Source organism: Bradyrhizobium sp. 27S5, from assembly GCF_037217225.1.
GTDB classification, from domain to species: domain Bacteria; phylum Pseudomonadota; class Alphaproteobacteria; order Rhizobiales; family Xanthobacteraceae; genus Bradyrhizobium; species Bradyrhizobium septentrionale.
On the sequence record NZ_CP147714.1, the window covers coordinates 2976610 to 3034280 of the forward strand.

45 protein-coding genes (2 of these 45 only partly in view) are annotated in these 57671 nt (G+C 64.1%); 23 read left to right on the plus strand and 22 right to left on the minus strand.

Features of this window, described 5'->3' with window-relative positions; all coding sequences use genetic code 11:
* Positions 1-754 carry the 5' portion of a hypothetical protein gene (locus WDM24_RS13820; RefSeq protein WP_338831621.1) on the minus strand. 176 nt of this gene lie to the left of the window's left edge, so only the first 754 of its 930 coding nucleotides appear in the window; it begins with the start codon at positions 752-754; the stop codon falls past the left edge of the window.
* 494 nt (positions 755-1248) lie between these two features.
* Here WDM24_RS13820 and WDM24_RS13825 point away from each other — a divergent pair, with 494 nt between their 5' ends.
* Positions 1249-2493 (plus strand): glycosyltransferase family 92 protein, encoded by a 1245-nt coding sequence (locus tag WDM24_RS13825; protein ID WP_338698666.1) that lies wholly within the window; start codon positions 1249-1251, stop codon positions 2491-2493.
* A 344-nt stretch (positions 2494-2837) separates the two neighbouring features.
* Here WDM24_RS13825 and WDM24_RS13830 read toward each other — a convergent pair whose 3' ends face one another.
* The 3 genes from WDM24_RS13830 to rfbA form a co-directional block, all read right to left on the minus strand.
* The gene (locus tag WDM24_RS13830) at positions 2838-3503 is read right to left on the minus strand and encodes a hypothetical protein (protein ID WP_338831622.1); all 666 of its coding nucleotides are present in this window, start codon (positions 3501-3503) and stop codon (positions 2838-2840) included.
* A 115-nt stretch (positions 3504-3618) separates the two neighbouring features.
* On the minus strand, positions 3619-4686 hold the full coding sequence (gene rfbB / locus WDM24_RS13835) for a dTDP-glucose 4,6-dehydratase (protein WP_166293795.1): 1068 nt from the start codon (positions 4684-4686) through the stop codon (positions 3619-3621).
* Entirely contained in the window at positions 4676-5587 is a 912-nt protein-coding gene (rfbA, locus tag WDM24_RS13840; RefSeq protein WP_029082372.1) for a glucose-1-phosphate thymidylyltransferase RfbA, read from the minus strand. Before rfbA ends, rfbB begins: the two co-directional genes overlap by 11 nt.
* A 109-nt stretch (positions 5588-5696) precedes the next feature.
* Between rfbA and rfbC the strand changes: the two genes are divergently transcribed.
* Entirely contained in the window at positions 5697-6251 is a 555-nt protein-coding gene (gene rfbC / locus WDM24_RS13845; protein ID WP_166293797.1) for a dTDP-4-dehydrorhamnose 3,5-epimerase, read from the plus strand.
* Positions 6251-7162, plus strand: a complete 912-nt coding sequence (rfbD, locus tag WDM24_RS13850) for a dTDP-4-dehydrorhamnose reductase (protein ID WP_338831623.1) — start codon at positions 6251-6253, stop codon at positions 7160-7162. The genes rfbC and rfbD overlap by 1 nt, the downstream gene beginning before the upstream one ends.
* Positions 7163-7297: 135 nt before the next feature.
* Here the strand turns inward: rfbD and WDM24_RS13855 are convergent, their stop codons facing one another.
* Positions 7298-8605, minus strand: a complete 1308-nt coding sequence (locus tag WDM24_RS13855; protein WP_338831624.1) for a UDP-glucose/GDP-mannose dehydrogenase family protein — start codon at positions 8603-8605, stop codon at positions 7298-7300.
* Positions 8606-9008: 403 nt separating this feature from the next.
* Positions 9009-9380 (minus strand): hypothetical protein, encoded by a 372-nt coding sequence (locus WDM24_RS13860; RefSeq protein WP_338831625.1) that lies wholly within the window; start codon positions 9378-9380, stop codon positions 9009-9011.
* Between the two features lie 51 nt (positions 9381-9431).
* Here WDM24_RS13860 and WDM24_RS13865 point away from each other — a divergent pair, with 51 nt between their 5' ends.
* The gene (locus WDM24_RS13865; RefSeq protein ID WP_338831626.1) at positions 9432-11168 is read left to right on the plus strand and encodes a glycosyltransferase family 2 protein; all 1737 of its coding nucleotides are present in this window, start codon (positions 9432-9434) and stop codon (positions 11166-11168) included.
* Here the strand turns inward: WDM24_RS13865 and WDM24_RS13870 are convergent.
* Together WDM24_RS13870 and WDM24_RS13875 are read right to left on the minus strand one after the other, a co-directional pair.
* Positions 11109-13661 (minus strand): glycosyltransferase, encoded by a 2553-nt coding sequence (locus WDM24_RS13870; RefSeq protein ID WP_338831627.1) that lies wholly within the window; start codon positions 13659-13661, stop codon positions 11109-11111. The two genes, WDM24_RS13865 and WDM24_RS13870, sit on opposite strands and share 60 nt — an antisense overlap.
* Positions 13662-13686: 25 nt before the next feature.
* Positions 13687-14625: a hypothetical protein gene (locus WDM24_RS13875; protein WP_338831628.1), complete on the minus strand. Its 939-nt coding sequence runs from the start codon at positions 14623-14625 to the stop codon at positions 13687-13689.
* 198 nt (positions 14626-14823) lie between these two features.
* Here WDM24_RS13875 and WDM24_RS13880 point away from each other — a divergent pair, with 198 nt between their 5' ends.
* The 5 genes from WDM24_RS13880 (at position 14824) to galE (ending at position 19260) form a co-directional block, all read left to right on the plus strand.
* Positions 14824-16029, plus strand: coding sequence for a glycosyltransferase (locus tag WDM24_RS13880; protein WP_166306493.1), 1206 nt, complete (start codon positions 14824-14826; stop codon positions 16027-16029).
* Between the two features lie 45 nt (positions 16030-16074).
* Positions 16075-16737: a ParA family protein gene (locus WDM24_RS13885; RefSeq protein WP_029082364.1), complete on the plus strand. Its 663-nt coding sequence runs from the start codon at positions 16075-16077 to the stop codon at positions 16735-16737.
* Between the two features lie 331 nt (positions 16738-17068).
* Positions 17069-17698 (plus strand): transglutaminase-like cysteine peptidase, encoded by a 630-nt coding sequence (locus WDM24_RS13890; RefSeq protein ID WP_338698693.1) that lies wholly within the window; start codon positions 17069-17071, stop codon positions 17696-17698.
* 166 nt (positions 17699-17864) lie between these two features.
* A complete protein-coding gene (locus WDM24_RS13895; RefSeq protein ID WP_338831629.1) occupies positions 17865-18125 on the plus strand; it encodes a hypothetical protein in 261 nt (86 codons plus the stop codon).
* Positions 18126-18264: 139 nt separating this feature from the next.
* Positions 18265-19260 carry a UDP-glucose 4-epimerase GalE gene (gene galE, locus WDM24_RS13900; protein ID WP_338831630.1) on the plus strand — a complete coding sequence of 332 codons (996 nt, stop codon included), beginning with the start codon at positions 18265-18267 and terminating at the stop codon, positions 19258-19260.
* A gap of 18 nt (positions 19261-19278) precedes the next feature.
* Here galE and WDM24_RS13905 read toward each other — a convergent pair whose 3' ends face one another.
* Together WDM24_RS13905 and WDM24_RS13910 are read right to left on the minus strand one after the other, a co-directional pair.
* Positions 19279-20301 (minus strand): UbiA family prenyltransferase, encoded by a 1023-nt coding sequence (locus tag WDM24_RS13905; protein ID WP_338832386.1) that lies wholly within the window; start codon positions 20299-20301, stop codon positions 19279-19281.
* 3 nt (positions 20302-20304) lie between these two features.
* Positions 20305-21912 carry a hypothetical protein gene (locus WDM24_RS13910; protein ID WP_338831631.1) on the minus strand — a complete coding sequence of 536 codons (1608 nt, stop codon included), beginning with the start codon at positions 21910-21912 and terminating at the stop codon, positions 20305-20307.
* A gap of 87 nt (positions 21913-21999) precedes the next feature.
* Between WDM24_RS13910 and WDM24_RS13915 the strand changes: the two genes are divergently transcribed.
* Both WDM24_RS13915 and WDM24_RS13920 read left to right on the plus strand, forming a co-directional pair.
* Positions 22000-23157, plus strand: coding sequence for a hypothetical protein (locus WDM24_RS13915; protein ID WP_338831633.1), 1158 nt, complete (start codon positions 22000-22002; stop codon positions 23155-23157).
* Complete coding sequence (locus WDM24_RS13920) at positions 23154-23387, plus strand: hypothetical protein (protein ID WP_338831634.1); 234 nt, start codon at positions 23154-23156, stop codon at positions 23385-23387. The genes WDM24_RS13915 and WDM24_RS13920 overlap by 4 nt, the downstream gene beginning before the upstream one ends.
* A gap of 57 nt (positions 23388-23444) precedes the next feature.
* On the opposite strand, the gene WDM24_RS13925 is transcribed toward WDM24_RS13920, so the two are convergent.
* On the minus strand, positions 23445-23834 hold the full coding sequence (locus tag WDM24_RS13925; RefSeq protein ID WP_063618959.1) for a hypothetical protein: 390 nt from the start codon (positions 23832-23834) through the stop codon (positions 23445-23447).
* A gap of 378 nt (positions 23835-24212) precedes the next feature.
* Here WDM24_RS13925 and WDM24_RS13930 point away from each other — a divergent pair, with 378 nt between their 5' ends.
* From WDM24_RS13930 to WDM24_RS13980, 11 genes are all read left to right on the plus strand, one after another.
* Positions 24213-24875, plus strand: a complete 663-nt coding sequence (locus WDM24_RS13930; protein WP_029082355.1) for a response regulator transcription factor — start codon at positions 24213-24215, stop codon at positions 24873-24875.
* Between the two features lie 326 nt (positions 24876-25201).
* Positions 25202-26578, plus strand: coding sequence for a sensor histidine kinase (locus WDM24_RS13935; RefSeq protein WP_338831635.1), 1377 nt, complete (start codon positions 25202-25204; stop codon positions 26576-26578).
* A 310-nt stretch (positions 26579-26888) separates the two neighbouring features.
* Complete coding sequence (locus WDM24_RS13940) at positions 26889-28286, plus strand: hypothetical protein (protein ID WP_338831636.1); 1398 nt, start codon at positions 26889-26891, stop codon at positions 28284-28286.
* 1292 nt (positions 28287-29578) lie between these two features.
* Positions 29579-30685 carry a c-type cytochrome biogenesis protein CcmI gene (gene ccmI / locus WDM24_RS13945; RefSeq protein ID WP_338831637.1) on the plus strand — a complete coding sequence of 369 codons (1107 nt, stop codon included), beginning with the start codon at positions 29579-29581 and terminating at the stop codon, positions 30683-30685.
* Positions 30686-30744: 59 nt separating this feature from the next.
* Complete coding sequence (gene ccmE / locus WDM24_RS13950) at positions 30745-31242, plus strand: cytochrome c maturation protein CcmE (protein ID WP_338831639.1); 498 nt, start codon at positions 30745-30747, stop codon at positions 31240-31242.
* Positions 31239-33224: a heme lyase CcmF/NrfE family subunit gene (locus WDM24_RS13955; RefSeq protein WP_338831641.1), complete on the plus strand. Its 1986-nt coding sequence runs from the start codon at positions 31239-31241 to the stop codon at positions 33222-33224. Before ccmE ends, WDM24_RS13955 begins: the two co-directional genes overlap by 4 nt.
* The gene (locus tag WDM24_RS13960) at positions 33224-33730 is read left to right on the plus strand and encodes a cytochrome c-type biogenesis protein (protein ID WP_338831642.1); all 507 of its coding nucleotides are present in this window, start codon (positions 33224-33226) and stop codon (positions 33728-33730) included. The genes WDM24_RS13955 and WDM24_RS13960 overlap by 1 nt, the downstream gene beginning before the upstream one ends.
* A gap of 172 nt (positions 33731-33902) precedes the next feature.
* Positions 33903-35492, plus strand: a complete 1590-nt coding sequence (locus WDM24_RS13965) for a Do family serine endopeptidase (RefSeq protein WP_166293825.1) — start codon at positions 33903-33905, stop codon at positions 35490-35492.
* Between the two features lie 266 nt (positions 35493-35758).
* The gene (locus WDM24_RS13970) at positions 35759-36439 is read left to right on the plus strand and encodes a response regulator transcription factor (protein ID WP_166215344.1); all 681 of its coding nucleotides are present in this window, start codon (positions 35759-35761) and stop codon (positions 36437-36439) included.
* A gap of 3 nt (positions 36440-36442) precedes the next feature.
* Entirely contained in the window at positions 36443-37897 is a 1455-nt protein-coding gene (locus WDM24_RS13975; RefSeq protein ID WP_338831643.1) for a sensor histidine kinase, read from the plus strand.
* Positions 37894-40860 carry a bifunctional [glutamine synthetase] adenylyltransferase/[glutamine synthetase]-adenylyl-L-tyrosine phosphorylase gene (locus tag WDM24_RS13980; protein ID WP_338831645.1) on the plus strand — a complete coding sequence of 989 codons (2967 nt, stop codon included), beginning with the start codon at positions 37894-37896 and terminating at the stop codon, positions 40858-40860. The genes WDM24_RS13975 and WDM24_RS13980 overlap by 4 nt, the downstream gene beginning before the upstream one ends.
* 141 nt (positions 40861-41001) lie before the next feature.
* On the opposite strand, the gene WDM24_RS13985 is transcribed toward WDM24_RS13980, so the two are convergent.
* From WDM24_RS13985 to WDM24_RS14005, 5 genes are read right to left on the minus strand one after another with little or no spacing between them, the layout of a single operon-like run.
* On the minus strand, positions 41002-41223 hold the full coding sequence (locus tag WDM24_RS13985; protein WP_166293831.1) for a formate dehydrogenase subunit delta: 222 nt from the start codon (positions 41221-41223) through the stop codon (positions 41002-41004).
* Positions 41207-42043 (minus strand): formate dehydrogenase accessory sulfurtransferase FdhD, encoded by an 837-nt coding sequence (gene fdhD, locus WDM24_RS13990; RefSeq protein WP_338831646.1) that lies wholly within the window; start codon positions 42041-42043, stop codon positions 41207-41209. The genes WDM24_RS13985 and fdhD overlap by 17 nt, the downstream gene beginning before the upstream one ends.
* Before the next feature lie 2 nt (positions 42044-42045).
* Entirely contained in the window at positions 42046-44922 is a 2877-nt protein-coding gene (fdhF, locus tag WDM24_RS13995) for a formate dehydrogenase subunit alpha (RefSeq protein ID WP_338831647.1), read from the minus strand.
* A gap of 13 nt (positions 44923-44935) precedes the next feature.
* Positions 44936-46504: an NADH-quinone oxidoreductase subunit NuoF gene (locus tag WDM24_RS14000; protein ID WP_338831648.1), complete on the minus strand. Its 1569-nt coding sequence runs from the start codon at positions 46502-46504 to the stop codon at positions 44936-44938.
* Positions 46501-46977 (minus strand): formate dehydrogenase subunit gamma, encoded by a 477-nt coding sequence (locus WDM24_RS14005; protein ID WP_338831649.1) that lies wholly within the window; start codon positions 46975-46977, stop codon positions 46501-46503. The genes WDM24_RS14000 and WDM24_RS14005 overlap by 4 nt, the downstream gene beginning before the upstream one ends.
* 245 nt (positions 46978-47222) lie before the next feature.
* Between WDM24_RS14005 and WDM24_RS14010 the strand changes: the two genes are divergently transcribed.
* Complete coding sequence (locus WDM24_RS14010) at positions 47223-48119, plus strand: LysR family transcriptional regulator (RefSeq protein WP_029082339.1); 897 nt, start codon at positions 47223-47225, stop codon at positions 48117-48119.
* Between the two features lie 6 nt (positions 48120-48125).
* Here WDM24_RS14010 and WDM24_RS14015 read toward each other — a convergent pair whose 3' ends face one another.
* From WDM24_RS14015 to WDM24_RS14045, 6 genes are all read right to left on the minus strand, one after another.
* Entirely contained in the window at positions 48126-50447 is a 2322-nt protein-coding gene (locus WDM24_RS14015; RefSeq protein WP_338831650.1) for a PAS domain-containing sensor histidine kinase, read from the minus strand.
* 193 nt (positions 50448-50640) lie between these two features.
* Entirely contained in the window at positions 50641-52014 is a 1374-nt protein-coding gene (locus WDM24_RS14020) for a cation-efflux pump (RefSeq protein ID WP_338831651.1), read from the minus strand.
* A 776-nt stretch (positions 52015-52790) separates the two neighbouring features.
* Positions 52791-53225 (minus strand): DUF2721 domain-containing protein, encoded by a 435-nt coding sequence (locus WDM24_RS14025; protein ID WP_338698738.1) that lies wholly within the window; start codon positions 53223-53225, stop codon positions 52791-52793.
* 355 nt (positions 53226-53580) lie between these two features.
* A complete protein-coding gene (locus tag WDM24_RS14035) occupies positions 53581-56097 on the minus strand; it encodes an arylsulfatase (RefSeq protein ID WP_338831652.1) in 2517 nt (838 codons plus the stop codon).
* A complete protein-coding gene (locus WDM24_RS14040) occupies positions 56087-57085 on the minus strand; it encodes a formylglycine-generating enzyme family protein (RefSeq protein WP_338831653.1) in 999 nt (332 codons plus the stop codon). The genes WDM24_RS14035 and WDM24_RS14040 overlap by 11 nt, the downstream gene beginning before the upstream one ends.
* Positions 57082-57671 carry the 3' portion of a DUF3604 domain-containing protein gene (locus WDM24_RS14045; RefSeq protein WP_338831654.1) on the minus strand. 37 nt of this gene lie beyond the right edge of the window, so only the last 590 of its 627 coding nucleotides appear in the window; the start codon falls outside the window, past its right edge; it ends in the stop codon at positions 57082-57084. The genes WDM24_RS14040 and WDM24_RS14045 overlap by 4 nt, the downstream gene beginning before the upstream one ends.

Sequence of the window (57671 nt, forward strand, 5' to 3'; positions counted from 1 at the left end):
AGCTGATCGATTGCGCCAGATGGCCCGCCAATTCCTTCTTGGTCGGAGCCGTATAGAAATTGGTGATCCCGTCGCCGGGACGCTGCTTTGTCTCCCAGGGCACGGGATGTTCGATGCGAGGGCGCCTGTCCCATCCCGTCATCACCGTGGGCACAACGGGGAGTTGGCTGGCGGCCAGATCATTCCAGCCTTTCTCGGCATATTTCGCGAGATCGGCAAAGCTTCCCCGGCCGTTGCCGGTTGTCAGCGCATACGACCCCACTGCGTCGGCGCCCACATTGGCGGCCTCCTGGCTCAGGAATTTCATGTCTCCTGCCAGCACGATGTAGGGATCCGCGAGACCAGCTCCGTTCGCGTCGGATTTGAACTTGCTCAACGCGCTCCGGAGGCCTTCCACACCTCCCCAGCTTCGCTGCACGTCCGCACCCTTGATAAAGCCCAGGAAGTAGAGCGGCCGATCGTTCTCCACCCTCAGATAGTTCTTGTCCGCCATCAGGCCGATGTGCTCGTGGGGGAGCGAGGACTGCTTGGCCAGCGATCCCCACCGGCCGAGCTCGGTGAACATGCAGTATCGGAGATTGGCGGCCTTGGGACGGGCCCTGAACTCGTAAAGGGCTTTTGACATCGGATGGTTGGCCCCGTAGGCGGCGAATGCCCAATAATCCAGTCCGGCAAAGATCGCCTGGTCGATCTCCTTATCCATCTCGGTCTCGATCGAGGTCGGGAAATCAAGCGTGTTGGGCGCGCGGTTCACCTGCGTCCCGAAGAAGGGAGTCCGCCAACGATATCTTTCAGGGGCGAGTGATTGCTTGACGGCCTCGGTTGGCTGCGAGCCCGGTGAATACCAGGCGTCCCATCGAATTGCGCCCACGAGCGGCCTGTGAGGGACCGGGGCCGCGGCAGACTGGCCGGAACCCAAGACGCTGAGCGCGCCGGGCAGGAAGCTTGCGGATAGTGATGTTAAAAACATCCTTCGCGTGAGCGCGAACGGCTTCCGAGCTGCTTCGTTCCTATTGTCCATTGGCGATCTCCGATCGTTTCCGTCCCGTGACACGATTTTCGTGCAAACGACACCAAGCCTCTCTGCTCTATTGTATTGATTTTCCTCGAAATAACCTTACAACAGTTAAGTGTGAGCACTTCGTGTTATAGCCTTAATCTCGCAAAATAAGTGCGCTAGTAGGGAATTCGTGGTGCGAGCCAATGTTAATTGCTTGTTGATCTCGTGGGGAGCGGCGCAGGTTGGACATGGAAATTCCAGCATTGTCTAGTTTCAGCTCAGGCGTGAATCTCGATACGCTTCCAGCAAGTGAGATCGAGACAAGGCTTAGAGAATTCTTTTCCGGGCGGATCGCAAATCCGAATCCCGACGAACTGATCCAATCGGTCAAGCAGTTGGAGCAGCAGTTCGGTGATTACAGGGAATTCCAGTTTGCAAAGGCGGCGGCGCTTGTGCAGGCATGTGATTTCGCTGGAGCGCGCGGCATCCTTCTCGACCTCGTCAAGCAGCTGCCGTCCGACTCGCGGGTGTTGCATCGCCTCGCGATCGCGGATCTCAACATGGGAGCCGCCTCCGAAGCGCAGGACGTCTATCTTTCCGCGCTCGCTGCTGCCCCGAAAAGTGAAAATCTGCGGCGAGAGTTTGCCGGCCTCCTGCGCGTGATGGAGGCGAGGAAGCTCTATGCCGGGATCGATCGCAAGAAGCACGGCCTGGCAGTGGTGTGCGCCATCAAGAATGAGGGCGACGATCTGCTGGAATGGCTGCACTTCCACAAACTGGTAGGGGTCGATCACTTCTACCTTTACGACAACGGCAGCACCGATAATACGCATGCCGTCATCGAGTCCTTCCCGTGGCCCGAAATGATCACGTATCATTTCGTCGCGGGGGAATTCGGTCAGATGCGCGCATTCTCGCATGCGATCGACAGCTATCGCAATTGTTCGGAATGGTGCGCCTTCATTGATGCGGATGAGTATCTGTTTCCGACCGAGGCCGGCAACATCAAGGACGTCCTGGCGGAGGTCGGGCCGGCGCCGGCCGTGGCGGTGCAGTGGTTGAATTTCGGATCGAACGGTCACGACGCGAGGCCGGCCGGCTTGTGCATCGAGTCCTTCACGCGTCGCGCTCCGGACGACTTCCCGGATCATTTCATCATGAAGTCAATCCTGAGGCCCGACACCATCGTGGCCTACCTGCATCCCCACCAATCCCTGATTTTGGGTTGCTACGTCCAGGAAGACGGCACGCCTGTGTTTCCGATCGGCGGGCGCATTACCGCTCCCAAGCGGAACAAGCTCGTGATCAACCACTACTACACGAAGTCACGGCAGCAATTGCTGAAGAAGCGCGAGCGCGGCAGGCCGTTGGCCGATGGCGATCCTGAAAAGATCCGCGCGATGGAGTTCTTCACCTTGCGGGATCGCAATGACGTTGAAGACGCAACGATTCAACGATTTCTTCCTGAGCTGAAGAAACTGATCCCGGGCTGAGTCTGGGGAACAGCGATGTTCCTCGCTGGGGGAAGGCGATCGCCCAGGCTTCCCTTCGGCGACCGTGCAAGCGCCTGGCCTCGTGGCTCGAGACGCGCCGCAAGCGGCGCTCCTCGCCATGAGGGTCTACAGCTCTGCCACAAAAACAACACCTCATCTCCGCGCAAAGGTTTGCCTTTGTCGCTGGAGGTGCCTGCCATGGGCGGCGTCGCGAAGGATGGCCGCAAAGACGCGGCGCACCGGATTTTCCAAATACGTTAGCCCCGCTCGCCTGGTAGAGGGCGGCAGGCGAGGGCCCCGATAAATCGTGGGTGCTTGAAGCGATCCCTGATCGCAGCGGTCGGCTACAGGGGCTCCAGCCGGTATTTCTGCAGCAGCGCTTGCGCGGCGTCGACGTCGATCCTCGGCGGCCTCTGGAAGATCGACATGTTGTTGGCACGCGCGATTTCCCGGGCGACCGTTCGCACCGGATGGTAGTGGGGGCGGTTCTCGAAGTCATGAATTGCGATGAAAGCGCCCGGTGCGGCGTGAAGCACGCACTGCACGAAGCAGGCCACGCGAAACCGGCCATCGATGAAATACAGGTCGGCAGTCTTGCTTTCCGGACGCTCCCAGACGAGTTCGTGATAGTCGGGCCACGAGCTCTCTCGCTCCCGGTCCGCCGGATGACCCCATTCGCGCAGCTTGCCGATATCGACGTGCAGCAGCAGCGGTTTGGTGCTTGCGCCTTTTGTGGCGTCGCCGACGTTGGAGAGCCATTCCTCGGAGGAATCAATGGAGATGACCCACTCCTTCCTGGTTTGGCAGGCTAGCCAGGTGCTTCCTCCCGAGCCAAATTCCAGATAGCGCGTCGAGAGATCCACGAAACTCTTGAACAGTGTCAGTTCCTGACCGTCCATTGCGACATTCATGGCGAATCCTGTCGTTGCTTGATTGCTCTGGTGGGTGGCGCCCACCATTGGCGGAAGGCGGATGCGGCTCGTCAAACGGCGATGAGATTGAATCGTCATCGCGCTTCCCGGCTTCCTGCTTGGACAACGTCCCTCCGCAAGACCGCCTCTGGCATTTCGAGCAAGCGCCCGATGTTCACATCCCTGAACCCGGGCGCTCGCGAGAGATCGGCAATTACTGGTTCAGCCCGACGCGCTCGACCTTGTAGCCGCGCTCGAGGATCGCGCGCCACCATGGCTGCTCGTCGACGTACCAGCGCACGGTCTTGGCGATGCCGGTTTCGAAATTTTCCTCGGCGCGCCAACCGAGCTCGGTTTCGAGCTTGGTGGCGTCGATGGCGTAGCGGCGGTCATGGCCAGGCCGGTCTTTGACGAAATTGATCAGTTGACGCCGCGGGCCTGCCGCAGCCGGCGCGACCTCGTCGAGCAGGTCGCAGATGCTCTCGACCACGTGCAGATTGGTGCGCTCGTTGCGGCCGCCGACATTGTAGGTCTCGCCGACCTCGCCGCGCTCCAGCACCAGCGTCAGCGCCTTGGCGTGGTCCTCGACGAACAGCCAGTCGCGGATGTTCTGGCCGTCGCCATAGACCGGCAGCGGTTCGCCGGCGAGCCCCTTGATGATCATGTGCGGGATCAGCTTCTCCGGGAAGTGATAGGGGCCGTAATTGTTGGAGCAGTTGGTCACCAGGGTCGGCAGGTCGTAGGTCTCGCGCCAGGCGCGCACCAGATGATCTGATGATGCCTTGCTGGCGGAATAGGGCGAGTTCGGCGCATAGGCCGTGGTTTCGGTGAACAGGCCTTCGTCGCCGAGCGAACCGAATACCTCGTCGGTCGAGATATGCAGGAAGCGGAACTGGTCGCGCTTCTCCGGCGAGAGCGTGCGCCAGTGGCGCAGCGTCTCCTGCAGGATCGTGAAAGTGCCGACGATGTTGGTCTGGATGAATTCCCCGGGGCCGTCGATCGAGCGGTCGACATGGCTTTCCGCGGCAAGGTTCATCACCGCGTCGGGCTGATATTTCTCAAACAGCCGGCGCAGGTTCTGCGCCTCGCAGATGCAGGCCTTTTCGAAGCTGTAGTTCAGGCTTTCGGTGGCGCGGGGCAGCGAAGCCAGGTTTGCCGCATAGGTCAGCTTGTCGATGTTGACGACGCGGGCGTGGGTGTCTCGCAGCAAGTGACGGACCACGGCGGAGCCGATGAAACCCGCTCCGCCGGTGACGAAAATCGTCGATCCCTTAAACCGCATGTTTCAATACCTCGGCAGTGCGGGGTTGGCCCTGGAAGGAGCGATAGACCGACAGCAGATACTCGCCGTAGCTGCTCTTGGCGGTCTTCTGTGCCACCTTCGCGAAGGCTTCGAGCGAGATGTAGCCCTGGCGCAGCGCGATTTCCTCGGGGCAGGCGATGCGCAAGCCCTGGCGCTGCTCCAGGATCTGGACGAAGTGGCTCGCCTCGACTAGCGAGGAATGGGTGCCGGTGTCGAGCCAGGCAAAACCGCGGCCGAGCACCTCGACATAGAGGTCGCCGCGCTCGAGATAGGCCTTGTTGACGTCGGTGATCTCGATCTCGCCGCGCGGCGACGGCTTGATGCCGGCGGCGATGTCGACCACGTCATTGTCGTAGAAGTAGAGGCCGGTGACGGCGACGTTGGACTTCGGCCGCTTCGGCTTCTCCTCGATCGACAGCGCCCGGTTGGTGCTGTCCAGTTCCACCACGCCATACTGCTCCGGCGCGTTCACGACGTAGCCGAACACGGTGGCGCCCTTCTTGCGGACCGAGGCGGCCGACAGCATGCTCGGCAGGCCGTGGCCGTAGAAAATGTTATCTCCTAACACAAGAGCGACGGAGTCATCGCCGATGAAGTCGCGCCCGACGATGAAGGCGTCGGCGAGACCCCGCGGGGTCTCCTGCGTGGCGTAGGAGAACCTGATGCCGATCTCGTGGCCATCGCCGAGCAGGCGCTGGAACAACGGCTTGTCTTGCGGCGTCGAAATGATCAAAATGTCGCGAATTCCGCCCAGCATCAGCGTCGACAGCGGATAGTAGATCATCGGCTTGTCGAACACCGGCAGCAGCTGTTTGGAAACGACGGTAGTCACGGGGTAGAGGCGCGAGCCGGTTCCACCGGCGAGGATAATGCCCTTCATGGTCCCTCACAGTTTGATTATCAAAACATAACATATAGCGTGCGCCGCACAAGTTTGTTATGAGAGCGAATTAACATTTCGGGCCTGCGCAGATCGGAACCCTTGTTAAATGAACGTCATCAAGACCGAGCTTCCTGAAGTCCTGATCGTCGAGCCGAAGCTGTTCGGCGACCAGCGCGGCTTCTTCCTCGAGACCTACCAGTTCCCCCGTTATGTCGAGCACGGCATCACGCGGCCCTTCGTGCAGGACAACATGTCCCGCTCGGCCTATGGCGTGCTGCGCGGGCTGCATCTGCAAAACCCCGTCACCCAGGGCAAGCTCGTCTCCGTGCTGCGCGGCAAGGTGCTGGACGTTGCCGTCGACGTGCGCGTCGGCAGCCCGAATTTCGGCAAGCATGTCGCGGTCGAATTGAGCGAGGAGAACCGCCGGCAATTGTGGGTGCCGCGCGGCTTTGCCCATGGCTTCGTGGTGCTCTCGGAAACCGCCGACTTCTTCTACAAGTGCGACGATTTCTACAGCCCCAAGGACGAGCTCTCGATCCGGTGGAACGATCCCGCGATCGGGATCAAATGGGGCGTCGACAAGCCGCAGCTGTCGGCCAAGGATGCCGACGCGCCGCTGTTGGCCGACGCCAGCAATCTTCCGACCTATGGACAAATCTGATGCGGATCTTGTTGACGGGAACACGCGGCCAGGTTGGCAGTGCGCTCAAGCCGCTGCTGGAAGGCCACGGCATGATCATCGCGCCGCCGACCGCGGAGTTCGATCTGTCGAAGCCGGAGAAGCTGGCGGGCCAGCTTGAGAGCTTGAAGCCCGATCTCATCATCAATCCGGCGGCCTATACCGCGGTCGACCGCGCCGAGGACGAGCGCGAGCTGGCGTTCCTGGTCAACGCGAAGGGACCCGAAGCGATCGCCGAATGGGCTGCGGCGAACCGCGTGCCGCTGGTGCATTTCTCCACGGACTACGTCTTCAATGGTTCGGGCGACAGGCCGTGGCGCGAGGATAGTCCGACCGAGCCGCTGTCGGTCTACGGCGCGAGCAAGCTTGCCGGCGATGTTGCGATCCAGGCGGCGGGCGGCGCGCATCTGATCGCGCGCACCTCATGGGTCTATGCCGCAACGGGCACCAATTTCCTGCGCACCATCGCGCGGCTCGCCGGCGAGCGTAAGGAGTTGCGGATCGTGGCCGACCAGATCGGTGCGCCGACGACGGCACGGGCGATCGCCGGAGCGGTTGCCGGCATCGTGGTGCCGAACCTCACCACGTTGCACGATCAGCTCGTGCGCCGCGGTGGTGTCGTCAATCTCGTTTGTGCCGGCGAAACCAGCTGGCATGGTTTTGCGCGTGCCATCGTCGACGGCCTGAGGTCGCGTGGCGTCGCGCTGGCTGTCGAGAACGTCGTTCCGATTGCCACGGCCGATTTCCCGACCAAGGCGGTGCGCCCGGGCAATTCGCGGCTGGATCTGTCGCGGTTGAAGGCGCAGTTTGGCGTGACGATGCCGACCTGGCAGGAAGCGCTCGCACCCGAACTCGATGCATTTGTCCAGCTCGGCGCGCCGGCTCACGCCTAGCGCGCTTTCGACGACGTGGACACAGGTTGGCGAGAGAAAAGCGCGTCAACCAAAAAACTGAAGCCTCGGTTCTGAGTGCATCAGAACCGAGGCTTCGGGATTGAATCGACCCGCGGTGATCGCAGGCCAGGCCGCTCAGCGCGGCCGGCCGATGCTGTCGTAGGTGAAGCCGTGCGCAGCCATCTCGTCCGGACGGTAGATGTTGCGCAGGTCGACGACGACCGGATGCTTCATCTCCTGCTTGATGCGGTTGAGATCGAGGGCGCGGAACTGGCGCCACTCGGTCACGATCACCAGCGCATCGGCCTGGCGCGCGCATTCATAGGCGTCCTTGCAGTACTCGATTTCAGGCAATTCCTTGCGCGCCTGCTCCATGCCGACGGGATCGTAGGCCTTCACCTTGGCGCCGAAGTCGATCAGGCCGTTGATGAGCGGGATCGAGGGCGCCTCGCGCATGTCGTCGGTATCGGGCTTGAAGGTCAGGCCAAGCACGCCGATCGTCTTGCCGCGCAGCTCGCCGCCAAGCACGTTGGCGACCTTGCGCGCCATCGCGCGCTTGCGGTTATCGTTCGCAGTCAGCGTGGCCTCGACGATTTTTAGCTGCACGTCGTGGTCGAGCGCCGTCTTGAACAGCGCGCGGGTGTCCTTCGGGAAGCAGGAGCCGCCATAGCCCGCGCCGGCGTGCAGGAACTTGGTTCCGATCCGGTTGTCGAGCCCGATGCCGCGCGCGACCTCCTGCACGTTCGCCCCAACCCTTTCGGAGAGGTCGGCGATCTCGTTGATGAAGGTGATCTTGGTGGCAAGGAAGGCATTTGCGGCATATTTGATCAATTCCGCCGTGCGCCGTGCGGTATAGAGGATCGGCGCCTGGTTCAGGTAGAGCGGACGATAGACATCGCCCATCACCTTCTTGGCGCGCTCGTCCTCGGTGCCGACAACGATCCGGTCCGGATGGCGGAAATCCTGGATAGCCGCGCCTTCGCGCAGGAATTCGGGGTTCGACGCCACGGCGAAATCGGCGCTGGGATTGGTCTCGCGGATCAGGCGTTCGACCTCGTCGCCGGTGCCCACGGGCACGGTCGACTTCGTCACCACCACGGTGAATTTCTTGAGCGCCGTGCCGATCTCGCGGGCGGCCGCATAGACGTAGCTCAAATCCGCATGGCCATCGCCACGCCGCGACGGAGTTCCGACCGCGATGAACACGGCATCGGCTTCCCCGACGGCTCCCGCGAGCTCGGTCGTGAAGGTCAGTCGCCCGGCGCCGGTGTTGGTCTTGACGAGCTGATCGAGGTCAGTTTCGTAGATCGGGATCTTGCCGCGCTTCAGGGCTTCGATCTTGTCGGCGTCCTTGTCGACACAAACGACCTGATGGCCGAAGTCGGCAAAACACGCTCCTGACACGAGACCTACATATCCCGTTCCAACCATTGCAATCTTCATGAATCCGCTCGTCGATCAGTGTGTGGAGAGGAGGAGTTAGCACTAGCACAATTGGCACCGATAACGCCAAGTTTTATAACGTATAGTTTGTGTTGAAGGTCGGCGGCTTTTTGTGCAAACGGTGATTGCCTGAGTGCAGTTGAGTGCTCGCTAGTCACCCAAGGCGCGCCATGGACGTCATTCTCAGTTTGCAATCGATTGACAACCGAGCCGCCGTTTGAGGGGTGACATGAGGATGAAGACGATCAGCAAGCACAAGCCCTCAGGAACTGAATACGCGTCGTTGCAAACGCAATTCTCCAGATACGATCGCACCACGTTTTCTGGGTTTGTTTATGACCGCACCGATCTCGGCCGACGCTACACCGTCGAACTGCTCGTCGACGGCGAGCCATACATGTCATCATTGTGTGACGAGTTTGTAACAGAGCTGGCCGACGCCGGGATCGGCGATGGCCGATTTGGCTTTACCTTCCACGTGCACGATCAGGTCGGCTCGAACGCGAGGATCGTTGAAGCCAGGCTGGCAAATATCGGAAGTTCCGTCGGTGCTCCGATTCGTTGCGATGTCGCCGCACCGGAGGCGCAGTGGCACCGGATCGGCGATATCAAATGGGCCGGAGGTTTGCGCTTCGAAGGCTGGCTTGCTCAAGACGTCGACGAAGACATTGAAATCCTGATCGCGCAACGGCCGGTGATGACCGTGAGGCCGATCGGGTGGACCAACGTCGCGCGAGGAGGCGAGTTCGGGGTCGGCCGCCGGATTGATTTTCATCTGCCCGAGCATTTCGCGGATGGTCGTGTGCGTGGACTGTCGGCGCGGACAATGTCGGGGCGGAATCTGGTCTCCGAGCCGCTTGCATTTGTCGCGTTCGATCGCGGATTGGAGCAAACCCTCGCCGATCTCGGACGCTGGGACAGCGAGCGGTTGCGCGGACAGCTGTTCGACCAGCTGCTGCCGGCCTCGGTGCCATTCCACACCTATCAGGGCTGGAAGGCGCGCTTCTGGCCGGCCATTCAATCCGACGTGTCGTCCGAGGCCGCGGTCGTGCTGATCGGCGACGTCAGGGTGGACGAAAGCATCGAGAGCCTCGAAGCCCAGCGGCACGCGGCCTGGACGGCGGCGAGCCTGCCAGCCCAGGGATTCAGCCAGTTCGATCCGAGAGCTGCGCGCGAATTTGTCGACGGCGATGCGGCCAACAGCAAGTTCTTCGTGTTCTGCCTGAGCGGGACCATCCTCGCGGAAGACGCCCTGCAGCGCTTCGCCGAAGTGTTCGCTTCAGAAATCGACTGCGATCTTGTCTACGGCGACGTCGAGGTCCAGGGCGGCGCCGTCTGGCCGCTGGCGTTTTCGGCCTTCGACCTCGAACGAGCGCTCGAGCAGGCCTATGGCGCGTATTGTTTCGCGGTGCGCCGGGAACGTGCGTTGGAAGCGCTGCGATCGGCGACGTCGCTCTACGATATCTTCCTGTCCTGCGTGGAGCCTGATCGCACGTTTCATCTGCCGGGATCGGTTGCGGCATTGCCGCGGATCGATGCGTCGGCTGCGACCGCCGAACTGATCGCCGCAAGCGAAGCGCATTTCGCCAGAGCCGGCATCGAGGCGAATGTCGAGCCGCGAAAGGCTGGCCTCCTGCCGGCCGTTCGGGTCAAGCGCGCGGTCGATTGGAACGAGCGCACCACCATCATTATTCCGAACAGGAATCGCGCCGACCTTCTCAAGCGGTGCATCGAGACGGTGACGCCGGCGGTACATGAGACCAATGCCCGGATTCTTGTCGTCGATAACGGCTCGACCGAGCCTGAAACGCTGGACTATCTGGAGAGCCTGTCTGCGGAGGAGATCGACGTCATTTCGGTCGAGGGGCCGTTCAACTTCGCAGCGATCAACAACGCCGCCGTCGATTGCGTCGACACGGAGAATATCTGCTTTCTCAACAACGACGTTCAGGCGCTCGACGACGGCTGGCTGGCGGAACTGTTGTGGCGGCTGGCTGCTCCCGATGTCGGAGCTGTCGGTGCGAAGCTGCTCTGGCCGAACAGCGTCGTGCAGCATGGCGGAGTGGTGCTGGGCACCAACTTCTTCGCCGCGCACGCCTTCAATGACCGGATGGATGGCGATCCCGGCTACGGCGATCTGCTCCAGGTGGCGCACGAATGCTCGGCGGTGACCGCGGCGTGCCTGCTGATGCGCAAGCGCGATTTCGTCGCCGTCGGCGGCATGGACGCTATCCGCTTTCCGATCAATTTCAACGATATCGATTTGTGCCTGAAGCTGCGCCAGCTCGGAAAGCGGATCGTATTCACGCCCGACGCGAAACTCGTTCACCTGGAGTCGGCGAGCCGGGGCCGTGATTCCGCGCCGGATCGCAAGGCCCGCTTCAATCGCGAGCTGGCGATGCTGCGAGCGAAATGGGGAGCGGTGCTGCTCGACGATCCCTATTACAGCCCGCTGCTAGGGCTGGATTCGGCGCCGTTCTCCGCACTTGCATGGCCGCCCCGCTCATGGAAGGCGCGTGCCAATTTGCCGCCTGTTCCGACCGTCCCCCCGATCGGGATGTAGCGCGACATCCTCGACCAACCAGTCGCATACGGCAGCGATCGTCGCGTCGGCATCAAAGCCAGGCCGCAGCTTCAGGTCGGTTGTTCGGCCGCGCCCTGGTGCCGGAATCCACGCTGTTGCGGCGGCCGGCAGCCCGGTTGCCAGGAGCGCGTCGACCAGTGGATGTCCAAACGCCGGCGCGCCTATGTCGAGAACCAGTTTCGTGATGCCGTGACCCGCGATCAGTGTGGCAACGTCGGCCGTGGCGATCTCGCCGGTGACCATGACATTGGTCCGCTGCATCAGCTTGAGATCGTCGAGGGTGGTGCCCAGCACGATGATCTCGATCTCGTCGTCGGCGTCGGCCATTTGGTCGCTCAACGCGCGGATGAAGCGAAATTCCGTAGCGCTGGCGTGGAGGGCAAGCAGGCCGAGACGCGCCGGGCCGCTCGCGGCGTGAGGAGGCGCTGGCGATGCAGACGGTTCGCCGAACCTGACCACTCGCAGGTCGAGCACCGCGTCCGAAAAGTCGGCGCCGCTCTGGCCGATCGCAGTCACGCGTCGCGCCACAGCGATCAGGCTTGACCAGTCGGGATCAACACCAGCCCCAATCGCGGGGCGCGTTGCAAGCGCGGTGTCGGTGATCAGGAGGTCGTAGACGAAGCGCTGGGTGAGCTGTGCCAGGCATGCGTTGGGGATGCGGTTCGGCTCTGCGATCGTAAGCGAGCGGATGTCGAGACCGGTGAGAAACTTCAGAAAGGCCTCGCCGCCCTGATGCGTCGCGACGTCGAATGCGATCGACTGCGGTGGTCCACCGTCGGGGTCGAACGCTGCAGCCAGCTGGCGTTGTCCCTCGGAGCGGAAATGCACGATCAGGCTGCGCTCGCCCTCCGCCGCGAGCTGCCGGCATCGCCTGATGGCGATCGCGCGGCCGGCGGCGGAGCCGCACAGGATGATGTGCGGGCCGTCTGTGCGCGCTTCGTTCGCAAGCAACTTGAGCTCAAGCGCCGCGCGGCAATCGCGCAGCGGATCGGCAAGCAGGAACGCCGCGCACTCGGTCGCGTAGCGCCGGTAGCGGTGCTCGAGAACGCGAAGGTTGCGCATCACCAGCGAGCGCTTCTCGCCAAGAAATGAGCGTGAACCCTCATGTCCAACGAACACCGAGGGGATGCATACGTTTCGGAATCCGGCCTCTGCAGCACGCAGGCAGAAGTCGACGTCTTCGAGATAGCCGCGATAGAAGTCGTCGGACAACTCACGCACGGCCTCGAGGCATTCGCGGGTGATGTAGAGGCAGAACCCGATGCCGTTGGGGATGTCGATGGCGATGCCGGAATTCGCTGCGCCGGCAAATTCATCCAGCAATTCCAGTTCGGCGGGCGAGGGCAGGGGGTTCGATCTGTTTGCGACCGGAAAGCTGGTGTATTCGCCATTGTTCGATAGCGGCGTCGCGGTACCTATCCCCGGCATCGATCGCACGGCGCTTCGCAGGCGCTGCAGCGCGTGTTGCGGCACGATCGCATCCGAATTCAGCAGCACGACATCGCCCGCCGTCGTCTCGGCAAGGGCCCGGTTGACGGCTCCGACGAATCCAAGATTGTGCGCATTGGTCAGGAGCCGTATGCGGGAGTCCGCAGCCAGCTCGCCGAGCAAATGCTTGATGTCGGGTTCAGGCGATGCGTCGTCGACGACGACGATGGTCGAATCCGGCGTGCAGGCTATCGCGGTCAATGCGCTCTCGATGCAGGCGCGCGTTGCGGTCAGATCCCGATACACCGGGATGATGATGGTGAGCGGCGGTGTTTCGCCGTGCCCGGTGCGAGCGGGCCTATGCGGCGCGATCCGGCGATCCGGGGCGCGGTTGGCCGGGAGTTGGACACTTGCGATGACCCGGTCCGCCTGCGTGATCTCGAGCAGCTGCGAGGTCGTGGACGCCGGCCGCATCAGGCGGAAGCTCGCGGCGCGTCGCCCGTGGAGCGCGAATCTGTGGCGGGAATCGGCGGGAAGCGTGACGGTGCTCGATTGGCCCGCCTGCGCCAGTGAAAGATGCGGGGCGTCCGCTCCGCGCCATGTCACCCATCCCTTCACCTCCTCATCGAGGAAGTCGACGCGGGCGCAGCTGTCCTGACCGGCCTGTTCGAGGAGCAGGAGGGCGCCCCTGACCGAATCCGGATCGTCGTCGCGCCGCGCGACGCTTCGTGCGGCGTCGATCTGCTCGGCGCCGTCGCCCCATGCCATCATGCGCCGCGCGGCGACCAGATCGTCCGGCTCGAGCTCGAGCGCCCTTGCCACGCTGGCGACAGCCGCATCCAGGAGATCGAGATGAAACAGCGCTTCCGCGCGCAGCAAATGGGCGCGGGCGTCCGCATGCGGCAGAATCCGGCAGCGGCGATCGGCGAGCGCGAACGCCAGGCGGAAGTCGCGTGCTTCGAGCGCCCTGACGGCGGCGCGCTCGAGATCGATGTGGTGGAGCGTTCTGGACGTGAAGGCGATCCTGCGCGCGTCGGCGGTCAAATCTCGCCCTCATGCGCCCGCATGGTCAGCCAGCCGTCTTTGCGGCGCTCTGCCGGCTCCGGAACACGCGCACCCGTCCCTCCAGGCGCGGTATTTGATTGACGGGCTCAACGCGCCTCGGCTGCTGGGGCGCAAGCGGTGCTGCCTGCACGCGGCGCTCTTCGAGGTTGAGCTTGAGGCCGACCAGCGGTTCCCGGCCTGAAGGGCCCGACACCACGATCCGGTTCCCGGACACCCGCAGCGCCGGAGCTCCCAAGAAGATGGTCTCGGCCGAAATGGCGTAGCGATCGACGCCGAGGCCGGTGGCTTCGAGCGAGAATCCGGTGATGGCCAACGCGCGTCCCCGGGTTCCGGCAAAGGTTCCAATGGAAACGAACTGATTGTCGCCCCGCTGCGGCCTGGCGAATTTGACGGCATATTGCAGGTTGAGATCGTGCGGCATGTTCGGCCATTCGAGGCAAATTCCCTCGATCCGGGCCGGAGCCGACGGTCCGGCAATCCAGGCGTTGGCACCGACCGTCACGTCGCCCAAACCCGCAACATGTGCGAGCAGCTTGAGGTCGTCCAGCTCGCCGGCGCCGACATTGGGCTCGGGCTCGTAGGTGTCGACCGGCTGGCTGACCGGCTGCGCGACCGGCTGTCCGGCCGGCTGCCCAACCTGCTGTCCCTGGGTCAGCGGCTCGATCTTGATATTGGCGGCGGTCGACCCGCCGGCACGTCCTGCCGTGACCTCGACGATCAGCCGGCTTGGCCGGGCGACCGACACGACCAGCGCGCTCTCGGGCGCGAACAGGGTTCCATTGACCACGTCCGGCCCGGTAATGATATTACAATTGTTAAGACTGGCGCGATCTGCATATACGCGCACCACCGGAGGTGACGTCTTATCATCTGCGCCATTGTACCGGACCAGGAAGAGACCTCGTGCCAGGTCAACGGTTTTCTGCTGGATCTGTTCGTTCATCGCCGCCTGTGAACCTAACCGAATGTGTCGATATATCTCTCACACAGTGTGCCCCAAAAATTGATGTGATAGAAGGGGTCTTAATGTTAATCTGGTAAGATTGTTTCACCCGTGCAGATCGATGACACACGCCCGGTCATGGTGCCGACCCTGACCTCCATGGAAGATCGCGCGGCCGGGGGGCGCGCTCGCCCGCCGATGAACGTCCTCTTCGTCCACAATAACTTTCCAGCCCAGTATCGCCACATCGCGCGTGCGCTTGCGGATCAGCCCGGAAACAGGATCGTTGCGGTCGGTTCGTCGACTGCAGTCACTTCGCCCGACATCCGGCTGATCAAATACTCGACCACCAAGGCGGACGCCGCCGCGGTGCATCCCTTTGCCCGCCGTTTCGATACCGAAGCGCGGCGCGCGGAAGAGGTTCTGTATGCGCTGTCATCGCTGTCGGGGCAGGGCTTTGTCCCGGACCTGATCTTCGCCCATCCCGGATGGGGCGAGACGTTGCCGCTGCGCACGATGTTTCCGAGGGCGAGGATCATCCTGTATTGCGAATTCTACTATGGGGCCGAAGGCAGGGACGTCGGCTTCGATCCGGAATTTCCCATGACCGGCCTTGATGGCAATGTCGCGCTCCACCTGAAAAATGCGACCACGCTGCTGGCGCTCACCGAATGCGACGTGGGCGTTTCACCGACGCCATGGCAGCGGTCGACCTTTCCCGCCGAGTTTCGCAGCAAGATAGAGGTCATCCACGAGGGCGTGGACACCGACGAGGTGAAGCCCAATCCCGTCGCGAGGCATCAGCTTCCGAACGGCGCGACACTCTCGGCAGACGACGAAGTGATCACCTACGTCTCGCGCAATCTGGAGCCGGTGCGCGGCTTCCACGTCTTCATGCGATCGCTGCCCAGGATCATGGCCGCGCGGCCGAATGCGCAGGTCGTGATCGTCGGCGGCAGCGGCACATCCTATGGCGCGCATCCGCCCAAGGGAGCGAGCTGGAAGTCGACGTTCCTGGACGAGATCAGGTCGGACATCGACCTGCGCCGCGTGCATTTCCTCGGCCGGGTTCCCCGGGAACAGTATCTCGAGCTGCTGCAGATTTCCTCGGTGCACGTCTATCTGACCTATCCCTTCGTGCTGTCATGGTCGCTGCTGGAGGCCATGAGCGCCGGATGCGCGGTGGTGGCGTCCGACACCGCCCCGCTGCGCGACATCATCTCGGATGGCAACGGTCTCCTCGCGCCGTTTTTTGATATTGATGCGCTGTCGGATCAGGTAATCTCGGTGCTGTCACGGCCCAGGGCCTTCAAGAAGATGCGGATGAAGGCGAGGAGCTTTGTGAGAGACAATTACGACGCAAAGCGCGTCTGCTTGCCCCGGATGCTGACGCTCGTTGGATGACGGCGTCCTCCCGCGCACCCATGGGAAGAATGCCAGGAGTTTGCGATGCCGCTTGTGATCTCAGTTGCCCAGCGCAAGGGCGGGGTCGGAAAGACGACCCTTGCGGTCTTGCTGGCCGCAGAACTGGATCGGCGTACGCGCGCGGTGGGACTGGTTGACGCCGACTCCCAGGCATCGGCGTGTCACTGGGCCGAGCCCGGCAATCTGTCGTTTCCGGTCTACCAGCTCGATCCTGAAACCAGGCCGGTCGCCGAATGGGCCACGCTGATGCGCCAGGTTCCGCATCAGATCATCGTCGTGGACTCCGCACCGAACGATCGGGCGCTGGGTGCCGTGCTCGCAGTCGCCAATATCGTGCTGATGCCATGTACGCCCTCCGGCCTCGACATCGAGGCGACCGCAAGGACGCTCGACATCGTGCGGGAGGTGCGCGCCTCGCGGCGAACGGCGCTCCGCGCCATGATCGTGCCGAACCGCGTCGACCACCGCACCCTCGAAGGCCAGCAATTCATCGAGGAGCTCGATACATTCGAGGAAGCGATCGGGCCGACGATCGGAAGCCGCTCGGCCTATGTTCGCGCCTTCGCGTTGGGGCAATCGGTTGCCGATTTCGCCGGCGGTACGCCCGCGGATATCGAGATCAAGACGCTTGCCGATCTCGTCATGAGCTGGAGCGGGATCGCGCCGCGACAGCGCGTGACGATTTAACAAAGCGCGCCGGCCGCTTCACGCGTGGCTAACCATGCCGGCGTGGGAACAAAAAATTCTGCAGCGCTATCGGCGCCTTCATCCGGCGGCCGTCTTGGCAGAAATCGCGGAATTAGGCCGCAAAAGCCCATATCGTTCGGGTTTGTTGAAGTCGCAGATCGGCGCGCGCGCCATATCGGTAAGCCGAAATGCCCGCCATCGGGAGGAACCCTTGCTTGGTTAATGCATTGCTCGCGCAGAGCTGAGCATTTGAGGCAAATGCCGCCGCGCGCTTGAGGCTAGGCTCAAGACATTTCCCGTACATGCTTCCCGTCACGGTGGGGAGTGAAGAATGTACAACGTCAAGAGAGTGGTGGCCCTGGTTCTGGCCATCGTTGCGCTTGGGACAAGCGCACGGGACACGCAGGCCGGCATGATCGGCTTTCCGTTGCCGCTGCGCGGCGTGATCGAGAAGATCCGCTTCAGCGAGCCGACGCTGGCGCCGATGGCCTACACGATGTTCTGCATGCGCTATTCCGATGAATGCAAGCAGAAGCCGCGCGCCCGCATGGTGTTCCGCGGTGGTGCGATGCGCTTGACCAAGCAGCGCATTGCCGACCTGATCGAGGTCAATGCTTCGGTCAATCGCCAGATCACTCCGCAGCGCAATGAACGCGGCCTTGCCGGCGAGGAATGGCTGATCAATCCGGCGCGCGGCGATTGCAACGATTACGCCGTCAGCAAGCGCCATGAGCTCTTGGCGCGCGGCTGGCCGATGCGCAATCTGCTGCTGAGCGAGGTGGTGACCTCCTGGGGCGAGCATCATCTGGTGCTGGTGGTCCGCGCCAAGGGCGGCGACATCGTGCTCGACAATTTGAACGCGCAGATCCGCAACTGGTCGCAGGCGCATTACCGCTGGGTCAGGATGCAGACCCCGGCGAACCCTGATCACTGGGCCGCCGTCGCGCAGCTCGGCGCCTGAGCTTTTCAAGTTTGCCCCATCGATCGAAAAGTGGCGCGGCGAGACATTTCGCCGCGCCACGTTTCACATCAGGGACGATGCAGATCGCCAGAGACTTGCCGCCGCGTTCCCGGAACGATTGGCGGCGTGACCGGTTGATGTCGATCCAACCCGTCGAGGCATCGACATGAAGCTGGCCTGTCTTGTCACAACTGCGGCGCTGGTCGCAGCCTTCGGCGCTCCGGTGCTTGCGCAGGGCACCGGGCAGACCACGCAAGGCGCGGCAACCCGCTATTCGATCGATGGACCGGGCGGCGGCGTTTCGACATCGCGGCCGCAGGCCACCCAGCCGGTGCCGCCGGCAACACCGGTTTACCCCTATGGGAGGCCGTCGCGACACGCGCCGCCGGTCGGGCAACGGACCAACGTCCCGCTCGGGTCGCGTTAACCGTCACGTCGGCGGTAAATCCGTTCGGTCTTAACGCTAATCCCATCGTCGTTTTGCCGCGTCAGACGGAATGTCGTACCCATGCAGTCGCTGCGTCTGTTGAGATGCAGGATTGGTCCGCGCAGGGACGACATTTTCAATGGCGAGCAGGGGTTCGATACTCATCACGGGCGGCGCGGGATACATTGGGTCCCACTGCGCCAAGGCTGTTGCCGAGGCGGGATTTGTCCCCGTGGTCTACGACAACCTGTCCACCGGCCACCGCAATTTCGTGCGATGGGGACCGCTGGTGATCGGCGACGTTGCCGATCACGACAGGATCGCCGCCACCATCCGCGAGCACGATGCGCTCGCCGTGATGCATTTCGCCGCGTTCAGCGCCGTCGGCGAGTCCGTCGCGGATCCGCAGAAGTACTATACCAACAATGTGACAGGGACGCTCGGCCTGCTGCGCGGCATGCGCGAGGCGGGCTGCGACTGCTTGGTGTTCTCCAGCACCGGTGCCGTCTACGGCAACGCCGGACGCGATCCGATTCCCGAGAGCGCCGCAGGTCCGACCGTCAATCCCTACGGCCGGTCCAAATTCATGATCGAGCAGATGCTGGCCGACTATCGCGCGGCCTATCAGTTCAAATCGGTCTGCCTGCGCTATTTCAACGCCTGCGGCGCCGATGCCTCCGCCACCATCGGCGAGCTCCGCGATCCCGAGACGCATTTGATTCCGCGCGCGCTGATGGCGCTGCTCGGGCATGTGCCTGATTTCGCGATCTTCGGCGAAGACTATGAAACGCCTGACGGCACCGCGGTGCGCGACTACATCCATGTCGACGACCTCGCTGCCGCCCATATCGCGGCGCTCGAGCTGCTGTTGAACGGCGGCGCCGGCGGCGTGTTCAATCTCGGCACCGGCACCGGCTATTCGGTGCGCGAGGTGCTCGACGCGATCCGCGCCGAGACCGATGAAGCCGTTCCGAGCGTGGTGCGCGAGCGTCGGGCCGGCGATCCGCCGATCCTGGTGGCAGATCCCTCCAAGTCTGAAAGCGGCCTCGGCTTCAAGGCGAAGCGGTCCGATCTCGGCTACATCATTCGCTCGGCCTGGGCGTGGCACCAGAAGGCTCATCCGCGCCGGCGATAAACCCGCGGCCGCGAGACCTCAATCCAGCGTGATGTAGTGCTGCTCCGCCAGCCGGGCGAGGAACGGCATATCGACGAAGCTTGCCACCAGGAAGACGGCGACCAGCGCCAGCACGATCAGCATCAGGCCGCGCTCGCCATAGAGCTTCTCGGGCTTCTGCGCCGATGATCCCGGCGATGTCGACATCGAAAAATAGGTGGTGAACAGCATCACCACCAGCGGCATCGCGAGAATGTATTCGATGCGGTACTTCACCAGGAACACCGAGAGGAAGAACACCGAGAACAGCGAGTAGCTGAGGCAGGAGGCGGTCAGCGACACCTCGCTATAGTCTGCAAAGCTCGCGCGGTAACGCGCCAGCAGCTCCCTGCCGTGCGATGCGGCGATCTCGCGGTATTCGGACAGCCGCTTGGCGGCCATCAGGAAGGCGCCTCCGAACCAGTAGCACAGGATCACGGAGCCCGGCGGCAGCGACGTCGGGTCGATCATGGCCCAGCCGATCAACAGCCGCAGCGGATTGTTGACGGACTCCGAGATGACGTCGAAATAGGCCTTGTCCTTGCTGCGCAGCGGCGGGACATTGTAGACGATGCCCTGCAGGGCGAAGATGCCGGTTGCCAGCAGCATCAGCCGGCCGCTCGCAGCTGCGCAGACCAGGCCAAGCGCGACCAGCACCAGCCATTCGATTCCGATGATCTTGCCGTCCATCGCGCTCTGCACCGCGGAGCGCTGCGACTTGGTCGGGTGATGCCGGTCGAAGTCGCGGTCGAACCATTCGTTGATGACGTAGTGGCCGACGCGATGCAGACCGCGGCCACAAGGCCAAGGACGATTGAGGCGGCAACATGATCGCCTCGTACGCCGCGCAGCAGGCAGGCGAGGATGATCCCGGGAACGATGAAGATGTGCTTGGTGCTGTGATCGAGCCGCAGGATGGTGAGGTACTGCCGGATGCCCGCGGCAGGCGGCTTGCCGGTTTCGAGCTTGCTGTCCATCAGCGCCATCGCGCGATCCTTTCCAGTTGTCCTCGATCTCGGCGATCGCCTAGTTGAGGAGGTAGACATCGAAGCTTTCGTCGGTCCTGGCGGGGCCGAAGCGGCGGATCATCGTGGTCGCTTCGCGGAAATCGTGGATCTGCGCGGCCGAAGCGCGGAATGTCCGCCAGTCCTTGCCCTCGTCGTAGGTCCGGTCGGGCGTGATCTCGTCGAGCCGATAGGCCAGCAGGATGATGACGGGCGCGCCGGTTGTGTCGCGGAGCTCGCGCGCCAGGCGCAGGGTCTCGCCGAGATCGCTGTCCATCCTGCCCTTGCGCGAGAAGATCACGACGCTTCCGAACTTGTGGTCGCGCGCGAGATAGAGCCGGTTCTTGACGTAGTAGGGCAGCGCCTCGACCAGATATTCCGGTTCGCTCAGGATGACCGCGTTGGCGAGATCCGCGCGTGAGGCGATCAGGCGGCCGAGATCGGCGCTGCGGCTTGCGACGACGCCGGTCGCCGCGTTGCGCAGGTCGTTCACGCCTGCGGTGCTCTGGATCGCGAGCACCAGCAGCAGCGACACGCGTCCGATCGCGGGCAAGAGCCCGTCGAGCCAAGTTCGAGAGGTCGACGCCGCGGCAACCTGGCGCCAGCTGATCCAGTAGAGCGCGATCAGGAAGCACAGCCAGACCGCGGCGTGGCGGTAAGCGCCGTTGGCAGCGACGGCGAAGAACAGCGACGTCAGCAGGAGCGCGGCGATGGCGGCAAGAAAAGCCGGACGTCGCGGCAGGAGGGCGAGCGTTGCGGCAAACAGCAGGACCGATCCCACGATCCCCGGCAGCAGATTGGCAAACAGCGCCCCCAGTGACGTCGCGCCGGGGTTCACCAGGGACAGCATGGCAGCCGTCAGCGGTGACGAGTGCGACCAGTCGCGGGCCGCCGCGTCATTATAGGTCGGCAGCATCGTCACCGCGCAGATCACGACGCCGATCGTCGCGATGATGGCATTGATCGCGAAATTGGTCAGTTGCGGCGACCAGCGCCGACCATGGGCCTCGAGCAGGTCGAGCAGCCAGAACAGCAGGAACGCGCCGGCCATGATCGCGCCGACGACATTGGTGTTGGCGAGCAGGAACAAGAGTGCGCCGAGCAGGACGCCACGGTCGCGGTGGGCCGGATAGCAGGCCGCGATCGCAAACAGGAACAGGGCCGAGATGCCGTAATTCCTCGCCATCACGACATATTCGAACAGCAGCGCATGGCCGGTGATCAGGAGCAGGACCAGCGGCCGCGGGAACGGCGACCGGAAGATCAGCAGCGCGACCGTGACGAGCCCGGCCACGAAGGCGACGCCTGACAGCACCTCGACGCGGCCGAACACGGCATGCGCACCGCGCAGCAGCAGGTACCAAAGGGCAGGGTGGCCTTCGCCGTGCAGCCCTCTCAGCATGGCGATCAGATCGTCGCCGTCCAGCGCAATGGTGAGCGCGCGGACTTCATCGCGCCACATCACGTGACGGGCGATCTGGAAGCCCACCAGCGCCATCCACCCCGCAAGCAGCAGGATGTCGCGCCAGGATCGGCGGTCCCGCTTCGGCGCGAACAACCAGTCGTCCAGGATCTGCCAGGGACGGATCAATGAACCACGCTGCGGTTCGGTACGATAGGGTTGGAGCACGGCGTCATCCGCGAGCTGCGTCATTTGTGTTAACGATAAAAGCCACCTAGAATACATTAACGTTATGATCAAACCAGACTAACATTTATGACGTCGACGCCGGCCCAGAGGACGGTCAGGGACATCAGCCCTGCGCACCCCGAGGTGGAGTTCGCGCTGGTGCTGGCGCGAACCATCGACTCCGTGAGTTCAGATCCGCAGCAGTTGCGCAGCGCGGTCTACGAGCTCGCGCGGCAGAAGCTGCAGCAGCTCGCGCATGAGGATCCGAACGAAAAGCACCGCCTGCTGCAGGCGCTGGAAGCGGCGATCGAAGGCGTCGAAGCGCACACCCGGAACCATCCGGTCGAGAAATTCCCGGTGCCGCCGGCGCGGGCGCTTCCGGCATTTCTGGAGGCGGCGGGCGCTGCGCGGAGGATCGAGGGGCCTCCCTCGATTGATGCCGAGGACGCATTCATCACAACGCTCGATCGCGCCGAGCCGGTCGAGCTGTTGCGCCGTCCGAAATGGTCGTCGTCGGCGCCGCTGCGTTATGTGGCCATGCTGGGCTTCTTTGGACTGATCGCGGCCGTTGTCCTGCTGCAGCAACGCGGTGTGTCCTTGGGAGCTGCGCGCGCGATGATTGCGGGCGAGCCCACGCCGGCGCCGGTTGAAACCCAAAAGCCGGCCGTCATCGCGGCGGTGCCTGCACCGGCCGTTGCCGCCGCGCCGCCGGCGCCGAAACGGCCGTTGCCGACCGCTTACGGCGTTTACGCTGAGAGCGGTGGCAGGCTGTACGAACTGCAATTGATCCAGGGGCGCGCGCCGGATCCGCGCGTGGCGATTTCGGCTGCGATCACCAGGCCAAGCGAGACCGCATTGCCCGACGGCCATCTTCGCTTCATCGTGTTCCGGCGCGAAGGCAGTAGCGGCGCCTCCGACCCGATCGATGTGCGCCTGATCGCGCGCGTGACCCAGCAGACCACGTTCGATGCGACCGGCAAGCCGGTGGTCTCGCCGGGTGACGACAGCTGGGTGATCCGCAACATCTCGATCCCGTTCCGCGCCGCGCCGCTGAGCGAGGATCCGCAGATGTTCGAGGTCCAGCCGCGCGACGACGCGCCGCTGTCGCCGGGACGCTACGCGCTGATCCTGAAGGCGCAGGCCTACGATTTCACCGTCGAGGGCGCGGTGACCGACAAGCGGCATTGCCTGCAGCGGCTGGCGGCCGCAAACGGCGTGTTCTATTCGGAATGTGAGAAACCGTGAGCGGCGCTTGGCTCCGGTTCAGTGCCGTGCTGGCGCTGCTGATGGCGTCGAGTGCCGCCGTCGCAGCACCCGATGCCGAGACGGCGAAACGGTGCTTGCGCGCAGCCTACATGGTCTACCCGTACAAGCGGCCGGGCGCCGCGCCGATGAATGGCGACCGGCTGCACTTCTTTCAGCAATGCGTGGCGCAGGGCGGCAGCAAGTCGGCGGAAGTCCCGAAAACCGATTGAGCCGGAATGAAGCCCCGCGCAGCCGCAAGCGCGGCGAAGGGGCAGCGCACCGGCGGCTCAGCTCGCGGGATGTTCCGCGCGCGATCTCAACCTGCCGAACTGGCTGCGCAGCACAAGCAGCACCAGACGACCGGCGCCGATGCCGGCGAGACCTCCCGCCACCTTGACGACCGCATCAAGCAGCCGGCCGTGCCGGTCCGGCGTCAGCAATTGCATCGCCTCGAGCGTGAAGGCGCTGAAGACGACAAAGAGCACGATCAGCGCGGTGCGCCGCGGATAACCCAGCACGAAGGCCAGTGCCATCACCGCATACGCCGCGAAACGCTCGGCCTGCGGATGGGCAAACGAGGGCCGGTCCTGGATTGAGGACAGTGTGACGAATGCGATGAAGGCCAGCGCGAGCCAGCCGACAACCACTGCGAACGTCCTGATCTTTGAAACAAGCAATGATCTTTTCCGATCCCTGTGCCCCTGCCGCACCGTCGCTGGATTAGCGCATCGCAGGGGTCGGCGACATGGAAATGGCCGCCGAAGGTTAACTGCCCGCTGTCTGTGCAAATGGTCACAGCGCTGACGGCAGTGGTTCGGCGACGAAGGGACGGCCGGCCACACGTTCAAGTCATGGGTATTATAATACATACAATTGAAACCCGAACGCGCTTCGTCCGCATCTTATTGATGGAACCCGTAAGGCTTGCGCGCGTCCTGGGGATGGTGCACCTGACGAAATATTTAGGTTCGTCTGGCTGTTCCATTCATAGGCCGTTCACGGCGGGAAGCCTCATTTGATGCCGGATATCGCAATGCTCACTCTCGGAGGCCAATGTGCGTCTGCTCGTCGTTGAGGATGACCCGGATCTGAACCGCCAGCTCACCACCGCGCTGACGGATGCCGGCTATGTGGTCGATCGCGCTTTCGACGGCGAGGAGGGGCATTTCCTCGGCGACAGCGAGCCCTATGACGCGGTCGTGCTGGATATCGGCCTGCCGAAGATGGACGGTATCTCGGTGCTTGAGGCTTGGCGGCGGAACAAGCGGGTGATGCCGGTGCTGATTCTGACCGCACGCGACCGCTGGAGCGACAAGGTTCAGGGCTTCGATGCCGGCGCCGACGATTACGTCGCCAAGCCTTTCCATCTCGAGGAGGTGCTGGCGCGGATTCGCGCCCTGCTGCGCCGGGCGACCGGGCATGCCCAGGTCGAGCTGGTCTGCGGGCCGGTGGCGCTCAATACCCGCACCAAGCGGGTCACCGTCAACGGCAACCCGATCAAGCTGACGTCGCACGAGTACAATCTGCTCGACTATCTGATGCACCACACCGGGCGAGTGGTCTCGCGCACCGAGCTGGTCGAGCATCTCTACGACCAGGACTTCGACCGCGACTCCAACACCATCGAGGTGTTCGTCGGCCGCATCCGCAAGAAGCTGGAAGTCGATATCATCCAGACCGTGCGCGGCCTCGGCTACATGCTGTCGCCGCCGATCTAAGGCATGATTCGGAAAAGTGTGAAGCGGTTTATCATGCTTAAACAAGAAGCTAAGGCGCGATCACGATCTGATCTGATCGCGCTCTAGCGCGTTTTCGAGCGAAGCCTGTCCCGCACTTGATGCGGGATGGATACCGGTTCGCTCGCGTGAAGAAAACGCGACCAACCAAAGGGATAAGAGCATATCCTGTTCAATCGGATCATGCTCTTAAGGCGCTTGATCGCCATGCGGGCATCGGCATGATCCGATTCGGGAGGACTGGATTCGCCAATGTCTTTTGCCGCTGAATCTGTTGCCGCTGACACGATGTTCGGGCCCGTGCCCTGATGGGCGGCAGCTCGCTTGCCACCCGCCTGTTCGTCTCGGCGACTGCCTGGGTGGTGGTGATCCTGGCGATCACCGGCGTCATCCTGTCGTCGGTCTATCGCGACGCGACCGAGCGCGCCTTCGACCGGCGGCTCAATCTCTATCTGCGCACCCTGATCGCTGAGGTGGCGACGCCGGACGAGCCGGCGGACCGCCAGTTCCAGTCGCTCGGCGAGCCGCTGTTCGACCTGCCGTTGTCGGGTTGGTACTGGCAGATCACCCGCACCGACACCGAAAAGGGCGAGACCCGCGCCTCGCGCTCGCTGTGGGACAAGAAGCTGCCGAAGCTCGAGGAGCACGGCGCCGAGCTGACCGCAGCGGGCGTCCGCCTCGGCTATGTCGACGGACCCGAAGGCCAGAGCCTGCGCGTGGTGGAGCGTCCCGTCGATCTCGGCGCCGACGGCAAGTTCCTGGTCAGCGTCGCCGGCGACGCCACCGAGATCTTCGATGAGACGCGCAGCTTCGACTATTATCTGTTCGGCACCTTTGCTGCCCTCGGCATCGTGCTGCTGCTGACCACGATCTTCCAGGTGCGCTATGGCCTCGCACCGCTCAAGCGCATTTCGGATTCGATCGCCGATATCCGCTCCGGCCGCGCCGAGCGGCTGGAAGGCCGGTTTCCGGTCGAGATCGCGCCGCTCGCGCGCGAGACCAATGCGCTGATCGATGCCAACCGGGAGATCGTCGAGCGGTCTCGGACCCATGTCGGCAACCTCGCCCATGCGATCAAGACGCCGCTATCGGTGATCGTGAACGAGGCGGCCGCGCATGCCGCCGATCCCTTTGCCAGCAAGGTGCTGGAGCAGGCCGACGTGATGCGGGACCAGGTCGCGCACCACCTCGAGCGTGCGCGGATCGCCGCCCGGGCCACCATCGTCAGCACCATCACCGACGTCGCACCCGCGATCGAGGCGCTGCGTCGGACCATGGAGAAGATTCATCGCGACCGCGACCTCGCCATCGAGGCGAAGGCCGATCCGGCGGCACGGTTTCGCGGCGAGCGGCAGGACCTCGAGGAGATGGTCGGCAATCTCGTCGACAACGCCTGCAAATGGGCGGCCTCGCAGGTGTTCATCGAGGTCACAGTCGTGCCGCCGGAGGCGCAGGGCGCCGGGCCGAAGCTGCGCATCGTGGTCGATGACGATGGACGCGGCCTGTCCGAGGACGAGCGCGCCCAGGTGGCGCGGCGCGGCCAGCGGCTCGATGAATCAAAGCCCGGTTCGGGGCTTGGCCTGTCAATCGTGACCGACCTCGCCGGCCTCTATGGCGGCAATCTCACCCTGAATAACGCGCCGGTCGGCGGCTTGCGGGCCGAGCTCGTGCTGCCGGCGGTCTAAGCCGTGGTGGGATTGGGTTGAGCTGGAGAGGCAGCGAAGTCTCACCTCTCCCTTGGGAGAGGTCGGCGCGTAGCGCCGGGTGAGGGATTACGGTCTCTCGTTAGATCCGCGGCCCCTCACCCGATTTGCTGCGCAAATCGACCTCTCCCCGTCGGGGAGAGGTGAGCAGAGTCCGTGATCAACCCGGCCGAGCCCCCCGGCACGGAACCGTCATTATTCCTAAACGGCTTCTTAACGCGCCCACCTCTATCATCGCGGGCGGACGGGCTGCGGCGGTTGTGCCGGGCACCAAGCTTTCACGACCGGGCGCATGAGCCAGAAATCGACCGAGCGGCTGAGGGATTATCTCGCACAGCTTCCGCCGCAATCGCAGGCACTGCTGATGCGCGAGCTGGAGCGCGCCGTCGAACGCGGTGACGACGTCACTGTTGCCAATCTGGTCCTGGAGCAGCTGCGCAAGATCGTGCGCGGAGCCGAGGAGGACGAGCAGATCGAGCCGCGCAGCGACGATCCGGCGCGGCTGCTGTTCCGGCCGCTCGAACCGTTCCTTGCCGAGACCAATTTCCCGACGCGAGCGGGCCAGCTGCGGCGCGCCTCACTGCTGCCGATCTGGCAGTGGCTGGCCCGTGAGGGCGCGCCGGAGGCGGCCCGCGAATTCGAAGCGGCGCTCGCCGCGGCCACGGAGAGCGGTCCGATGGAGATCGCCGCGCGCAGGTTCCAGCTGGCTGCCGCGGAAGCCATTCTCAAGATTGCGGCGCCGGCTCAGGGCGACGATCGCCAGCGTGCGTTGTTGCGCGTCGGTCCGACCAGCGTGGTCGAGGATTTGCTGCCGATCGGCCTGGTCCTGCAGGCCCGCGAAGCGCTGGAGACCCTGGGAAGCCGGCTGCCGAGCCAGATCCGGGTGTTCGCCGATTCCCAGATCGCCTCCGCCACCGAGGCGCTCAAGCTGCCGTCGCTGCAGACGCCGCAGCTGTTGCCCTTCGCGTTGTCATTGATTGCGCAGCGGCTCGCTGCGCCATGGCAGATCATCCGCCTCGCCATCAAGATGGCGGCCTCCGACGACGAATTGCGGGTTGCGGCAACGCCCTACGGCGTCGCCGTCACCATCGCGCTGCACGACCTGTCATTTGTCGCGGCCTGTCTGCGCACCGACATCAGGCGCGGGCATTTCGATTATGTCGGTGAGCAGCTCAAGACCCTGCATGACGGCGTCCGCGGCCTGCGCACCGAGCTCGATCTGCGCAACGATTCCACCTGGGGCCGCCAGCTCACCTCGGTGCGCGCCGATACCTCCAACGCGCTGCAATCGGAGATCGACAGCGTGCCGGGCCGGGTCCGCCGCATCCTGCGCCAGCGCGCCGACAAGGATATTGCCGCCGGCGCCAAGATCGACATGTCCGAGGTCGAGGACGCCGCCGCCCTGATCGATTTCGTCGCGGTCTGCCGCACCTATGCCAGCGAGCTCGCCATCAACGAGGTGACGCTGCGGACCTTCTCCGACCTGCAGCATTATGTCGAGCAATCGACCGAGGGGCTGGTGCAGTCGCTGCGCGGCGGCGACGCCCGGGTCCGGGCGTTCCGTCAACAGCAGGTCAAGGCCGCGATCCGCTTCTGCGAGGTGCTGTTCGGCCACGACTACGCCTCCCTGATGAACAGGGCGGCCGAAAACGCCGTCACCGGCGAGCGCAAATCGTCCCGCGCGGGGTAGGGAGACGGCAGGAATAACAGGCGAAAAAGAACGAGGAATTGCGGTGCCGGCACTGTCACCGCAACTACCGCGGCCAATTTGAAGATTGACTGGCATGGCCGCCAGCTGGTTCAGCGCTACATCGATTGGCTCGAATCTGACCGCTGACAGTTCGGCCAAACTCACTCCCCGTCGCGCTTCTGAAGCCGGGAAGCCAATCGAGCCTGCGCTTCGCTTATACTCTGATGCAACTTCGCGCGATCTACGTCCGCCAAGTAGCGTCTCTCGATCTTGTCCAGTGAAGATCGGACGTTATCCGCCAGCAAACCAAGCCGCTCCAACTCAGACGAACGTTCCCACAACGAGAAATCTATACTGTCACCAACTGATACGGAGTTGTCGGCTATCTTGTAGCTGAGATAGTGGTCAGGTGGAGGCGCAACGATCGAACCATCCATTATCTTTGGAAGAACCAGTACGCCGGATATTGGAGAGGAGAATGGAACTCCCTCAAAAGAAGCGAATATCTCATCTTCAAATGCCCACGAAAGATTCTTGCTGCCAGCGTTCACTGTCGTGATTGGCCTGACAAGAAACTTAAAGGGCGCGTCACTTTGCCTACCTATGGTACGTCTCCTGGTTTTTCTGCTCAACCTGCAGGTTCGGTACGTCACTGTCCTCTACCAACGGAGCGTCAACGTGGGATTACGGTGACAGTGCATTCAATTTTAGGTCACGCCCTGACGGGAAGTACTGCCGGACAATCTTATAGGTCAAACAATTAAATGCACCGTAGTTCGTGAGCGTTTCGACGGTAAACCGACGAGGATTACGGTGACAGTGCATTTAATTGCAAAGTCGCGCCCTGAGGGGAAGCACTGCCGGACAATCTTATAGGTCAAACAATTAAATGCACCGCAGTTCGCAAGCATTTTCGACGGCAAACCGACGAGCCCGCCACGGCGGGACGACAAGTGTTTGCACAATTTCGGAATAATAGAAGTGTGGTGCTGATTTGCCCGACATGTCAAGTCGTCATTCGGGTGTCGGCGGCCGCCGGCTACTTTGCATGGGGTTGTTTTCGATATTTTGGTCGCGCGCACCTTCGCGACGGGTATTGGAGCATCGGCTCCGAACCGGTGCTGGCTTCGCCCGGAAACGCTCTTGCAATACCGCCGGAACGGCCACCGGAAGCCGCCTGTTCCCACCGTCCGCCGATCCAGCAATTGTCAATTGCCGGGCTCGCCGCCGGTAGTGTAAAGCGATTCTAAGGCGGCTTGCCGGAAGCCGCCGTTCCATCCGGGAACCGCCTGATGACGCTGTGGTTTGTGTTCGCGCTGATGACGGTCGCGGCGATCTTTGCCGTGCTGTGGCCGCTCAGCCGGCGCGGGCGGACGGATACCGGCGGTAGCGAGGTCGTGGTCTACCGCGACCAACTCGCCGAAATCGACCGCGACATGGCCGCAGGCATCATCGGTGCCGCCGAGGCCGATGCCGCGCGGATCGAGATCAGCCGCCGGCTGCTGGCCGCCGCCGACCAGAGTGGACGCGAAATCCCGGTGCAAGGCAGTCTCACGCTGCGGCGGGCGGCTGCGATCGTGGCGCTGGTCGGGTTGCCGGTCATTGCCTCCGGCTTCTATCTCGCGCTCGGTTCGCCGCGGCTTGGCGACTTCCCGCTCGCCGAGCGCAGCCGGGTCGCCGATGCCAACCAGCCGCTCGCCAATCTGGTCGCGCAGGTCGAGGCCCATCTGGAGAAGAACCCGACCGACGGCCGCGGCTGGACGGTGTTGGCGCCGGTGCTGTCGCGCCTCGGTCGCTACGATGACGCCGTCCGCGCCTATCGCAATGCCATTACCTACGCCGGCGACAGCGCCGATCGCCGCGCCGATCTCGGCGAGGCAATGATCGGGACCGCCGGCGGCGTCGTCACCGCGGAAGCCAAGGCGGAGTTCGAGCGCGCCGTCGCGCTGAATGGCGACGATGCCAAGGCCAACTACTTCCTCGGTCTCGCCGCCGAGCAGGACGGCCGCAAGGCCGATGCCGCCGCGCTCTGGCAGAAGATGCTGGCGAAGGCGCCACAGGATGCGCCGTGGCGGCCGCTGGTGCAGGCCGCGCTGGTCCGGGTCGGCGGCGTCAGCGCACCCGCCTTGCCCGACGGCGCAATGGCCGCGGCCAAGGATATGAGCGAGGCCGATCGCGGCACCATGATCCAGGGTATGGTCGATCGGCTGGCAACGCGGCTGAAGACCAATGGCGACGATGTCGAGGGCTGGCTGCGGCTGGTCCGCGCCTATCTCGTGATGGGGGAGCGCGACAAGGCGATGAGTGCGCTTGCGGATGCCCGTCAGGCGGTGGCCAACGATGCCGATCGGTTGCGTCAGCTCAATGAGGGGCTGAAGAATCTCGGGTTGGATGGATAAATCATGACGCCGAAAAGTGCACAGCGGTTTTCGGAGAACGTCATGCGCAAGGAAAAACCATGACCAGGAAGCAACGGCGTTTGACATTGATCGGCTGCGCGCTCGTCGTGCTGGCGATCGCCGCAGGCCTGGTGCTGAACGCGCTGCGCGATTCCATCGTGTTCTTCTCGACGCCGTCGATGGTCGCCGAGAAGCATCTCGGGCCGGGCAAGCGTTTCCGCCTCGGCGGCCTGGTCGAGCAGGGCTCGCTCAAGCGCGGCGACAATCTCGCCGTGACCTTCACCGTTGCCGACGGCGGCGCCACGCTGCCGGTCGCCTACAAGGGCATCCTGCCGGATCTGTTCCGCGAAGGGCAGGGCGTGGTTGCCGAAGGCGCGCTCGATGACAACGGCGTGTTCCGCGCCGACACCGTGCTCGCCAAGCATGACGAGACCTACATGCCGAAGGACGTCGCCGACGCGCTGAAGAAGCAGGGCCACTGGAAGGACGATTACGGGGCCAAGCCGAACAGCATGCCGAGCGCCTCCGCGGCGCCGACCCAGGGAGCGATGCGGTGATCGCCGAAAGCGGACATTACGCCCTGGTGCTCGCGCTCGGGCTGGCGCTGATCCAGTCGATCGTGCCGATCGTCGGCGCGCGCTGGCGCGATGCGGCGCTGATGAACGTGGCGCGCTCGACCGCGCTCGCCCAATTGCTGTTCGTCGCGGCATCGTTCGCAGCGCTGGTGACGTTGCACGTCAGCTCGGATTTCTCGGTCGTCAATGTCTACGAGAATTCGCATTCGCTGAAGCCGCTGCTCTACAAGATCACCGGCGTGTGGGGAAACCATGAAGGATCGATGCTGCTGTGGGTGTCGATCCTGGCGCTGTTCGGCGGCCTCGTCGCAGCCTTCGGCAACAATCTGCCGCTGTCGCTGCGGGCGCATGTGCTGGCGGTGCAGGCCTGGGTCGCCAGCGCGTTCTATCTGTTCATCCTGATCACCTCGAACCCGTTCCTGCGCATCGCCAATCCGCCGCTCGAGGGGCGCGACCTCAATCCGGTGCTGCAGGACATCGGCCTCGCAGTGCATCCGCCGATGCTCTATCTCGGCTATGTGGGTTTCTCGATCTCGTTCTCGTTCGCGGTGGCGGCGCTGCTGGAGGGGCGGATCGACGCCGCCTGGGCGCGTTGGGTGCGGCCGTGGACGCTGATGGCGTGGATATTCCTGACGCTCGGCATCGCGATGGGCTCTTACTGGGCCTATTACGAGCTCGGCTGGGGCGGCTGGTGGTTCTGGGATCCGGTCGAGAACGCCTCGCTGATGCCGTGGCTTGCCGGCACTGCGCTATTGCATTCGGCGCTGGTGATGGAGAAACGCAACGCGCTGAAGGTCTGGACCGTGCTGCTCTCGATCCTGACTTTCTCGCTGTCGCTGCTCGGCACCTTCCTGGTGCGCTCCGGCGTATTGACCTCGGTTCACGCCTTCGCCACCGATCCGACGCGCGGCGTGTTCATCCTCTTGATCCTGTTCGTCTTCATCGGCGGCAGCCTGTCACTCTATGCCTGGCGCGCGCCGGCGCTGAAGCAGGGCGGGCTGTTCGCGCCGATCTCGCGCGAGGGCGCGCTGGTGCTCAACAATCTGCTGCTCACCACCGCCTGCGCCACCGTGTTCATCGGCACGCTGTATCCGCTGGCGCTCGAGGTTTTGACCGGCGAGAAGATCTCGGTCGGCGCGCCGTTCTTCAATTTCACCTTCGCGCCGCTGTTCGTACCGCTGCTGCTCGCGGTGCCGTTCGGGCCGCTGCTGGCCTGGAAGCGCGGCGACCTGCTTGGCGCGGCGCAGCGGCTGATGGTCGCCGGCATCGCTGCGCTGGTTGCGATTGCGCTGGTCTGGGCGTGGACCTATGGCGGTGCGACGCTGGCGCCGCTTGCGATCGGGCTTGCCGTGTTCGTGATATCAGGCGCGCTGTGCGATCTCGCCGAACGCGTCGCGCTGTTCCGGATTCCGCTGTCGCTCTCGCTGCGGCGCGCGCGCGGCCTGCCGCGTGCGACCTGGGGCACCGCCTTCGCCCATGCCGGTCTCGGCGTCGCGCTGATCGGGATCGTCTGCGAGACCACCTGGAACAGCGAATATATCGGCGCGATGAAGCCGGACGACGTCGCCCGGGTCGCCGGCTACGAGTTGCGGCTCGACGGCGTGAACGCACGGCAGGGGCCGAACTACCGCGAGATGGTCGCGCAATTCACCGTGACCCGTGACGGCGACAAGGTCAGCATGATGACCCCGTCGAAGCGCAACTTCACGACCCGCGGCGCCTCGACCACGGAGGCCGCGCTGCTGACCCGCGGCGCCAGCCAGCTCTACATCTCGCTCGGCGACACCTCGGCCGACGGTGCGATCGCGGTGCGCATCTATCACAAGCCGCTGGTGCTGATGATCTGGTGGGGGCCGGTGCTGATGGCGTTCGGCGGCATGCTGTCGCTGTCCGACCGCCGCTTGCGGGTCGGTGCGCCGAAACCGGCCACCAAGGCGGCGCGCGCATTGCAGGCGGCCGAGTGATGCGGCCGCGCAGCCTAGCAGCCGCCGTGCTTGCGGCGATCCTGATGTTCGGTGCGATGCCCGCCCGGGCCGTGCTGCCCGACGAGATCATGGCGGATCCGGCCAAAGAGGCGCGGGCGCGCGAGCTCTCCAGGGAACTGCGCTGCATGGTTTGCCAGAACCAGTCGATCGACGATTCGGAGGCGCCGCTGGCGCGCGACCTCCGCCTCCTGGTCCGCGAACGCATCGCGGCCGGCGACAGCGACCGCCAGGTGATCGATTTCCTGGTCGCCCGTTACGGCGAATTCGTGCTGCTGAAGCCGCGCCTCAATGAGCATACGCTGCTGCTGTGGCTGACCCCGCCGCTGGCGCTTCTGCTGGGTGGTTTTGCGCTCTGGCGGCTCGGCCGGCGCAAGGCAAATTCGGCCGCGGGCGAGGGCGATTCCGCCCCCGGATTGACCTCCGACGAGCAGGCCCGCCTGGAACGGCTCTTGGCGGCTGAATCCGGGCCGGACAGACCGGTTTAGTTCCCCCTTTTAAGCCCTTTATTTGCCTGCGCTATTCTGCCGCAGCATCGGCCCGCTCAATTACAAAAGTTTAATTCCGCAGCCAGCGCGCTGTAAGGCTGATGACCCCATGTTCAGACGCATCAGGTGCTTGCCCCCGCACCAATGATTCTGGCCCTGGAGATTTCAGCCAATGACCGAACGTCCCGACCTCTCGACCCTCCCGTCCTACAAGGCGCCGAAGCGCTCGCTGTTTTCTGCTCGCAAACTCGCGCTGATGGCGTCGGTCGTGGCCGGCCTCGGTGCCGCCACCTATGGCCTCAGCCCCTCGCATAATCCTGCCGACCTGTTCACGACGCCTGCGCACGCCCAGGTCAACAACGAGGTCCGCAAGGTCCAGCAGCCGGTTGGGTTTGCCGACATCGTCGAGCGCGTCAAGCCGTCGGTGATCTCGGTCAAGGTCAACATCAACGAGAAGGTCGCCAAGGACGACAGCAGCAACAATGACGACTCGCCGTTCCAGCCGGGTTCGCCGATGGAGCGCTTCTTCCGCCGCTTCGGCGGTCCGGATGGCTTGCCCCCGGGCCTGCGCGGTGGACCGCGCGGCGGCGGCCGGGCCGTGACCGGCCAGGGCTCCGGCTTCTTCATCTCGGCTGACGGCTTTGCCGTGACCAACAATCACGTCGTCGACGGCGCCGATAAGGTCGAAGTCACCACCGACGACGGCAAGACCTATTCCGCCAAAGTGATCGGCACCGATCCGCGCACCGACCTCGCGCTGATCAAGGTCGAGGGCGGCTCGAACTTCCAGTTTGCCAAGCTCTCCGATAGCAAGCCGCGCATCGGCGATTGGGTGCTGGCGGTCGGCAATCCCTTCGGTCTCGGCGGCACCGTGACCGCGGGCATCGTCTCCGCCTCCGGCCGCGACATCGGCAACGGCCCGTATGACGATTTCATCCAGATCGATGCGCCCGTGAACAAGGGCAATTCGGGTGGCCCGGCGTTCGACGTGTCCGGTGAGGTGATGGGCGTCAACACGGCGATCTATTCGCCGTCCGGCGGCAGCGTCGGCATCGCGTTCTCGATCCCGGCCGCGACCGTGAAGAGCGTCGTTGCCCAGCTGAAGGACAAGGGCTCGGTCAGCCGCGGCTGGATCGGCGTCCAGATCCAGCCGGTGACCTCCGACATCGCCGACAGCCTCGGCATGAAGAAGGCCGAAGGCGCGCTGGTTGCCGAACCGCAGGCCAACGGCCCCGCGGCCAAGGCCGGCATCGAGTCCGGTGACGTCATCACCGCCGTCAATGGCGAGCCGGTGAAGGATGCGCGCGAGCTCGCCCGCACCATCGGCGGCCTCGCGCCCGGCAATGCCGTGAAGCTGAACGTGCTGCACAAGGGCCAGGACAAGACCATCAACCTCACGCTCGGCCAGTTGCCGAACACCCTGGAAGCCAAGGCTGACACCGACAACAGCGACAAGGGCAACTCGTCCCGCGGCACCGACGTGCCGAAGCTGGGCCTCACCGTGGCGCCCGCCAACAGCGTGGCCGGTGCCGGCAAGGAAGGCGTGGTCGTGACCGAAGTCGATCCCAAGAGTGCCGCCGCCGAGCGGGGCTTCAAGGAAGGCGACGTGATCCTCGAGGTCGCCGGCAAGTCGGTCGGCACTGCCGGTGAGGTGCGTGATGCGATCACCGCGGCGCGCAGCGACAACAAGAACAGCGTTCTCATGCGCGTGAAGAGCGGCGGTTCGTCGCGCTTTGTGGCAGTGCCTTTGGCCAAGGGATAACTATCTATGAGTTGGAAGGTGTCGCCGGCATCAGTCGCCCCCGCCGACGGCGCTTTCCGGGGGGCGGGCCCCTTGCTCGCTCCCTATGTTGCCTTTCGATGGAATATGCCCCCCTCTGTCGGAAGGTCTCAGGGCGGTGAGGTCCCCCAGCTTCACCGCCCACTTTTCTCTAACAATTCGAGATTATGCGCGGTCGTCTTGCATGTGCAGGCCGGCCGCGCCATGCTGACAGAGGGCCAATTCCCGTGACTGCAACCGCTCCGCAAATGCGCATCCTGATCATCGAAGACGACCGCGAGTCAGCCGACTATCTGGTCAAGGCATTCCGCGAAGTCGGCTATATCGCCGATCTCGCCGCCGACGGCGAGGAAGGGCTGTCGATGGCCGACACCGGTGATTACGACGTGCTGGTTGTGGACCGCATGCTGCCGAAGCGGGACGGCCTGTCGCTGATCGGCATTCTGCGCGACAAGGGCAACCGGACGCCGGTCCTGATCCTCTCGGCGCTCGGCCAGGTCGACGACCGCATCAAGGGCCTGCGCGCCGGCGGCGACGACTATCTGCCAAAACCCTATTCCTTCGCCGAGCTGCTTGCGCGCGTCGAGGTGCTGTCGCGGCGCAATGTCGGGCCGGCCGAGGAGACCACCTATAAGGTCGGCGATCTCGAGCTCGATCGGCTGTCGCATCGCGTCGCCCGCGGCAAGGATGAGCTGACCTTGCAGCCGCGCGAATTCCGCCTGCTCGAATATCTGATGAAGCACGCGGGGCAGGTGGTGACGCGCACGATGCTGCTCGAGAACGTCTGGGATTATCATTTCGATCCGCAGACCAACGTCATCGACGTGCACATTTCCCGGCTGCGCTCCAAGATCGACAAGGGTTTTGAGCGGCCGCTGCTGCACACGATCCGCGGCGCGGGGTATATGATCAGAGATGGCATCAGGTAGATCGTGACGGCATTCGGTAAACTGATCCGGACCACGGCGTTTCGGCTGACGCTGGTCTATCTGTTCCTGTTTGCGCTGTTCGCTGCCTCGCTGCTGGCGTATTTCGCCTGGAACACGCGGCGGCTGATCACCGAGCAGATCACCACGACCGTCAACGTGGAGATCGGCGAGATCACTGCCATCTATAACCGTCGCGGCCTGCACGGCCTGCTGACCACCATGGGCAATCGCGCGCTGCGGCCGGGCGCCAATCTCTATCTCTTGACGGCGCCGAACGGGCAGGCGCTGGCCGGCAATGTCGGCTCGCTGGCGCCGGGCGTAATGAGCCTCCAGGGCTGGAGCGAGACCGCCTATCGCCGGTTCGACGACCAGGACAACACAGATCACCGCGCGCTGGTTCGGGTCACCGAGATGGACAACGGTTTCCGTCTCCTGGTCGGACGCGACCTTGAGGAGCGGCGGCGGATGTTCGGCATCGTCGCCAAGGCCGCGCAATGGTCGATCCTCGTCGTTGTCGTGCTCGGTATCGGCGGCGGCATCTTCGTCGCCCGCCGCGTGCTGCGCCGGATCGACGCCATGACCGGCACCACCAAACGCATCATGGCGGGCGATCTGTCCGGCCGGCTGCCGGTCGGCCGCAGCGGCGACGAGCTCGACCGCCTTGCGGAAAATCTCAACGCCATGTTGGAGCGTATCGAGGCGCTGATGACGGGGCTGAAGGAGGTCTCCGACAACATCGCCCACGACCTCAAGACGCCGCTGACGCGGCTGCGCAACCGCGCCGAGGAGGCCTTGGCGCGATCGGGGAGCGAGGCCGATTATCGCGCGGCGCTGGAGCGGACGATCGAGGAGTCCGACGGGCTGATCCGCACCTTCAACGCCCTGTTGATGATCGCGCGAGCCGAGTCCGGCCAGGCGCGGGGCAACATGGACGATTTCGACGGCGCCGATGTCGCCAACGGCATCCACGAATTGTACGAGCCGCTCGCCGAGGACGACGGCATGACGCTGCAGGTCAAGACCATGCCGGCCCCGATTCACGGCAACCGCGAATTGATCAGCCAGGCGGTCGCCAATTTGGTCGAGAATGCCATCAAGTACGGCAAGCCGGACGCGGGCGTGGAGCCGCTGAAGGCGGATGCGCGCGAGATCCTGATCGAGGCGCGGCGCGAGGGCGACCAGGTCCTGCTCAGCGTCACCGACCATGGTCCGGGCATCCCCGAGGGCGACCGCAAGCACGCGGTGGAGCGCTTCGTCCGGCTCGAGGCGAGCCGTACCTTGCCCGGTTCCGGCCTCGGCCTCAGCCTGGCCTCGGCGGTTGCCACGCTCCATGGTGGCGAGCTGCGGCTGAGCGACGCCCATCCTGGGCTGGTGGCGACCCTGGTGCTGCCGGCGCGGGCGGGCGGCAGTGACAGGCTTGCGGCTCAAACGCAGGATGTGCCACAGAAGGCGGCATGAATGCCGCCGCGCCGGGAAACGCGGATCGACATCGTCTGGCCGCGCGGTTCGCGGACGGACCGCATGTCGCCGTTTCCGTATCCGCCGATCAGCGCCTGACCGACTGGTTCGCCGAGCTCGAACCGGCGCAATCGGCTGCGCTTGCGGCGCTGCTGGAGCAGCCGTTCGCGCGGGACATCCTGCGCGGTATCGCCGAATTCTCGCCATACCTGTTCGAGCTCGCGCGCTCGGACGCCGCGCGGCTGATCAGGATCCTGTCATGCGACCCCGAGTCGCATCTTGCCGACCTGATCGAGACCACGTCGCGCGAGGTGCTCGCCGCCGGCAGCGAGGCCGACGTGATGCATCTGCTTCGCCGCATGAAGGCGGAGGCCGCGTTGATGATCGCGCTGTGCGACATCGGCGGCGTCTGGCCGGTGATGCGGGTGACCGCGGCGCTGACCGACATCGCGGTGACTTCGGTGCAATCGGCGCTGCGATATTTGTTCCGCCAGGAAATCGCCCGCGGCCGGATGACCGCCGTCGATCCTGAGCATCCTGAAGCGGGTTCGGGCCTGATCGTGCTCGCGATGGGCAAGATGGGCGCGGGCGAACTGAACTATTCCAGCGATATCGACCTGATCGTGTTCTTCGATCGCGCCGCCGCTACCTCGCTTGCCGAGGATATCGAGCCGCAGCCGTTCTATGTGCGCGTCACCCAGGCGATGGCGCGGATGCTGCAGCAGCGCTCGGGCGAAGGCTACGTCTTCCGCGTCGATCTCAGGCTGCGCCCGGACCCGGCCTCGACCCAGGTCGCGATCTCCACCGACGCAGCGCTGCATTACTACGAGCGCGAGGGACGCACCTGGGAGCGCGCCGCGATGATCAAGGCGCGGCCCTGCGCCGGCGATCCCAAGGCCGGCGACGCGCTGATCGCCGAGCTCGCGCCCTTCGTCTGGCGCAAGCATCTGGATTTTGCTGCGCTGACCGATGTCCACGACATGAAGCGGCAAATGCAGACCTATCGCGGCCAGAGCGAGATCTCGGTCGAGGGCCACAACGTCAAGGTCGGCCGCGGCGGCATCCGCGAGATCGAGTTCTTCGCCCAGACCCAGCAGCTGATCGCCGGCGGCCGCCATCCGGAGTTGCGGGTGCGGCCGACGCTGGAGGCGCTCAACGTGCTCGCCGACAGCAACTGGATCACCTTCGAGGCGCGCGACGAGCTGACGACGGCCTACGAATTCCTGCGCCGGGTCGAGCACCGGCTGCAGATGATCGCCGACGAGCAGACCCACTCGCTGCCCGAGGAGCCGGAAGCCGTCGAGCGCTTCGCGAATTTCTTCGGTTACGAGAATCGCGAGGCTTTTGCCAAGGACCTGCTCGGCCAGCTCAAGATCGTGCAGAACCACTACGGCAAGCTGTTCGAGGGTGACGATCCGACCGGCACCGCGAAGCTGCCGGATATCGACTACGGTGCTGGCCCAGAAGACGCCCGCCTGATCGAACATCTCGCTCATCTTGGGTTCAAGAAGCCAATTGCCGTCGCCGCAACACTGCGGCAGTGGATCGCGGGCGATTATCGCGCGCTGCGCGTGGAGGCGACGCGCGCCGCGTTCCTCGAGTTCATTCCGGGCCTGATCGACGGTCTCGCCGATGCCGAGGAGCCGGACGATGCCGTGGCGGCGTTCGACCGCTTCCTCGGCGCGCTGCAGCGGGGCGGGCGGCTGATCTCGCTGCTCAGCCAGAACCGCGACTTCGTCGCGCTGGTGGCGCTGATCCTTGGTGCTGCGCCGCGGCTCGGCGACATGCTGGCGCGGCAGCCGCAGATCATGGACGGCCTGGTCGACCCGCGCTTTTTCGGTGCGATGCCGGACAAGAAGGAACTGTCGGAACGGCTTGCCGCCACGCTGCAGGATGCGTCGTCCTACGAGGATTTCCTCGACCGCCTCCGCCTGTTCGGCCAGGAGAGCCTGTTCCTGATCGGCACGCGGATCCTGTCAGGCACGGTGTCGGCGCAGCACGCCAGCACAGCCTTTGCCGACGTCGCCGAGGGCATCGTGCACACCGTGCACGGCCTCGTCATCGATCAGTTCGCCGCGCAATATGGTCGGATCAAGCGGCAGGAGACCGCGATCATCGCGATGGGCCGGCTCGGCAGCCGCGAGATGACGGCGTCTTCCGACCTCGATTTGATTCTGCTCTACGATTTCGACAGCGAAGCGCCGGATTCCGACGGCGAGCGTTCGCTGCACGGTGCGCAGTATTTTGCCCGCTTCACCCAGCGCCTGATCAGCGCCTTCACGACCCGCACCAATTACGGCGTGCTCTACGAGGTCGACATGCGGCTGCGCCCGTCCGGCCGCGCCGGCCCGGTCGCCTCGCGGATCGATGCCTTCGCCGACTACCAGGAGCGCGAGGCCTGGACCTGGGAGCACATGGCGCTGACGCGCGCACGCGTGATCTCGTCGTCGCCTGCATTCCGCGAGCAGATCGAGGCGATCATCCGCCGCGTCCTGACCCGTCCGCGCGATGCGGCGTCGACCGCGGCCGACGTTGCCGACATGCGGCGGGCGATCGCGCTGGAGAAGGGCGAGGACGATGTCTGGGACCTCAAGCTCGCCGCCGGCGGGCTCGTCGACATCGATTTCATCGCGCAATATCTTCAGCTAACGCATGCTTCAGTGAAGCCGGAAATCCTCAGCGTCTCTACGCTGCAGGTGCTCGAGCATGCCGCGAGGCTCGGCCTGCTTGGCCAGTCCGAGGCCGAGATCTTACGCTCGGCGGCGCGGCTCTATCACGATCTGACGCAGATCCTGCGGCTCTGCGTCACCGGCAAGTTCAATCCGGAGACCGCGGGCGAGGACCTGCGGCGCGTGATGGCGCGGGCCGGCGACGCGCCGGATTTCTCCGCGCTGGAAGCGCGCCTGCGCGAGACCCAAAGCGAGGTACGCCGCGTCTTCAACGCGATCGTCGGCGGCGGCTAACTCTCGACCCGTCATCCTGAGGAGCCGCGTAGTGGCGTCTCGAAGGATGCACGGCCACACTCGGGCCGTCGACCCTTCGAGACGCGCGCAAGAGCGCGCTCCTCAGGGTGACGGTCTAAGAGTACGAGCGTCGTCGGCCTGCTACGCCTGCTGTTTCAGCTTCTGCAGTGCGTCCAGCACGTCAGGGTCGAGACCGGCGCCGCCGGCGTCGAGATGGGCGAAGATCTGCTTGCGCATCCGCGGGTCCCAGAATTTCCAGATGTGCTCGGAGATGCCCTGTACGGCGCGGTCGTGGCCCTGGCTGTGGAAGAACTTCCCGATCTGGTTCGCCATGTAGATCAGTTTTTCAGGCGACGACGACATAAGCGGACTCCTTGCCGGCCACCGCGCCGGTGACGCGTTCCGGATGCGTAAAGATTTCAAATCCATCCGCACGCGCGATCGCGGCGAGCGTGATGCCGGCGGCGCCCGCCATCCGCACCGCAAGCGCCGTGGGAGCCGATACCGCTGCGATCAGCGGCGCACCAATTGCAGCGGTCTTCTGCACCATTTCGACCGAGACGCGGCTGGTCAGCAGCACCATGCCGTCGCTGGCTGTGACCTTGTCGCGGGCCAGCGCGCCGGCGAGCTTGTCGAGCGCATTGTGACGGCCGACATCCTCGCGCAGCGCGACGATGCCGCGTGTCGCGGTCCAGAACGCGGCGGCGTGCACGGCGCGGGTCTGGTGGTTGATCTCCTGCAGCGGCGCGACCGCCGCTACCGCGGTCATGATCTCGCGCGGCGAGAAGACGCGGCCTGCGGGGACGACTGCCGCCGGCCGGACGGCCTCGGCGATGGAATCGATGCCGCAGAGGCCGCAGCCGGTCGGGCCCGCGATGTTTCTGCGGCGCTGGGCGATCTGCGCGGCCTTGTCAGGCCTGAGCCACATCCGAAGCTCGATGCCGTCATCGAGCTCGACGATGTCGAGGGTTTCGATCTCGTCGGCCGATTGCACGATGCCTTCGCCGAGGCTGAAGCCGACAGCGAAGTCGCCGAGGTCCTCGGGCGAGCCCATCATCACGGCGTAGGCGCCGCCATTATAGGTCAGCGCGAGCGGCGTCTCTTCCGGGATCAGGCGCGCGCCGTCGCTGAAGACGCCGTTGCGCCAGACCTTCCGGTTCGCCTGGTGGACGGGCTCGCGCATCGTCACTCCGCGGCTTCCACCACCGGCGCGATGCGGCGGGAGTGGCGGGCCTGTTCGTCATAGGCCTTCTGCCAGTCGGACGGACCGTTCGACGGCGAGATCTGCACGGCAGTGACCTTATACTCCGGACAGTTGGTCGCCCAGTCGGAGAAGTCGGTCGTGATGACGTTGGCCTGGGTGTCCGGGTGGTGGAACGTGGTGTAGACCACGCCCGGCGCCACGCGGTCGGTGATCTCGGCGCGCAGCGTCGTCTCGCCGGCGCGGCTCGCCAGCCGGACCCAGTCGCCGTCGCGCACGCCGCGCAGCTCGGCATCGTGCGGATGGATCTCGAGGCGATCCTCGGCGTGCCAGACCACGTTCTCGGTGCGCCGGGTCTGCGCGCCGACATTGTACTGGCTGAGGATGCGGCCGGTGGTGAGCAGCAGCGGGTAGCGCGGGCCGGTGCGTTCGTCGGTCGCGACATACTCGGTGACGATGAACTTGCCCTTGCCGCGGACGAAGCCGCCGATATGCATGATCGGCGTGCCCTCCGGCGCCTTCTCGTTGCAGGGCCACTGCACCGAGCCGAGCTCGTCCAGCTTGGCGTAGGAGACGCCGGTGAAGGTCGGCGTCAGCGCCGCGATCTCGTCCATGATCTCCGACGGATGGTTGTAGTGCATCTCGAATCCCATCGCCTTGGCGAGCAGGATCGTCACTTCCCAGTCGGCATAGCCGTTGCGCGGCGTCATCACCTTGCGGACCCGCTGGATGCGGCGCTCGGCATTGGTGAAGGTACCGTCCTTTTCCAGGAAGGTCGAGCCGGGCAGGAAGACGTGGGCGTAGTTCGCGGTCTCGTTCAGGAACAGATCATGGACGATCACACATTCCATCGCCGACAGCGCCGCCACCACATGCTTGGTGTTCGGATCGGATTGCAGGATGTCCTCGCCCTGCACATAGAGGCCCATGAAGCTGCCTTCGATCGCAGCGTCGAACATGTTGGGGATGCGCAGGCCCGGCTCCTTGTTGAGCTTGACGTTCCACATCGCCTCGAACTGCTCGCGCACGGCGTCGCCCGAGATATGGCGATAGCCCGGCAGCTCGTGCGGGAACGAGCCCATGTCGCAGGAGCCCTGCACGTTGTTCTGACCGCGCAGCGGGTTCACGCCGACGCCGGGCCGGCCGATATTGCCGGTCACCATCGCAAGGTTGGCGATCGCGATCACGGTGGTCGAGCCTTGGCTGTGCTCGGTGACGCCGAGCCCGTAATAGATCGCGCCGTTGCCGCCGGTGGCGTAGATCCGCGCCGCCTCGCGCAGATCCTTGGGATCGACGCCGGTCATGATCGCGGTCGCTTCGGGGCTGTATTTCTCCTGGGCGACGAAGGCAGCCCATTCCTCGAACTCGCTCCAGTCGCAGCGCTCGCGAACGAAGCTCTCGTTGACGAGCCCTTCGGTGACGATGACGTGGGCGAGCGCCGTGACCACCGCGACGTTGGTGCCGGGCATCAGCGGCAGATGCAGCGCCTTCACATGCGGCGATTCCACCATCTCGGTGCGGCGCGGATCGAGCACGATCAGCTTGGCGCCCTGGCGCAGCCGCTTCTTCAGCCGCGAGGCGAACACCGGGTGTGCGGAGGCCGGGTTGGCGCCGATGATCATCACGACGTCGGTGTCCTCCACCGAGTCGAAATCCTGCGTGCCGGCCGAGGTGCCGAAGGTTTGCGACAGGCCGTAGCCGGTCGGCGAGTGGCAGACGCGGGCGCAGGTGTCGACATTGTTGTTGCCGAAGCCGCCGCGGATCAGCTTCTGCACCAGGTAGGTCTCTTCATTGGTGCAACGCGACGAGGTGATGCCGCCGACCGAGTCGCGGCCGTATTTCTGCTGGATGCCCTTGAACTTCGCGGCGGCGAAGTTGAACGCTTCGTCCCACGACACTTCCTGCCAGGGGTCCTCGATCCGTTCGCGGATCATCGGCTTCAGGATGCGCTCCTTGTGGGTGGTGTAGCCCCAGGCGAAGCGGCCCTTGACGCAGGAATGGCCGCGGTTGGCCTTGCCGCCCTTCCACGGCACCATGCGCACCACTTCCTCGCCGCGCATCTCGGCCTTGAAGGCGCAGCCGACGCCGCAATAGGCGCAGGTGGTGACCACCGAATGCTCGGGCTGGCCGATCTCGATCACGGATTTCTCGGTCAGCGTCGCGGTCGGGCACGCCTGCACGCAGGCGCCGCAGGACACGCATTCGGAGCCGAGGAAGCTCTCGCCCATGCCGGGCGAGACGCGGCTGTCGAAGCCGCGGCCGGAGATCGTCAGCGCGAAGGTGCCCTGCACCTCCTCGCAGGCGCGGACGCAGCGCGAGCAGACGATGCACTTCGACGGATCGTAGGTGAAGTACGGATTGGATTCGTCCTTCGGCATCCAGTTGTCGTTTTCGCAGCCGTGCGATTTGGCGAAGACGTGGTTCTCGCCCTCATAGCCGTAGCGCACGTCGCGCAGGCCGACGGCGCCCGCCATGTCCTGCAATTCGCAGTCGCCGTTCGCGGCGCAGGTCAGGCAGTCCAGCGGATGGTCGGAGATGTAGAGCTCCATCACGCCCTTGCGCAGCTTCTTCAGCCGCTCGCTCTGGGTGTGCACGACGAGGCCGTTCATCGCCGGCGTGGTGCAGGAGGCCGGCGTGCCGGCGCGCCCTTCGATCTCGATCAGGCAGAGCCGGCAGGAGCCGAACGCGTCGACCATGTCGGTCGCGCAGAGCTTTGGAATCTGGGTGCCGGCTTCCATCGCCGCGCGCATGATCGAGGTGCCCTCGGGCACCGTGACCTGATTGCCGTCGATGGTCAGCGTAACCATCGTCTCGGATTTGGATTTTGGCGTACCGAAATCGGTTTCCTGGATCAGCGACATCGTGATCTCCTTGCTATTCCGCGGCCTGCAGCCGGGCCGGTGCGGGACCTAAATCTCCGCCAAAATCTTCCCGGAAGTGTTTCAATGCGCTGAGCACGGGGTAGGGCGTGAAGCCGCCGAGTGCGCAGAGCGAGCCGAATTTCATGGTGTTGCAGAGGTCTTCGACCACCGCGAGGTTTTCCGCCACGCGCTCGCCGTTGATAATCTTGTTGATGGTCTCGACGCCGCGCGTCGAGCCGATCCGGCACGGCGTGCACTTGCCGCAGGATTCGACCGCGCAGAACTCCATCGCGAAGCGCGCCTGCTTGGCCATGTCGACGCTGTCGTCGAACACCACGATGCCGCCATGGCCGATCAGGCCGTCGCGCGCAGCAAACGCCTCGTAGTCGAACGGCGTGTCGAACAGCGCGCGGGGGAAGTAGGCGCCGAGCGGACCGCCGACCTGCACCGCGCGCACCTCGCGTCCGGTGAACGTGCCGCCGCCGATCTCGTCGACGAGCTCGCCAAGCGAGACGCCGAACCCGGTCTCGAACAGCCCGCCATATCTGATGTTGCCGGCGAGCTGGATCGGCATCGTGCCGCGCGAGCGGCCCATGCCGAAATCGGCATAGGCCCTGGCGCCGTTGTCGAGGATGAAGGGGATCGCCGCGAACGACAGCACGTTGTTGATCACGCTCGGGCGGCCGAACAGGCCCTTGTGCGCCGGCAGCGGCGGCTTCGCCCGCACAATGCCGCGGCGGCCCTCGAGGCTTTCCAACAGCGAAGTCTCCTCGCCGCAGACATAGGCGCCGGCGCCGACCCGCACCTCGAGATCGAACTCATGCACCGAGCCGCCGATGCGCTTGCCGAGCAAGCCGGCGCGCCGGGCGGCTGCGATCGCCGCGTTCATCGCCGCGACTGCGTGCGGATATTCCGAGCGGATGTAGATGTAGCCCTTGGTGGCGCCGACCGTGATGCCCGCGATCGTCATGCCCTCGATCACGACGAAGGGGTCGCCTTCCATGATCATGCGGTCGGCAAAGGTGCCGCTGTCGCCTTCGTCGGCGTTGCAGACGATGTATTTGCGGTCGGCGCTGGCCTGCGCCACCGTCTTCCATTTGATGCCGGTCGGAAAGCCGGCGCCGCCGCGGCCGCGCAGGCCCGAGGTGGTGACGTCGACCAGGATCTGGTCGGAGGTCAGCGTCAGCGCCCGCTCCAGGCCCTTGTAGCCGCCATGGGCGCGGTAGTCGTCGACCGAGCGCGGATCGACCACGCCGCAGCGCACGAAGGTCAGGCGGGTCTGGCGCTTCAGCCAGGGAATCTCGTCCGCGACACCAAGCCGCAGCACATGCTGGCCGTTGCCGGCCATCGCATCGAGCAGCGCAGGGACGTCAGACGCGGTCACCGGGCCGAACGCGACGCGGCCCTGGGCGGTCGCAAGCTCGACCATCGGCTCCAGCCAGCACAGCCCGCGCGAGCCGGTCCTGACGATCTCGACCGTTGCGCCACGCGCGGTGGCAGCCTGCTCGAAGGCGAGGGCGACATCGTCGGCGCCGACGGCGACCGCCGCGGCATCGCGAGGGATGTAAATTCGCATCGTCATCGCTGTGCCTCCGCAACCAGCGCATCGATCCGCGCCTCATCGAGCCGGCCGACCACGCGGCCATCCAGCATCGCCGACGGCGCGGTGGCGCACAGCCCGAGGCAGTAGATCGGCTCCAGCGTCACGCGCTCGTCCGCTGTGGTATGTCCCAGCGAAACGCCGAGCTTGGCCTCCGCGCGCGCCGCCAGCGCATCGCCGCCGGCAGCCTGGCAGGCCTCGGCGCGGCAGAGCTTCAGGACATGGCGCCCGGCCGGCTGCTTGCGGAAGTCGTGGTAGAAGGTGAACACGCCGTGCACCTCGGCGCGGGACAGATTGAGCGCTTCGGCGACCATCGGGATCGCCGGCTCCGGCACGTAGCCGAACGCCTCCTGCAGCGCGTGCAGGATCACCAGCGTGGCGCCTTCGAGCTTGGCGTGCTCGGCGATGATTTCAGCGCCACGCGCCGCGTCCCAGGGTTCGTATCCCACCGTCATTCGCGCTTCTCACGATCAGTTTTTTGCTTTGCACATCTGCATTGGAATCCTTCGAAACATCAATAAAGCTGTCTCATGCGGCGATTGCGAAACGCGATTAATAGCGTTGCGCAATCGGACGATTTGGGATCGCAATAATGGTCTGGAATCACGCACTTCCATCGCGTATTGGGATTGGGGATCGCGCGGCGGTCGTGGTACGTGTGACAGTGTTGGGACACCGTTTTTCCGATGGGGTTTGATCCTTGATCGACAAGCTGGAACTTCTGTTGGCACTGGCCAAGGAGCGGCATTTTGGCCGGGCCGCGGAGGCTTGCGGCGTCACCCAGCCGACCATGTCGACCAGCCTCAAGCAGCTCGAGGAAATCCTCGGCGTGATGCTGGTGCAGCGCGGCTCGCGCTTCCAGGGTTTCACGCCGGAGGGAGAGCGGACGCTCGACTGGGCCCGGCGCATCGTCGGCGATACCCGGGCGATGAAGCAGGAGATCAACAGCCTCAAGGACAAGCTGTCGGGCGAGATCCGGATCGCGGCGATCCCGACCGTGCTCGGCATGGTGGCCGCGCTCACCACGCCGTTCCGGGCGCGCCATCCCGATGTGCGCTTCCGCATCCAGTCCTGCACGTCGGCCGACGTGCTCGGCCTCTTGGAAAATCTCGAGGTCGATGCCGGGCTGACCTACATCGAGAACGAGCCGATCGGCAAGGTCCGCACCATCCCGCTCTACAACGAGAGCTATCGGCTGCTGACGGCGCCCGACGCGATGTTCGGCGACCGCAAGCAGGTGACGTGGAAGGAAGTCGGCACCGTGCCGCTCTGCCTGCTCACGCCCGACATGCAGAACCGCCGCATCATCGACCGTGCGCTGACCTCGGTCGGCGCGGAGGCGACGCCGACGCTGACCTCGAATTCGCTGCTGGTGCTTTACACCCATGTGAAGACCGGCCGCTGGGCCAGCGTGATGCCGGCCAAGCTCGCCGAGACGCTCGGCCTTGCGGATGCCGTGCGCAGCATTCCGATCGTCGATCCGGTGGTCGACTACAGCATCGGCATGGTGATCCCGCAGCGCGATCCGATGACGCCGCTGATCGCGGCCCTGGTGCAGGTCGCGCGCGAGGTCGCGCCGACGCTGGAGAGCGCGTAGCGGAGCTTACGCCGCTTCCGGCAGCTTGCTCTGCAGGGTGCGCGGATCGCGCGGCAGCGTGATACGGACGACGGTGCCGACGCCGAGCCGGGAGCGCAGCCGCATCGAGCCGCCGTGCAGGTTGGTGAGCGAGCGCGCGATCGCAAGTCCGAGGCCCGAGCCCTGGTAGCTCTTGGTGAGCTGGCTCTCGACCTGCTCGAACGGCTTGCCGAGCCGGCGCAGCGATTCCGGCGCGATGCCGATGCCGCTGTCGGCGATCAGGAGCACGATCGAGTCGTCCAGCATCTGGCCGCGCACCAGCACGCGGCCGTGGTCCGGCGTGAACTTCACCGCGTTGGAGAGCAGGTTGACGATGATCTGCTTGACCGCGCGACGGTCGGCGACCACCGAGATCGTGCTTTCGATATCGGATTCCAGCGACAGTCCCTTGTGCTCGGCGCGGCCGGAGACCACCCGCAGGGATTCCGCGAGGATGCCGGAGAGGTCGAGCGGCTCCATGTCGAACTTCATGCGGCCGGCCTCGATCCTCGACATGTCGAGGATGTCATTGATGACCTCGAGCAGGTATTTCCCCGATGTCAGGATGTCGTGGCAGTATTCCTGGTATTTGTCCGAGCCGAGCGTGCCGAACAGTCCGCTGCCCATGATCTCGGAGAAGCCGATGATGGCGTTGAGTGGCGTGCGCAGCTCATGGCTCATATTGGCGAGGAACTTCGACTTCGCGGCGTTGGCGTCCTCGGCGCGGGTCTTTTCCTGCGAATATTTCTCCGCGAGGTCAGCGAGCTCGACCGCCTGCCGCTCCAGCTCGGATTGCGAGCGCTGCAGGTCGATCACGGTGGCGCGCAGGCGCAGATCGTTGTCGACCAGCTTCTGCTCGTGCGCCTTGATCCGGGTGATGTCGGTGCCGACCGAGACGTAGCCGCCGTCCTTGGTGCGGCGTTCGCTGATGTGCAGCCAGCTGCCGTCGTCGAGCTGGGCCTCGAAGGTGCGCGCGCCGGGCGCCGGCACGCCGCTCTCGTGCAGCCGGGTGCGCACCTCGGGCATGCTGCCGACCTCGATCACGGTCTCGTAGGAGGTGCCGGGGCTGACGGCGGAGTCCGGCAGCTTGTGCAGCCGCTGGAAGTGCGAATTGCAGAGCACGAGGCGGTCCTCGGCGTCCCAGAGCACGAAGGCCTCCGGGATGGTCTCGATCGCGTCGCGCAGCCGCAAGTCGGCTTCGACCGACTTCTCCGCGAGGCTCTTCTGCTCGGTGACGTCGATGGCGATGCCGATCAGATGCAGGCCGCTGTCCGCCGCGGCGTGGCTGAGCTCGCAGCGCACGCGCAGCCAGATCCAGTGGCCGCCGACATGCCGCATGCGGAAGCTCTGGTCGATGTGATCGATCTTGCCTGAGATCAGCTGCTCGGCGATGTCGAACAGGTTGATGTCGTCGGAATTCACCAGCGCGTTGACCTCGCCGAAGGTGAGGAGGTCGTTGCGCGTATCGAGCCCGAGCAGGGTGAACATCGACTGCGACCAGAAGATCCTGCCGCGCGACAGGTCCCAGTCCCACAATCCGCAGCGGCCGCGATTGAGCGCGGTGTCGATCCGGCCGCGCACGGCGTCGTTGATCAGGTCGCCCTCGCGGGCGCGGGTCGATTGCCAGTGGAAGGCGAAGCCGAGGATCAGCACCACGAAGCTCGTGGTCGCCGACAACGTTATCGAGAGCGCTGCGTCCGATCCCCAGATCGGCTCGTTCATCTCCTGGATGACGACGACCTGGCCGGGCAGCGACTTGACGAGCTGCGAGATCGCGAGCGCGCCGGTGCCGCCCGGCAACGTCATGTCATTGACCGTCCCCTGCTGGCCCGGCGCGATCATCAGCTGCGCGGTGGAGACGATGTCGAGGATGCGGTCGTTCTCGCCGGCGCTATCGATCGGCACCCGCGCCAGCACGCGGTGATCGGCGCCGGTGATGATGACGTGGCGGCCGTAGGCGATGCCCCAGGACGGAATCAGGTCCGGCAGCAGCTCCTGCATCCGCTCGATGTTGACGAGCCGCTCGCGACGCACCGAGGTCAGGCGATCGAGACGTTCGGCGAGGATGTCGGACAGCGCGGCGAGGTCGCGTTTCATCGCGCCGCGCTTCTGCCGGGTCTGGTCGATCACCTGGACGAAGGCGCCGAGGCAGATGGTGATGAGGAAGGCGATGATCAGGGTAGGCACAGCGCGGCGCAGTGCAGGCTCGGCCGTCAAGAGCCTGTGATAGGCCGGTTTTGCGATCGATTGCGCCAATCCCTTGATCGAATCGGATTGGACGCACGCGTTCGCTGCATGCGCGCGCGCCATGCCCTAGACCCCCGCTCTAAGCTGATTTTTTACCCGGTTCGGATGCTCCCCACGAGGCATCCGAATCATGATGATTTGAATCCAGATTTCCCGGACTGTCGAGAGTCAACGATTCGTTAATACGAAAAAATTCTTGTCCAAGACAGAATCGGTTGGCGCAAAGTGAGTCCGAAACAGGAACGGCTCCGTAGAATTACGCGCGTGACGGTTCTGCGTGACTGATCACACGCTTCACGGTGGGGAACGCGCGGCGCAGTTTGCGTTCGATCTCGTCGACGCTTTCGTGCACCTTGATCACACTCATCGCGGGCGCGGCGCGGCAATGGAAGTTGATGATCTCGCCGGCGTCGGTGTTGCGGACCCGCACATTATGGATGTCATGGATCGCGCCGCCAGCGGCATATCCGGTCAGCGCGGCCTTGATGGCTTCGACGCGGTCGGGTGCGGCGTCGGTTCCCCACGGCAGTTCCGGCTCGAGCGGCTCGATATGGGTGTCGACCTCGACGTCCTCGCCAAAATCCTCGCGGATCGCGCGCTCGAGCTCGTGGGCGATGTCGTGCGCGGCGACCAGCGTCATGTCGCTGTCGACCTCGAGGTCGATGCCGACGATCAACCTGCCGCCGATATTGTGCACGGTGACATGGTGGATGGCGAGGCCGGAATTGCGCGCGATCACCATGATGCGCTCGCGCACGCTCTCATTGTCGCGCGCCACCGGCACCGCGGTGAAGGTGAGGTCGGCGTCGCCGAACGCCTTGGTCATCGCCTGCTGCGCCCTGCGCTTGATGTCCTCGACGCGGTCGATCGGATAGGTGCGCGGCACCTTGGCGATGGCATCGATGAAATGGGTGGCGCCGACCATGCGGACCCGCAGGCGGTCGACGTCGACGACGCCAGGCACCGCCTTGATGGCGGTCGTCGCCTTTTCCAGCGCGCCTTCGGGCGCGCGGTCGAGCAGGGTCTCGACCGTCTCCCGCGCCATGCGCAGGCCCAACAGGGCGATCATCACGGCGACCGCGATCGCGGCCGCGGCGTCGCCCCACCAGAAGCCGAAGCCCGCCAGCACCAGGCCGACGATGACGGCGGTCGAGCCCATCACGTCGGAGGCGAAATGCAGCGCGTCGGCGGCCAGCGCCTGGCTCTTGGTGTCGCGCGCCGCGCGGTGCAGCGCGCGGGCGCGCCACAGATTGACGCCGATATCGATGACCAGGACGATGAAGGGAACAGCCGAGATCGACGGCGGCGGCGCGCCCTCGCGCAGATGGCTGTAGGCCTGGACCAGGATGCCGCCGGCCAGCACGTAGAGCAGGGCGATGATGAAGAGCGCCGAGACGCTCTCGAACTTGCCGTGGCCGTAATGATGCTCGGCGTCGGCCGGCTGATCTGACACCCGCACCACCGCCCAGGTGATGATGGTGGCGACCAGGTCGATCGTCGAGTGCAGCGCCTCGGAGATCAGCGCCAGCGATCCGATGGCAATGCCGACGACGAACTTTGCCAGGGCCATGGTGCCACTGGCAAGGATCGAGATCGCGGCGACGGATGTCTTGGTGGAGGGTGCGCTCATGGGCGGCGGTTTAGCAGGGAGTTCGTGAACATCAAGTGTCGCTCGCCACGCGCAATCGCAACTCACTTGCAAGAGCGGCTTTGTTGCGAACTATTCCGAATCCAGGACATGCATTGCGCAACTTCACCAGCCCTCATTCAGATGCGGATCCACGTTCTCGCGGCGTGTTTCGCCCGAGCTTTGCCAAATCGTTCGCCCTGGAAACAAGAGGGCGCAGGGAATGCCGGGTGCGCGCTGCACCCGCGGTCCCGTGTGCAAAGGTAGAAACAAAAGCGCACACGAGCATACAGGTTCAGCGGGAGACACTCCGGCATTCCCTGCGTTGACGGCTTATTTCGTGCTCTCCCCGGCGAGACCGGGCTTGCTTGTCACCGCTTTCGCAAAAACGCTTGCGCATTTTGCGAGAGGACACCTGCCACTGGGGCGTCAGGACCACACGACTTCACCGTCCGCCTCATGCATGTTCGTCAGTCACACACGCGGCGGCCACCGCATCTCACCGCAACACCCGTGACGATCGCGAAGCGCCCCTCGATCGGGTGAGACGGGCGAACCATACACCGAGTTATCATTCCGATAAACCGAAATATTTTTACTGCGGGGGATTGACAGGTTTGGCTGAGTTGCCCGTCGGGCAGAATGAGGAGGGCTCCCTAACAGTCATGCCGGAGCGGAGCGCCAAGGGCCACTCCCAGGTACGAAAGGGGATATGCCCCTCAAGGGAACCGACTTCTGTCTTTGACCCATGGCCGACTTCAGTAAACTCGAAGCCAACGTCAGGCATAGTGATCGAACTCGCTCAAAGCAATTCGCACCTCGCGGGCAAAATCAACCAGCGATACAGTGAAGGCGGCGAGGGAAGCGATGAACAGGATGGCAACCCCGCGCTCGTGCTGAATTGCAAAGAACGCACTCACGAATGCGACGATCACAAGCACCGCTATCGTTATACTGCTGATGACAGCCCAGAAGATTGCGCGGTTCAACATTGCGGTGCGCCGCATCAGGCGGGGAAGATCGGCCCTGAGCCGAACTTTGGTGGTGTCGACTTCCGATATCCCGTTCAACACGATCGTTCTGTCTATGATCCTGTTCAGTCGCGAGATCAGGATCGCAATAAATGCCGCAATTGCTCCCAGCAGAAAAGCGGGCGCTGCCGATTGCGAGATCACATGCGAGAGCTGGCTGACGGTCGGTGTATCTGGCAGCATGGAAACCTTACCTCGTCACCATTCGACACGTTGGCGTGACTGTGCTGGTGGGTGCCATTGGCGAGATCGAGAACGTCAGCCACGTATTCCATCCCGACGGTCGGTTGACGGCGTCGAATTCACCATAGCCCTTCGGATTGAGGTATCCCTGCATGTCCCTGAGATCACAGTGATCAACCCGAGCTTGACCTAGATTGAACGCCTCGTCGCAAGCGATCGCTATACGAAGCGATCCAAATCGAAATTCCATCGCGACTGTTGCGCCAAAGTTGCGAAAAATCGCCTGCTATTCACTCCAATCAGCATTTCCGAAAACATCCTGTGGAGGATGTCCGCAAATCAGAGCGTATTCGGGCTAGTCCCTCGCTCGTTCAAGCGCGTGCCGCATCGACTTCTGTTCGCTGCTCGTCAACTGCGTCGGACCGAGCTTGAAAGTCAGCTTGTCGATCTTCCCGGTGAACTCGAACGGCAGCTTGTAGCTGTCATCCACCCCGGTGCGGCTATCGACGCCGACGTCGAAGGATTCGTCGATGGCCATCAGGAACCCAATCGAGTGCGGGATCGACCGGCGGGCGTACTCCTTGCCGTCCACCGAGAGCACTCCGGTGCCGCCCTTGGCCGGGCCGGGTCCATCATATTTGAAATCGAACACGATGGTATGCTTGCCCGGCTTGAGCGCAGAGCCCAACCAGTCGCGCGCGCCTACGCCGGCTTCCCAGCGGTATCGTTTCAAATCCAGCATGTTGTAGACGAAGACCGGCTTGCCCTTCAGCAAATAGAGGCCATAGCCGCTGAACCTGCCGCCGAGAGTGGCGATCATTCCCTCAGCCCCGCCGGGCGGGACCGTTATCTCGGCGGTGATCTTGTAGTCCTTGTTCATGATGTTGGGCGCATTCTCGGCGGGAATGCCGGGGTTCGCTCCCTTGTATATGAATTCAGTTCGTCCAGCGGTCGCGCTCGGCCGCGGCGTCACGAGGCGCGGCAAGACGGAATTGTCGAGCGGCAGGACCTGGTACTTGGCCGCCTCAGCCAGGAACAATTCCTTCAGCTCTCGCAGCTTGTCAGGATTATTGGCTGCGACGTCGTTGTTTTGCGAGAAGTCCTCGGCGATGTTGTAGAGTTCCCACTTGTATTCGTTGATGTCCGGCATCTTTGCCGTGCCCATAAGCCAAGGTGCTTCGGGCGGTGTCGTGCACGCATACCAGCCATCGTGGTAGATGCCGCGGTTGGCGAACATCTCGAAATACTGCGTGTCGCGCTTTGATGGTGCATTGGCGTTAGCCCGGTCGAACGTATAGGCCATGCTCACACCCTCGATCGGCTTTTGCGCAATTCCATTCACCGTCGCAGGCGCCGGGATACCCGTGGCCTCCAGGATCGTCGGCACGATATCGATGATGTGGTGGAACTGGGAGCGAATGCCGCCGACGTCCTTGATGTGACCGGGCCATGAGATGACCATGCCTTGCCGGGTCCCGCCGAAGTGCGATGCCACCTGCTTGGTCCACTTGAACGGGGTATCGAACGCCCACGACCAGGCTACCGACATATGCGGATAGGTTTTGTCGGAGCCCCAATTCTCATAGTGCAGCATCAGCTCGGCTTCGGGAAGCTTCAGCACGCCGTTGTAGGCGGTCATCTGGTTCGGGGTGCCCTCGAGCGTGCCTTCTGCGCTGGTGCCGTTGTCGCCGCTGATATAGATGATCAGCGTGTTGTCGAGCTTGCCCATGTCCTCCACCGCCTGGATGACGCGGCCGATTTCATTGTCGGTATAGGCCGCGTAGCCGGCAAACACCTCGGCCTCCCGCGCGTAGAGCTTCTTTTGGATCAACGAGAGCGAGTCCCACTTCGGGAGGGTATCAGGCCAGGCAGTGAGCTGGGTATTCGCGGGGATCACCCCGAGCTTCTTCTGGTTGGCGAAGATTTGCTCGCGCAGCTTCTCCCAGCCCATGTCGAACTTGCCCTTGAACTTGTCGATCCATTCCTTCTTGGGCTGATGCGGCGAATGCGTGCCGCCGGGCACGTAGTAGAGGAAGAACGGCTTGTCGGGTGCGGCTGCGTTCAGGCTGTTCATATAGTTGATGGCTTCGTCCGCCATATCGGTGGTGAGGTTGTAGCCGGACTTGCCGATCCACGGAAAAATCTGGGTCGTGTTCTTATAAAGATAAGGTGTCCACTGGTCGGTCTCGCCGCCCATGAACCCGTAGAAGTATTGAAATCCCATTCCAACCGGCCACTGGTCGAAAGGACCAGCCGCGCTGTACAGATAGGTCGGGGTATTATGGTTCTTGCCGAACCATGAGGTGGCAAATCCGTTATCTCGCAGAATAGTCCCGATCGTCGCACTCTCCGGACCAATGACGGAATCGTAGCCCGGGTAGCCAGTGGACAATTCACCGATCACGCCGAACCCGACGGAATGGTGGTTGCGGCCGGTGATCAGCGCTGCGCGCGTAGGCGAGCAAAGCGCGGTCGAGTGAAACTGCGTATAACGCAATCCTGCCTTCGCGATACGATCCATGTTCGGGGTTGGGATGACGCCACCGAAGGTGCCGGTCACGCCATAACCTTGATCATCGGTCATGATCAGCAACACGTTTGGTGCGCCTTTGGGCGGCACGACGGACGGTGGCCAGTAGGGCTTGGAGTCTTTCGCGGTTTCCTTGATATCGCCGCCGAACTTCGGAGGCTCGGCCGGAAGCTGCTTGCCATCAAGTGTCATCGTGGCGCTGGGCGTACCCGGCGTGCCCGTGATTTGTTGGGCCGTCGCCGGCGCAGCAAGCAGGCCCGGCAACGTGACGAGCAAGGTCGCAAGACCGGTGGCCAACAACAGCCTTTGCTTCAGTCGAGGCCTGTCTTGTTCATCGATCATGGGATTTCTCCTCTCGCTTGATGCAACGGAACCCAACGTGACTGGCCGACGTGTCGACCGGTTCGGGATGGCGCGCCGCCGGCCGGTAGCGGCGGCAATAATTGGGCGCGCACAGATGCGATCCACCTTTGAGCACCTTGCGTGGAATCTTGATGTTGGGCGCGCACGGGTCGTAGCTCTGGTCTTCGCGACCGCCGCGCGGGTTTTCCGGGATACAGCAGGCTTTCGGTGCATCGGCCTCATGCTTGGCCGCGTACCAATCGAGCGTCCATTCCCAGACGTTGCCGATCATGTCGTAGAGGCCATGGCCGTTCGGCGGAAACGCGGTGACCGGCGATGTCCGCTCATAGCCGTCGGTCGCCAGATTCTCGTTCGGAAACTCGCCCTGCCAGGTGTTGGACATCTGACGCCCGCTGGGCGTGAGCTCGTCGCCCCAGGCGTACTCGGCGTCTTCGAGGCCGCCGCGTGCCGCGAATTCCCACTCCGCCTCGGTCGGTAGATCCTTGCCCGCCCACTTGGCAAAAGCCTCGGCGTCCCTAAAGGCCACATGCACGACCGGGTGCTCGTCCAGTCCGCGGATCGAGCTGCCGGGTCCGTAAGGTCGCCGCCAGTTGGCGCCAAACTTGAACGTCCACCACTCGCCCCAGTGGGACAGATCGACGCGCCGTTTGGGCGGCGCAAAGGCGAGAGACCCCGCTTTGAGCATATGTGGCAGCGCGCCCGGATAGTCCTTCGGGTCCGGGGCTGTTTCGGCAAAAGTGACATGACCCGTCGCTTCAACGAACTGTCGGAATTGCCGATTGGTCACCGGCGTACGGTCCATCCAGAAGCCGTTGACGGTCACGCGATGGACGGGCGCTTCCTCGGGATAGTGTCGATCCGAACCCATGCGGAACGTGCCGCCCGGAACGTAGAGCATGCCAGCATCGGCCCCATGCTCTGGCAGTTGTTCGCGGCTCGACGACGAGGTCGCATCGGCGAGTGTCATGACGGCCTCCGAAGACGCTGCCGAAGGACATCCCACAAGAAGACGTTGCGATGCATGTTCTGATTGTTCGGCATCGAGGTCCACTCATACGAGCAGAACGTCGTGAACTTCCCCGGCTTATAGTACTTGTCGGCGATGGAATTGTTCTGCGACCAGACCGACCCGGCGACCTTCGGGTCGGTCAGCTCCTTGAGCCGCTGCTGCTTGGCAATGGCGCGCGCAAGGAACTGGAAGACCTTGTTGACTTCTTCCGGCGTCTTCGCCTTGAGCTTCGCGGCGATCGGAAGCTTGCTGATGGGAGAGGTTGGGTCGTTCGCCAGCCTCAGCATGCCGGCATATTCGGAGTGATCGGTCACGCCCTGGAAATCGAGCGGACGAGTGATCTTCATCATGTAGTTTGCCGCCGGGTGCTTGATCGGCTCGCCCATCGAATATTTGTAGGCGTCGTCCCGCCCGGCCAGGGTATTGCCGATGATGTACGCGTCCAGCGACCGGCTTGTGTGCTGATGCGTTTGGCCGAAATAGGCGATGCGCTCGGGATTGGCCGCGCTTTGCGCCCACGCCGGCGACACGAAAGCGATAGCTG

Coding starts and splice junctions, on each gene's coding strand:
- WDM24_RS13825 (WP_338698666.1), top strand. CDS start 1,249: ATGGAAATTCCAGCATTGTCTAGTTTCAGCTCAGGCGTGAATCTCGAT.
- WDM24_RS13830 (WP_338831622.1), bottom strand. CDS start 3,503: ATGACGATTCAATCTCATCGCCGTTTGACGAGCCGCATCCGCCTTCCG.
- rfbB (WP_166293795.1), bottom strand. CDS start 4,686: ATGCGGTTTAAGGGATCGACGATTTTCGTCACCGGCGGAGCGGGTTTC.
- rfbA (WP_029082372.1), bottom strand. CDS start 5,587: ATGAAGGGCATTATCCTCGCCGGTGGAACCGGCTCGCGCCTCTACCCC.
- rfbC (WP_166293797.1), top strand. CDS start 5,697: ATGAACGTCATCAAGACCGAGCTTCCTGAAGTCCTGATCGTCGAGCCG.
- rfbD (WP_338831623.1), top strand. CDS start 6,251: ATGCGGATCTTGTTGACGGGAACACGCGGCCAGGTTGGCAGTGCGCTC.
- WDM24_RS13855 (WP_338831624.1), bottom strand. CDS start 8,605: ATGAAGATTGCAATGGTTGGAACGGGATATGTAGGTCTCGTGTCAGGA.
- WDM24_RS13860 (WP_338831625.1), bottom strand. CDS start 9,380: ATGAAAATCAATCCGGCGGCCGACCCCGAACTCGCCTCCTCGCGCGAC.
- WDM24_RS13865 (WP_338831626.1), top strand. CDS start 9,432: ATGTCGGGGCGGAATCTGGTCTCCGAGCCGCTTGCATTTGTCGCGTTC.
- WDM24_RS13875 (WP_338831628.1), bottom strand. CDS start 14,625: ATGAACGAACAGATCCAGCAGAAAACCGTTGACCTGGCACGAGGTCTC.
- WDM24_RS13880 (WP_166306493.1), top strand. CDS start 14,824: ATGAACGTCCTCTTCGTCCACAATAACTTTCCAGCCCAGTATCGCCAC.
- WDM24_RS13885 (WP_029082364.1), top strand. CDS start 16,075: ATGCCGCTTGTGATCTCAGTTGCCCAGCGCAAGGGCGGGGTCGGAAAG.
- WDM24_RS13890 (WP_338698693.1), top strand. CDS start 17,069: ATGTACAACGTCAAGAGAGTGGTGGCCCTGGTTCTGGCCATCGTTGCG.
- WDM24_RS13895 (WP_338831629.1), top strand. CDS start 17,865: ATGAAGCTGGCCTGTCTTGTCACAACTGCGGCGCTGGTCGCAGCCTTC.
- galE (WP_338831630.1), top strand. CDS start 18,265: ATGGCGAGCAGGGGTTCGATACTCATCACGGGCGGCGCGGGATACATT.
- WDM24_RS13915 (WP_338831633.1), top strand. CDS start 22,000: ATGACGTCGACGCCGGCCCAGAGGACGGTCAGGGACATCAGCCCTGCG.
- WDM24_RS13935 (WP_338831635.1), top strand. CDS start 25,202: ATGGGCGGCAGCTCGCTTGCCACCCGCCTGTTCGTCTCGGCGACTGCC.
- WDM24_RS13940 (WP_338831636.1), top strand. CDS start 26,889: ATGAGCCAGAAATCGACCGAGCGGCTGAGGGATTATCTCGCACAGCTT.
- ccmI (WP_338831637.1), top strand. CDS start 29,579: ATGACGCTGTGGTTTGTGTTCGCGCTGATGACGGTCGCGGCGATCTTT.
- ccmE (WP_338831639.1), top strand. CDS start 30,745: ATGACCAGGAAGCAACGGCGTTTGACATTGATCGGCTGCGCGCTCGTC.
- WDM24_RS13960 (WP_338831642.1), top strand. CDS start 33,224: ATGCGGCCGCGCAGCCTAGCAGCCGCCGTGCTTGCGGCGATCCTGATG.
- WDM24_RS13965 (WP_166293825.1), top strand. CDS start 33,903: ATGACCGAACGTCCCGACCTCTCGACCCTCCCGTCCTACAAGGCGCCG.
- WDM24_RS13970 (WP_166215344.1), top strand. CDS start 35,759: ATGCGCATCCTGATCATCGAAGACGACCGCGAGTCAGCCGACTATCTG.
- WDM24_RS13980 (WP_338831645.1), top strand. CDS start 37,894: ATGAATGCCGCCGCGCCGGGAAACGCGGATCGACATCGTCTGGCCGCG.
- WDM24_RS13985 (WP_166293831.1), bottom strand. CDS start 41,223: ATGTCGTCGTCGCCTGAAAAACTGATCTACATGGCGAACCAGATCGGG.
- fdhD (WP_338831646.1), bottom strand. CDS start 42,043: ATGCGCGAGCCCGTCCACCAGGCGAACCGGAAGGTCTGGCGCAACGGC.
- fdhF (WP_338831647.1), bottom strand. CDS start 44,922: ATGTCGCTGATCCAGGAAACCGATTTCGGTACGCCAAAATCCAAATCC.
- WDM24_RS14000 (WP_338831648.1), bottom strand. CDS start 46,504: ATGACGATGCGAATTTACATCCCTCGCGATGCCGCGGCGGTCGCCGTC.
- WDM24_RS14005 (WP_338831649.1), bottom strand. CDS start 46,977: ATGACGGTGGGATACGAACCCTGGGACGCGGCGCGTGGCGCTGAAATC.
- WDM24_RS14015 (WP_338831650.1), bottom strand. CDS start 50,447: ATGGCGCGCGCGCATGCAGCGAACGCGTGCGTCCAATCCGATTCGATC.
- WDM24_RS14020 (WP_338831651.1), bottom strand. CDS start 52,014: ATGAGCGCACCCTCCACCAAGACATCCGTCGCCGCGATCTCGATCCTT.
- WDM24_RS14025 (WP_338698738.1), bottom strand. CDS start 53,225: ATGCTGCCAGATACACCGACCGTCAGCCAGCTCTCGCATGTGATCTCG.
- WDM24_RS14035 (WP_338831652.1), bottom strand. CDS start 56,097: ATGATCGATGAACAAGACAGGCCTCGACTGAAGCAAAGGCTGTTGTTG.
- WDM24_RS14040 (WP_338831653.1), bottom strand. CDS start 57,085: ATGACACTCGCCGATGCGACCTCGTCGTCGAGCCGCGAACAACTGCCA.